Below are 57,671 nucleotides of genomic sequence, written 5' to 3' on the forward strand. Positions count from 1 at the left end.
CTACTGCACTTCGGGTCAGTTTACTGAGCACACTACGAGTTTATTTCTACAGGTCCTAAAGCTCGTACCGTATAACAATTTAATATGTATCCAAATGGTGTAAAAACTTACGCCAAAATAGTGTATATAATTCGTTCATAATAATCCTAGAAGTTCTTTTTTTACAACCCTTTAATATGCTCTTTTGCGGTGCGGTATGGATGTGAGAGTGTCAAATACACCGCTACGGGTAATTATTTTTTTTGCCTTTCGACAATCCCTTTATGGCGTTCTGATTTTTCCCATTTTATGCTGGGTAAAATCATAAAAAACGCGCCCTAAGTTCAGTTAGCGCATTGTGTGTAGCATGATAAATTTCTGAAAAAAGGAATTTACATGCGGTCACCATTTATCAATGCGGTCTACGAATTCATGATGCTCAAACGGTATGCTAAACGCACTATTCAGAGCTATTTGATTTGGATTGCCGACTATATTCGATTTCACAAATATCAGCATCCGAAGAAAATGGGTGATCTGGAAGTGCGCGTTTATTTAACCCATTTAGCGGTTAAACGAAACCTTTCAGCCAGCACCCAGGCCAGCGCACTCAATGCATTGGTATTTTTGTATAGCAAGTACCTCGAACAGCCGCTTAGCACTGAGATAGACTTTGTAAATAGTGGTCGCAAGCCCAAATTACCAACCGTATTAACTATTAGTGAAGTGCAGCTTTTGCTTTCGAATATTCCTGAACGTCAGTCGTTACCTGTATCAATGCTCTACGGCAGCGGATTAAGGCTAATGGAGTGTGTGCGATTGCGTGTTAAAGATATCGATTTCGACTACCGCTGCGTGAAAATATGGAATGGTAAAGGCGGAAAGCATCGGGTTGTTACGTTATCCGACACCCTGGTAGCGCCGCTAAAAACGCAAAGAGAAAAAGTACAACACCTACTCGAGCGGGATAAAGCCAACCCCAAATACGTTGGTGTTTGGATGCCCAACCAACTTGCCAAAAAATACCCGGATGCCAATCAGTCGCTGGAATGGCAGTATTTGTTTCCGGCAAGTAAAACCAGCATCGATCCTGAATCTTCGCTAAGACGCCGCCATCATATTGATGAAAAGCAATTGCAGCGCGTGGTGCGTCATACCGCGCAGGAAATTGGTCTTAAAAAATCCGTTACACCACATACATTGCGCCATTCATTTGCAACGCATTTACTACTCAAAGGGGCAGATATTCGAACCGTGCAGGATCAACTGGGCCACAGCGACGTGCGAACTACACAAATATACACGCATATTTTACAGCGGGGAGGTAATGCAGTAGTAAGCCCGCTTGAACTGTTGTAATCCAAACGGGCCAAAAGCGCTGCCAGGTTATTCCTTGTCGTAAAGAATATCCATAACGGCAGCAAGTTCGGTTTTGCCTGCACGAACTTCTTCTTCGCTCATGTCGGCGATTTCGTGTGGGAACACTAACCAGTCATCGCTTTCGTTTACAAAGTAATCCGGCACAATGTCGGTTTTGTTGTTTGCCGGCTTGTAATAAGGGCAAGCAATACGGATGTCTTTGGGCATATTCAACCGCATCAGCTTTTTAATCTGCTTGATTAATGCGTCTACACTGCGCCCGGAATCGAATACATCATCCACAATCAGCAACGCGTCATCGGCATTGGCATTCTCAATTAAATAATGCAGGCCGTGTACGCGTATGTCTTTGCTTTGTTTGTTAATACCGTAATAAGAGGAAGTGCGAACGGCAATGTGATCTGTAGGCACTTTTTTAAATTCGAAAAATTCTTGAACAGCAATACCTATGGGTGCACCACCGCGCCAAATACCCACTATAAACTGCGGGCGAAAGCCATCTTTGTACACTTGCGACGCGAGACGAAATGAATCCTGGAGCAAATCCTGCGACGTAATAAAAACTTTATTCATAGTGTCGGAACCGGGCGAAAAATAAAAACGAGATTATAGGTAAAAATCCGTAATATTGCACGGACAATACATAATTTCCTGACCATTTATTCAGGTTTTGCTTTATTACTGGTGAAACTAACTCAGACTGTTCTAGCCTTCTCGTTGTAAAATTCTGGCGGGCTGTACTTTCATCGCCCGCTGCGCCGGGTACCAACTGGCCAGCAAACATAGCATCAGCGAAAACAGCGTCACCCATACCACCTGTTGCCAGCGCATATCTACAGGCAACCCACTACCATCGGCCGATAACGCCAAATGAATACCCAATAAATCCAGCAAATCGTTAATAAACAGTACAGCTAAAATGCCTAATACCGCGCCAATGGCCGCCCCTTTCAAACCGTTTAGCACACCATTTATCATGAAAATAGCGCGCACATTACTTACTTGCATGCCTTGAGAAAGCAAAATGGCAATGTCGCTGTTCTTTTCAGACACCACCATTACCAGCGCAGACACAATGTTAAACGCCGCTACGGCAATAATGAGCAGCAACATTAAAAACATCATATTCTTTTCCATTTTTACCGCGTCAAACAATGGGCCCTGACGGGAACGCCAGTCTGATGTAGCATACCCGGCAGATTGCAGCGTCTCCACAACCTCCTGATACTCAAACGCGTTATCTAAAAACAACCGGGCATCGGCCACGCTGCTGGCGGGTTTACGCATTAACCTTGTCAGGTCATCTACGTGCAAATACATTACTTTGTCATCAAGTTGGGAACCTAGATTAAACACCCCGGTTACCGTTACCAGTCGTTGGCTCGGCATTCGGCCATAAGGCGTATAAACGCTGGCACCCGCTACCATAATGCGGATCTGGTCTCCCGGCGTGACCTCCAGTTCCATAGCCAGCGCCCGGCCAATGATCACACCAAACTTAGTGGTATTGAGCCGGTCGAATGTGCCCTCCAGCATGTTTTTAGCCACAATGCTGTGCTGTTGCATAGCGTCTGGATCAACCCCTTGCAGTTGAACGCCACGCAGTGCCTGACGAGACTGTACCAGGCCTTCGGCTTCCCGAAATACACTCACAGCCCGCACGCCGGGCAAAGCCAGACCGGTAATCTTTTCAACCGGTGTATCATGGGCCACCACTTGCGGCACTATGCCTAAAATACGCTGACGAAGTTGGGCTTCAAAGCCGTTCATTACCGACAGCACCACAATCAACGACATCAAGCCTAGCGCAATGCCAGCAATGGAAAATCGGTTTATAAACGCCACAAAACTATTGTGTTTGCCGGCAGTCGCGTATCGTGTTGCTATTAACGCACTCAGTGGTAATTGCATGAATTTGGGTTCCGGTACAGTGTTTCTGGCCCGGCGGGTTATGCCGTTGCGCCGCTGCGCGCACAATTCAAAACACTGTTATAATAAACAAAAACTTAAGCTCGCTGCATAATACGTGTAAGCTACTCAGCGCACAAGTCAGCCCGGAGAGGTAACGTGGATTCACTCACCCTGGAACAGAAGCAGGCACAATTTAACGAGTTCTTTTTAATTAGCCACGCGCTAAAGGTTAATGTACGCACGCTGCCAAGCGATTTTGTACTGCCTGAGCCGGATAGGTTAGAAGAACATATGCCTTATGCTTTTCGCATTGCCAGTGAGATGTCGTCAATCGAAACTCAGGCACTTCGCCCGTTACGAAATCTCAGCACGCATGCATCGGATTTAGTCAATTACCTTACTCACCAGTCTCGCAAAATCGATTTGATGATGTCGTATATTTTGCACCAACAGGACGATCCAAATTACCGTACCGATAGTATCAGGTTCGGCGGTGGCGGTGTGGTTGTGAACCACAACTCAGAACTGGCTGTAGGCACAGTGGCTGAACTTAAGATCTTCGTAAGCGAAGAAGCCGCTGCCGTTTTCTGCTATGGCGAAGTTATTGCTTGCCAGCAAGAGTCTAATGGCTACCATATAGCCTTTATTTTTACCCGAATTCGAGAACAGGATCAGGAGCTATTGGTACGTGCCAGCCTGCATTTACAGACGCAGCAGCTAAAAAAACGCAATCAGTCCAATCAGCCTTAGTCCCGCGTGCTTGCGTGATAGCACCCAGCGCGCCTACATCACACTGAACAGGAATTATGACAGCCTCGCTTCTTTCATTGCCGTTACCTAAAGCCAGAACGTCCGCCAGTCATCAGGATCACCAGCAATGGGGTAATTTACAAGGCAGCAGCCGTGCCCTTGCCGTGGCGCGTGCCAGCCAACAAGCCAAAAAGCCATTGGTGTTAGTCACCGCCGATACCCCCTCTGCGCTAAAACTTGAAAAAGAAATCCGTTATTTCCTGGGTAAAGACGAGGCCACCACGCCCGTTACGCTGTTTCCCGATTGGGAAACCCTGCCCTACGATACCTTTTCACCGCACCAGGACATTATTTCTCAGCGGCTGGAAACCCTGTTCCGCTTAACGCAGGACCCAACAGGGATCTTTATCGTACCGGTGAATACCTTAATGCAGCGACTGGCACCGGTAGAATACATCGGCCAGCATTTATTATTGCTGAAAAAAGGCCAGAATCTCGACCGCGATACCTTCCGCAGACAATTGGAACAGGCCGGTTACCTGCACGTAAGCCAGGTGCTTAGTCACAGTGAATTCTCGGTTCGCGGCAGTATTATTGATTTGTTCCCCATGGGCAGCAAACACCCTTACCGCATCGACCTGTTTGATGATGAAGTCGATAGCATCCGCGTATTCGACACCGATACTCAGCGTTCAAGCGATCCTGTAAACGAAATTCGCATGTTACCGGCCCGCGAGTTTCCTACCGACAAAAATGCCCTTAACCTGTTTCGCAAACAGTTTCTCGACCGTTTTGAAGGCAGCAATAACGACGGTTCAATATTTGGGCAGGTTACCCGTGGCACTATGCCAAGTGGCGTAGAATACTATTTACCGCTGTTTTTTGAGAAAACCGCCACCCTGTTTGATTACTTCCATCCCGATACTCAACTTGTGCTGCACGGCGACGTAAACGACGCCAGTGAGTTCTTTTGGGCTGATGTGTCCGAGCGCTACGAACAATATCGCTACAACAAGGCGCGTCCGCTATTGGCGCCCAATGAATTGTTCTTACCCGTAAGTGAACTATTCTCGGGCATAAAACAGTGGCCAAGGGTGTCGTTGAGTCAGGAAGTATTGGATAACAGCGCAGGCAAACACAATCTACACTGTGAAAAGCTCGACGACATCGCGCTTAATCCACAGAAAAAACAACCTGCGCAGGCCTTATTGGCGGCAATCGATGACGCCAAAGTACGCGGTGCAAAAATACTGTTTTGTGCTGAGTCTCAGGGCCGGCGTGAAAACCTGCTGGGCGTGTTGCGTAAATACCAAATCAAGCCGGTTGAGTTCAGCCATTTTAACGACTTTCTCACCAGCCATGAGCCTATCGGTATCAGTATTGGCATGGTGGAACACAGCTTCCGCTGGCGCAATCCCGACGGCGAATTGCTGTTTATTACCGAAACGCAGTTACTCGGACACAAAATTAGTCAGCGCCGTCTGCGTACGGCGCAAAAAGCCACCGATGAAAACGCCATTATTCGCAACCTGGCGGAACTCTCCGTGGGTAAGCCGGTTGTGCATCTGGATCACGGTGTAGGCCGTTACATTGGCTTGCAAACCCTCGATGCGGGTGGCATTCCTACCGAATACCTGTGTATTGAGTATGCCAAGCAGGCAAAGCTATATGTGCCTGTATCATCGTTACATTTAATATCGCGCTATAGTGGCGGAGAGCAAGACAGCGCACCATTGCATAGCCTGGGTTCAGATGCCTGGGCCAAAGCCAAGAAAAAAGCCGCCGAAAAAGTACGTGACGTCGCCGCAGAATTACTCGATGTCTACGCCAAACGCGCAGCAAAACCGGGGTTTGCCTATCCCATCAACTGGGAAGATTATCAGTTATTTGCCGATACCTTTCCGTTTGAAGAAACCCCCGACCAAATGCAAGCCATTAACGCCGTTATTCAGGATATGGGCGCGCCCCAGGCTATGGATCGTCTGGTGTGTGGTGATGTGGGCTTTGGTAAAACCGAAGTGGCCATGCGCGCGGCATTCCTGGCGGCCAATCAGGGTAAACAGGTAGCCATTCTGGTACCCACTACCCTGCTAGCACAGCAACATTACGAGAACTTTAAAGACCGTTTTGCCAACCTGCCATTCAGAATCGAAGTAATATCGCGCTTTGTTAGCGGGAAAGAACAAAAAGCCGTGCTCGATGGCATTGCCTCTGGCAACGTCGACATTGTAGTGGGAACACATAAACTGCTTAGCAATGACGTACAGTTTAACGATTTGGGCCTGGTGATTATCGACGAAGAACACCGATTTGGTGTACGTCAGAAAGAGAAGTTCAAAGCACTGCGTGCCGATGTGGATATTCTTACCTTAACCGCCACGCCGATCCCTAGAACGTTGAATATGGCAATGTCAGGCATGCGCGACCTGTCCATTATTGCCACGGCACCAGCGCGGCGATTAGCTATAAAGACCTTTGTGCAGCAGCGCGACAAAGCAGTGATCCGCGAAGCCATTATGCGCGAAATTTTACGTGGTGGTCAGGTGTATTTCCTGCACAATGAAGTAGACACCATTGCCAAAACGGCAGAAGAAATTGCTGAAATCGTACCTGAAGCCCGCATTGCGGTTGGGCACGGTCAAATGCGTGAGCGTGAACTAGAGTCGGTTATGAGTGATTTCTACCACCAGCGCTTTAACGTACTGGTGTGTACAACCATCATTGAAACCGGTATCGATGTCCCCACCGCCAACACCATCATTATGGACCGCGCCGACCATTTGGGTCTGGCCCAGCTCCACCAGTTACGTGGTCGTGTCGGCCGTTCGCACCATCAGGCCTACGCGTATTTGCTAACCCCACATCCCAAGCGCATGACGCGTGACGCGGTTAAACGCCTTGAAGCGATTGCCAGCCTGGAAGACTTAGGCGCAGGTTTTGCCTTAGCCACGCACGATTTGGAAATCCGCGGAGCCGGTGAATTACTGGGTGAAGATCAGTCAGGGCAAATCGCAACAGTGGGCTTTACCCTTTACATGGACATGCTGGAGCAAGCAGTAGAGGCCCTCAAAGCCGGTAAAGAGCCATCGCTGGATGAAGCTTACAGCCAGCAAACTGAAATTGAGCTTCGCATTCCTGCGTTATTGCCCGAAGATTACATCGCCGATGTAAACACCCGCTTATCGCTATACAAGCAATTGGCCAGTTGTAAGCACAACGACGACATTGAAGCATTCCAAATTGAATGTATAGATCGCTTTGGCTTGTTGCCCGACGCAGCTAAAAATCTGATTGCTGTTGCCGAACTGAAATTAAAAGCGCACAAGCTGGGCATTCAGAAAATGGATTTCACCAGTATTGGCGGTACCGTAGAATTCAAGCAAACCACCGCGGTAGACCCCGGTTTTATTATATCGCTGGTGCAAACACGCAGTCAGATGTTCAAATTTGAAGGCAGTCAAAAACTCAGGGTAGTAAAGAAAACCGAGACAGCAAGGGAACGATTAGCTATGGTGGAAGCGCTTATTGATGAATTTGCCAGGGAGACCAAATAAGCATGAGGCGGATTACTGCTTGTCTTATCGCACTCACTACCCTTTCAGGCAGCCCAGTGCTGGCCCAGGAAGACGATAATTGGTGGTTCGACATCGAAGTGGTGTTGTTTTCGCGCGCAACACCGGTAAACGAACTATCGGAGTCATTTAAAACGCAACAGCGCCTTACACCGCCTAAAACCGATTTGGATTTACTGTCGCAGTATTTTCAGCCTGACTTAAAGTGGGTGTATTCTTCGTTACCTGAGTGTAATAAGCCATCGTCGCCCATTTGGGCAGAGGCACCCGATTTAGAAGAGATCCTGGCTACATACTATGTGCCAGAGCCAACAGATCCGTACGCATCTGCACCGGAAGCCATCCCGGAATCAATGGAAAGCAGTGATAATGATGATAGCAACACTGACAGCGCAGACCCTCTGGCGAACAACGATCAAGGTTACCAACAGGACACGGTCAACGACGATCTTGAAGCGCTAACCGACAGCGAAGCAATCATAATCCCCCCATCACCTGAGTCGATTGCCGCCTATTGGTTGGAATCCCATGTTGGCGAGGCCATGCACAAAAACGTGCTTCCCCCCAAACGCAATCTGAGTTGTGTTGCAAGCCAACACCCAGAATTTGTTACCAGCTCAGCGCAATGGCATTGGCAAGGCCCCAACCTGCATGTGCCCTTCCCAAATCAAACACCGTTAATTATTCACGGCGCAGACTGGGCGCGTTCGCAAACGCCGCATTTGTTGTCGGAAGAACAACTTACCCAACAATCGCTATTTACCAGTGTGCGCTGGCGCAAAGGTATCGACCGGTTGGCGCACTTTGCCTGGCGTCAACAAGTCAAGTTTGGGCAGGATAAAGCCGACACATTTCGTTTGTTTGCTGGCAAAAACTATGCTGAGCAATTTACGCCTGAAGGCGAAATGCGCCCTGCGCCTGTTGAAGGCGTATTGGAATTAACTGATGCGGTAAACACAATCGCGGATGCGGCATTTATTGATCCACAAACGCTGAAAGCAGAACAAACTGCTGCGTTTTTTAACGAGTTGAATACACGCTTATCTCAGCCACAGCCAGTTAGCTATGCAACCATGACTGCACAACCCGAACAAGAACCAGGCATCAGTGTCGATCCCTACAGTGCGCAATTAACGCCTATTTGGGAACTGGACGGGTTTATTCAGGTGTTTCTAAAGTACATCAACCGGGTGCCTTATTTGCACGTTAACAGCGAGTTGTTTTATCGTCAACCAGTACCGGTTAACACCTCACAAACAGTGCAACCTGCTAATACCCAGGCTTACGAACTGGTGTCGGTACCGTTTAAACAGGTGCGCAGAGTGATCAGTACCCAATTGCATTATTTTGATCACCCGTTGTTTGGCATGGTGGTGCAAATTCGGCGCTACGATCGCCCACCGGCTGATAAATCATCTAACGCGGTAAAAAAATGAAAATCTACACCAAAACCGGCGATGCCGGACAAACCCAGGTTTATGTAGACAAGCCCATTCGGGTGAGTAAGCACGATCCACTCATTGAGTGTTATGGGGCAATAGACGAACTGAATGCGCACATGGGCCTGCTTCACGCTCAACTGCAGGAGCTCTGGTCACATCACACCAGCGAACATGGCATATCGCTGAACTGGCTAACCCGCATTCAAAACAATTTGTTTAGTGCTGGCTTTGCCATGTCGGCCAGTTCACGATTACCGGAATCGGCAGTAGCTGAACTGGAGCAACAAATCGATACCATGCAACGGGTTCTGGCACCACAGACTCAGTTTATTTTGCCCGGTGGCAGTGTGCTTGCCTCGCAAGCCCACGTTTGTAGAACAGTGTGTCGTCGCGCTGAACGTCAATTGGTAAGTGCCAGCGAACACACCGATATCGCAGCGCCGGTTTTGCAGTTTATAAACCGCTTATCAGACTGGTTGTTCGTATTCGCACGGTATGTAAACCTATTGGCTAACCAGCCCGATACGCCGGTTACACCGGCTTAATCAATTATTAAGATACTGCACTTGATATTCAATTAAGCAGGTTACCCGGCTACAGCCGGGTAACCACCACCACGCCGGTAATCACCAGGCCCACCAGAATATTTAACACAGTCCCCTCGCGTACCATAGTTTGAATGGGGATGCGGCCGCTGCCGTACACAATGGCATTAGGCGCGGTAGCCACTGGCATCATAAACGCACAGCTTGCACTAATTGCCGCAGGCATCATCAGCACAATAGGATCAACCCCAATGGCTGCCGACGCGCTGGCCAATATAGGCATTAACAAGGTTGCGGTGGCAGTATTGGAGGTGATTTCGGTTACAAAACTTACCGCCAGGCACAGCAGTAGCAGGGTTAATACCACAGGTAACACCGACAGTCCGGTTAATGCTTCGCCCAGCATTTGGCTTAACCCCGAAGCGGTAAAGGCTTTCGCCATACAAATGCCACCGGCAAATAATAATAGCATACCCCAGGGAATGGACTCTGCGGTGCGCCAATCCAGTAACTGCCCGGGCTTTTCTTTGTCCCCATCAGGTACCAGAAACATTAACACAACACCCGCGATGGCAATGGTGCTGTCATTCACCAGCGTCATGCCAGTCCAGGCCGACCAGTAGGGGCGGAAAATCCAGGCCAATGCAACAAAACCAAATACGGTTAACACCCGCTTTTCCGCTGGACGCCAGCCGCCGGCTTTGGGTAAGTCACACGGAGGCATTACATTTAAGTGACGGGTAAGCCAGAACGACATAATTGGGATCGAAATTAGCACCACCGGCACCCCGGTCATCATCCAGTTTAAAAAGCTGAGTTCGATACCGGTGGTTTGTTGATACACGCTCATAAAAATAATATTCGGCGGCGTGCCAATGGGTGTACCCACACCGCCCAGGCTTGCTGCATAAGCAATCCCTAACAACAATGCCGTAGCGAGTTTTGGCGAATCCATCGAGGTGATAATTGCCATTGCAATGGGAAGCAACATTAACGCTGTGGCAGTGTTGGAAATCCACATGCTCAATACGGCAGACGTTAGCATAAAACCCAATACCAGCCGTTTGGCACTGGAAGAACCACATAATCGCAACATGTATACCGCGATGCGTCGGTGAACACCGGATTTTTCCAGGGCTTTAGACAACATAAATGCGCCCATCAGTAACAGGATCACATGACTGCCTAATGCCGACGACGCTTCTTTGTAATCAATCACCCCTGCCATGGGAAATGCCACAAACGGAATGAGTGAGGTAACGGGGATCGGCAATGCTTCGGTTACCCACAGCATAGCAATCAACAAGGTAAGTGCTGCCGTTAAGCTCAACGTAGAGGGATGTCCATTGATATCCAATACCCACCAAAGCAAACCGCTTACCACGGCACTAAACACAATGACGTTATTTTTTATTTTCATAGTATTGCCAACCCGTACTGATCGTACGTACTCCTGTTTGCCTGAAGCAGTTGTGGCGTCCTGACGCTGTAAACGGGCCTGAATAACGCTCACTGCCCTTAATGTAACGGTATCTGTCTGAAAACATGCGTACAGATGGCATCGCTACTATTTGATTTTATGGATGTTATTGTTATCGGTCTAATGACCTTTTAGCCAGCTTACCGCGAGATGAGATTTGAACCAATACCCCTTCGTCGCAATCCGGTCAGACCTGTTTGCTATAATTCACTGGCATTTGCATTTCATCGTCTTGTAAACTGTTCCGATTAAGCTTCTGTTTTCATGCAGAAATGTAATTACAAGGACCTTCCCATGCTCAAGTGGATTAAATGGTTGTTTATTGGCGTTATTGCCATTGTGCTCATCGCCGGTGCAACGGTGTACGTTACCCTATCGCAAAGCTTACCGGTACTCGATGGGCAAATGCAGATTAGCCATATCAGCCATCCCGCCAGTTTATCCCGTGATGCACTGGGACAAGCTGTGATCACTGCGGCAAACCAAATGGATGCCGTTTATTTGTTAGGCTATGCCCACGGACAGGACAGACTGTTTCAAATGGATTTACAGCGTCGTGTTGCCGCAGGAGAGCTATCGGAGTGGCTGGGAGACGTAGCGCTAAACGTCGACAAAAACAACCGCTTTCATCAATTCCGTCGCCGTGCAGAACGCATTCTGCCCACTTTACCAGACTGGCAACAACAGGCACTGGCCCAATACGCTAAAGGCGTAAACCAGGCCATCAGCGAGCTGGGCGCAAAACCGTTTGAATACATCCTTACTGGCTTCGATATCAAACCCTGGACGGAAGCGGATAGCCTGCTGGTGGTATACAGCATGTATCTGGATTTGCAGGGCAATACACTTGAAAGAGATTTAGCTTTAACCGAACTGGAAAAGCAGTATGGCCAGCCCATAGTGGACTTTATTTTACAGTCCAGTCAGTATCAGGCAGCGCTGGATGGCAGCCGTCAGCAGTTCGAGGCTGAAATTCCCCCATTGCCGGCAGAGGCACTCACCGCGCAGTTGAACACCAACGTGCTGCCGTTTAATCCGGAAGTGGGCAGCAATAACTGGATTGTTAGTGGCGATCTCACCGACGGTGGCGGTGCGTTACTGGCCAACGATATGCATCTGGGCTTCAGGGTGCCGATTATCTGGTACCGCACCCAGTTAAACTACGCCCGCGATGACTACGATGTAAACATTACCGGTGTATCGCTGCCTGGCGTACCCGGTATTATTGTGGGGACCAATGGCCATATTGCCTGGGGCTTCACCAATGCCTATATCGATACCGCAGACTGGGTGGAAATTCGCGATCCGGCCAGCCTTACCGAAGTAGAAGAAACGATTCTGGTAAAAGGCGAAGCACACCGTTACATCCGCCTCGAGAGTCAGTGGGGGCCAGTAAAACAAATCGGCGATCGCTATTACGCATTACAATGGGTTGCACATCAGCCCTACTCTGCCAATTTAAATCTCATGCAAATGGACACGCAGTTAAGTGTGCTACAAGCCATTCCAACTGTGCGTAAACTGGGGATCCCGGTACAAAACTTCGTCATGGGTGATACCGGCGGCAATATTGCCTGGATGCCAGGCGGTGCCGTACCTGGGCGTCAGGTTCCAAAAGACATCGCGGTACCTGAATCACAAGCCGCCAGCGGATGGGATATAGATGAGATGGATTTGCCGGTTGTGATGAACCCCGATACCAAGCGCATCTGGACCGGTAATTCCCGGGTAATGAGTGCCGACGATGCCAAACGCTTCGGCGATGGTGGCTATGCACTGGGGGCACGCGCGCAACAAATTCGCGATCGTTTATTTGACTACAACCAGTTCGACGAAGGCCGTTTCTATCAGATCCAGTTAGACAACGAAGCCCGCTTTCTGCAGCCATGGCATGCTTTGTTGCGTCAGTTACTCAATCGCAACAGTGGCTATTTTGCCAGCGATATCAACGCGCTGGAAAACTGGGGTAATTGTGCTTGCGCCGATTCAGTAGGTTACACGTTAGTGAAGCACTTCCGTCAGCAGGTGATTTCTGCTGCATTTAATCCGGTTGCCGACGCGTTATCCGCTAAAGATCTCTCACTGCGACCATTGAGCCGGTATTTAGAGCCAGCTATATGGCAACTCATTCGCAATGAGCCTCCGGGCTGGTTACCCAAAGGTCACGATGATTGGCAGTCATTTATGCTGGCGCAATATGAAGCGGCCAAAGCGTCACTGGAAGCCGATTTTGGTAAAAGTGAAGACCTTTCTTCCCTGCGCTGGGGCAAAGTGAATACGCTGGCCATTACTCACCCGTTTGCTAAGCAAATTCCGGTACTGGGTAAATACCTGAACATGCCGGAAGTTGAAGGATTTGGCGATACCTATATGCCGTCTGTTCAACAGCCTGCATTTGGTGCATCAGAACGATTATTTGTGCGTCCGGGCAAACTCGATAGTGCAGTGCTGACACTTCCAGGTGGCCAGTCGGGTCATCCGTTGTCGCCGTTCTACCGGGCTGGGTTTATGGATTACGCCGAGCAGCGTTTAACGCCGTTACTTCCCGGTACGCCCGTCCATACCTTATCCTTCACACCTCAATAGGAGAAAATGATGACACCGGGTATTGTGGCTGCTGAGCGAAAGAAAATTGCCCACAAAGTGCATAAATATACGCATGACAAACAAGCTGCGTCGTACGGCTTGGAGGCTGCTGAAAAGCTCTCGCTGCCGCCTGAGCAGGTATTTAAAACCCTGGTGGCAGAATTAGACACAGGCGCGCTGGTGGTCGCGGTGGTACCCGTTACGCATCAGCTCAATTTAAAGCAGTTAGCTAAAGTGGCAGGCGCAAAAAAGGCGCAAATGGGCAATCCGCAAAAAGTGGAACGCACCACCGGCTATGTGCTTGGGGGAGTTAGCCCTTTAGGCCAGAAAAAAGCCCTGCCCACCTTTATCGACGCTTCGGCAGAGCCGTTTAGCACTATATTTGTAAGTGCGGGTAAGCGTGGCCTGGAAATCGAATTAAGCCCGCAGGATTTAGCCAGCCTGACACGGGGTAAGTTTGCCGCGTTAGCAGGCTAGTTTTAGTTTATGACGGAACTGGAAACTGCATCTCTGCCTTCAGGTTACGAACTTATCAGCGGCTTTTTGTCTTCAGCCGATTGCCGAGTTATTTGTGAAGAACTGGACCAGTATAAACTCCCCGTAGGTACGGGCGGTATTCGCAATGCCGACAAGAAATTTGAGGCGATTTACCAACTCGCGCACGCCGATAAATTGCAGAATGTTGTAAAGCAATATCTAACTGGTAAAGCACAATTGGTTCGTGCCATCGTATTTAACAAAACGAGTGATAACAATTGGTTGGTCTCATGGCACCAGGACAAAACGGTATCAATTTCAGCCAGAATCGATGAGCCAGAATGGGGCCCGTGGAGCACAAAAGACGGTACATTGCATGTCCAGGCACCACTTGCCGTCCTGAACAATATGATAACCATGCGGATACATTTAGATCCGGCAAATGCTGACAATGGCTGCTTAAAAGTTATCCCTGAAAGTCATCAGCAAGGTTTGCTTTCGCACATCGACATTCAACGAATAGTTCAACTAGAATGCACGGTACTTTGCGAGGCAGCTATTGGTGATGCGCTTGTAATGCGTCCGCATTTGCTCCACGCCTCGTCAAAAGCACAAAACCCGTCACAACGACGGGTTTTGCATTTGGAGTACAGTGGTTACTCGCTGCCAAAGGGGATTAACTGGGCCTGAGTGTAAGTAACTAATTGCGCTTAGTTACTTGTAAAACGCTGTAGCCACAGACGTCGGGCTTCTTCCAGTGCCACCTTTTCAGGAGGATTTACGCCACCAAGCTCAATGGCTATTTCATTGATGATGGCATCGCGTTGCGCAATCATGTTGTCGGCTTTAGCAAACAAATCCTGCGCTTGAGGGTATTGTGCTTTTAAATCGTCAATGCCAGATAAAGAATGGTAACGTTGCAGTAGTTCATCGTTGAACAAGGCACGATTTGCGTGAAATTGCAGGTATTCCAACCCTTCATTAGACGCAATAAACTCAATGTCCTGTTCACTCAATTCTGCGGCTTTCGCTACGTCCACCGCTTTTTGTTGCCACGCTTGAAGCGCTTGTTCATCTTGCTGCTTAATGGCCACTTTAACACCCGCCATTAAATCACTGGCGTGCAATATTTGCTGACGAAATGACAGCGACGCCAAGTCAGTATCGTCTTGTTCATTGTTAACTGGCTCGACAGATTGACTTACCCAAATCCCGGCAGCGGCAAATAGCAAAACAACGGCTAATATTAAGCCTTTGCGAAATGTCATAAGCAATTCCTACCCCAAAACTACGTGTAGGTTAGACGGTCTGTTAATAAAGCCATGCTTTACAAACAGCATCAGATGGCCAGCAGAACTGCTGGCCAATCCATTTAAGATGTTATGTCAGACAATTACTCAGTAGGCGGTTTGGAGTTTTCCACCCGACTTTTGAGCTTCTGACCTGGGCGGAAGGTAACCACGCGACGTGCTTTGATCGGAATGTCCTCACCCGTTTTTGGGTTGCGGCCAGGCCGTTCATTTTTATCGCGTAAATCAAAGTTACCAAACCCGGAGAGTTTCACTTGTTCACCGGATTCCAGTGCGCCTTTGATTTCTTCAAAAAACGCCTCCACCAAATCCTTAGCGTCTTTTTTGTTGATACCCAGTTTTTCGAATAAGTGTTCAGCCATCTCGGCCTTGGTTAATGCCATAATTTACTCTCTTAACGCTGCCCCGAATTCAGATTCAAGCCCTTTAACCACTGAATCTACCACCGCTTGGATCTCTGCATCTTCCAACGTTTTGTCGGGATCCTGCAGGATCAGTGATAAGGCCAGGCTCTTATAGCCCTCGGCTATTCCTTGACCAGTATACACATCGAACAAGTTTAGGCCAACTAATTGATTTGCGCTATTTTTTTCAATGAATTTTATTATGTCACCTACCGCTACGTTTTCTGCCACCGTAATAGCAATATCACGGCGGTTTGCAGGGAACTTGGAAATGGCTTTTGCCTGTGGCAAATCGCGCTGTGTTACCGCGCTTAATTGCAGCTCAAATACAAATACGCGTCCGTTAGTACCCAGCTTTTTGGTGAACTGCGGGTGAATCGCACCCAGCCAGCCAATGTGTTTGTCGTCCAGATACACGGCGGCAGACATACCAGGGTGCAAGGCTGAGTGCGCTTCAGCTTTGAAGCTCACCTGCTTGCTCTTACCCGTTAATCCCAGCAGCGCCTCAACATCGGCTTTGGCATCAAAGAAATCAACGGCTGAATCAGTGCCGTCCCAGTGTTCAGCTAAGCGCCGACCAGCAAGCACACCCGCCAGCATTGGCTGCTGATTAATGCCATTAGGCGCAGCGGCATCAGGCACAAAGCGCAAGCCAGTTTCGAACAAACGAATGCGATTCTGCTGGCGCTTTTGGTTATAAGAGGCGGCTTGCAATAAGCCCGGCCATAAACTTACACGCATAATCGACATGTCAGCCGAAATCGGATGCGGCAGTACCAGTCCATTGCTATCAGGGAACAACAGATTTTGAATTTTAGGATCCACAAACGAATACGTAATGGCTTCGTTGTAGCCGCGATTGAGCAACACCGATTTCACGGTATTCAGCGACAATGTTGCCTCGCTGGCCGGTATCATCGACAGTGCTGCAACCGGCGCCATATTAGGAATACTGTTGTAGCCGTATACACGGGCCACTTCTTCAATCAAATCTTCTTCAATGGCAATGTCAAAGCGATAGGACGGTGCTTTCGCAACCCAGCCTTCGGCTGATTCTGCTGCTTGCATACCCAATCTGGCCAGAATTTCAGCCACAGTGGCGTCGGCAATATCAATACCCAGTACGCGCTTCAGGCGCGCTTTGCGCAGGGTAACTTCCGGTTGCACAGGTAATGTTGCTTCATTCACAGCTTCCACTACCGGGCCCGCTTCACCACCACAGATATCCAGAATCAGGCGTGTTGCCCGTTCCATTGCGGTAGCTTGTAATTGCGGGTCAACACCTCGCTCATAGCGGTGCGACGCATCGGTGTGCAAACCATACTGGCGCGCTTTACCCATAATGGCATCCGGCGCGAAGAACGCACTTTCCAGCAGAATGTCAGTAGTCGTCTCATCAGTACCTGAGTGCAGGCCACCAAAAATCCCCGCCATTGCCAGCGCTTTGTTGTCATCGGCAATCACCAGGGTGTTGTCTTTCAGTTCTACCGTAGTTTCATCCAGCAGTGTCAGAGATTCACCGGCATGCGCCATACGGACATTAATTCCGCCTTCAATGGAAGCCAGATTAAAAGCATGCATTGGGTGACCCAGTTCAAGCAGCACAAAGTTAGTCACATCAACAATGGGGTCGATGCTACGAATGCCGCTGCGACGCAGTTTTTCCGTTAACCACAGTGGTGATTGGGCTTTTACATTTACGCCCTTTACTACCCGGCCAAGATAGCGCGGACATGCATCCGGCGCACTTAACGTAATGGCCAGCTTGTCTTCAATAGTTGGCGCAACCGCTTCAATCTGAGGTTCGGTTACGTCGGCATTATTTAATACGCCAACCTCGCGGGCGATACCGCGAACACCAAGACAATCGGCGCGATTGGGCGTTAAATCTACTTCAATCGTAACATCGTTTAAGCTCAGGTAATCGCGGATGTCTGCACCAATGGGCGCATCCAGTGGTAATTCAATAATACCGCTGTGATCGTCACTGATACCCAGCTCAGAAAAGCTGCACAGCATACCGTGAGACGGCTGTCCTCGCAGTTTTGCTTTCTTGATCTTAAAATCACCCGGCAATACAGCGCCCACTTTGGCGACAGCCACTTTCAGGCCAAGACGGCAGTTTGGTGCACCACAAACGATGTCCAGTAATTCGTCTTCGCCTACGTTAACTTTTGTTACGCGCAATTTGTCTGCGTCAGGGTGTTGTCCACACTCAACCACCTCGCCTACTACTACGCCAGAGAAATCTCCCGCAACCGGCTCAACGCCGTCTACTTCCAGCCCCGCCATGCTAAGCTGTTCGCACAGTTCATCCTGTGACGCAGCAGGGTTAACCCATTCTCTTAACCACTTTTCACTGAATTTCATGTTGATGCCGCCTTAGTTGAACTGCTTGAGGAAACGGAGGTCGTTTTCGAAAAACGCGCGCAAATCATTCACGCCGTAACGCAACATGGTTAAACGCTCAACGCCCATTCCAAAGGCGAAACCAGTGTATTCTTCCGGGTCGATACCCACCGCACGCAGTACATTGGGATGCACCATACCGCAACCGAGTACCTCCAGCCACTGGCCATTCTTACCCATTACATCTACCTCTGCAGAAGGTTCAGTGAACGGGAAGTAAGATGGACGGAAGCGTACCTGTAATGACTCCTCGAAGAAGTTTTGCAGGAAGTCGTGCAGAATGCCTTTCAGCTCAGTAAAGCTCACATTTTTATCAACCATCAGGCCTTCTACCTGGTGGAACATAGGCGTGTGAGTCTGATCGTAATCGTTACGGTAAACGCGTCCGGGTGAAATAATACGCAAAGGTGGCTTTTCTGCTTCCATGGTGCGAATTTGTACACCCGACGTTTGCGTGCGCAACATAATTTCCGGGTTAAAGTAGAAGGTATCATGGTCGGCACGGGCCGGGTGATTAGCCGGAATATTCAACGCGTCAAAGTTGTGGAAGCTGTCTTCCACTTCCGGACCGGTTTTAACCGCAAAGCCCAGTTCACCAAAGAATTGCTCGATACGCATGATAGTGCGTGACACCGGATGCAAGTTACCTGCAAACTCTGTACGGCCTGGCAAGGTTACATCTACCGCTTCTTCGGCCAGCTTTTGATTCATCTCGGCTGCGCGCAGGGCATCGCCCTTTTCGCCTATGGCCTGTTGAATAATTTGCTTTGCTTCGTTAATTTTTTGCCCGGCGAGTGGACGTTCTTCAGCAGACAACTGGCCCAACCCTTTCAACAGGTCAGTTAGTTTGCCCTTTTTACCCATGAACTCCACCCGAACCTGGTCGAGCGTGGCTGCATCGCTGGCAGCATCAATCTCGGCTTTCGCCTGACTGACTATCGCTTCAAGCTCCATGATTACCCCAATTTGGTACAAAATTACTGTGTGGCAAATCCGGCTTGGCTAAAGGCATCAATGCTGCTAAACGGCCGGATCTGTAAAAGGCCGACATTTTACACAAAGGATAAAAGGCACGGCTACCCTAACGGGCTGATTTCAGCAAATAAAATGCAAAAACCTGCAAAATTGCAGGTTTTTTATGGCTAAACGTGTGTTCCGCTATTTTACAAGCGGCAGGATTGCTTTAAATTCGGGTATATCGGCCCGCTGTAGTAACTCATACAGTGCCATTTCCACACAGGTTAGCACAGCGCCTGAACGTTGCATTTTATCCAGCGCCAGGGCTTTGTGTTCCGGATTTCTGGAAGACACAGCGTCACTCACCACGTGTGCGTTGTAACCTTTTTCCAACAAGTCACATACGGTTTGATATACACAAATATGTGCTTCAATGCCGCAAACCAGCCAATCTTTGCGCCCGGTTGATGCTATAGCCTGTGAAATTACGCTGTTGCCAAGCGCACTGAAGGTTGATTTAGCGTAGGGTTCACAACCACTTAAATGTGCTGCAACTGCCGGTAGGGTTGCACCGAGTTTGTCTGGCAATTGCTCCACCCAAATCACGGGCAGTCCCAGTAATTGCGACCCTTGAATTAACGTACTTACCGCACCCAGAGTTTCGTTACTATTGGCGACCAGTGTGGCCAGCTTGCCTTGCACATCAATCAGTATCAGGCCGGTATCTGACAGGGTTAACATAGTGATTGCTCCTCATTGGCACTGGCTATTTTGCCCAGTGCCAATGTATCACCTTTATGATTGAAGTGCGTTAAATTCGCGACGGGCTTTTTCTTTGCTCATGCCATATTTTTCCTGCATTTTGCCGTAGAAAACCTCAAACTTTCCTTCCATTTGCTCAACTTCATCCTGGGTAAGTTTGCCCCACTTCTGCTTAACTGTACCAGTAAGTTGTAACCATTTGCCTTTCGCTATATCGGTATTCATAGTTCGCTCCATAGTATTCAGAAGAATTACCCGAACAGACCTTCGCCGGGCCTTATGCGCTGTGCCATCACTAGCTGTAGCAATCTTGCGCATAAATGGATATCTGCTAAATACGTACCATTATTAACCTTATTAAAACCAATAAGTTACGAATCAATTAGCTGTGCAGTTTGTAGCGAAGTCATACCTGAGTGAAATACTTACAAAAAACCCGGCGTGGTGGATCAGGCCGGGTTTTTTATGGAATTTTCGTTAGTGAGCAGGCTTTATTTTAAATACCAGGCTGTACAACACCGGCACAAACACCAGCGTCAGTAAGGTGGCAAAGCCCAGACCAAACATGATCACCACGGCCATACTGGCAAAGAAGTCGTCAAACAACAGCGGGATCATGCCCAAAATGGTAGTAATTGCCGCCATGCATACCGGCCGCACACGACTCAAGGTTGCATGAAACAAGGCAGAATAAGGTGCTTTGCCTTCTTCCAGTTCCAGCTTTACCTGCTCAACCAGCACGATACCATTTTTAATGATCATGCCCGACAAGCTCAGGAAACCCAGTAACGCCATAAAGCCAAACGGTGCGCCGGTAATCAATAATCCGTAACTTACTCCGATGAGTGCCAATGGAATACATGCCCAGATAATCCCAGCGATTCGCGCAGAGGCAAATAGCAATACGGTGGTAATAAACATGATCAGGTAACCCAGCGGCAGCGAACCAAAAATGGCTTTTTGTGCTTTGGTAGAGGCCTCAAACTCGCCCCCCCACTCCAACTCATAGCCCACAGGTAATGCAATCGCTTCAATTTGGCCACGTACCCGAGAGAAAAGCTTGGCAGCCGTTTCAGTACCTAAAATATCGTGATCGGCCATCACCGTAATGGTGCGCTTGCGGTCGCGGCGCATAATAATAGGATCTTCCCATACTACGTCGAACTTGCGCACAATTTGGGTAATCGGAATAAACTGCTGTGCAGTAGACGAATAAATTTGCAGGTTTTCCAGATTATCCGCCGTAAGGCGCTCCTCCGGTGGAGGCCTGCTGATGATAGGCAGCAAATCTGTACCATCGCGATACACGCCAATTTGGGCACCGCTGAAGCTGGTTAACAACAAGCTATCCAAGTCAGCTTTGCTAATGCCTACCCGTCTTGCGGCCGCTTCATTAAACACCGGGCGGATCACTTTGGTTTGCTGACGCCAGTTATCGCGAATATTACGCGCACCGGGGTCGCTTTCTAATACGCGTTTGGCTTCTTCCGACAATTGACGCAGTACCAACGGATCGGGGCCACTAAAACGCGCTTCAATTTTAGCATCGGTAGAGGGCCCAATTTCCAGCCGCTTAATTTTGAAGAACATCTCGCTATGCTCAGATTCCATATAGTCACGCAACTTGGGCAATTGAGTTTCCAGCGCTTCTCCATCGCGCATGCGGATCACCAACTGAGCGTAAGTGGGATAGCTTTTTTCGGTTTTGTAAGTGAGCATGAAGCGCGCCAATCCCTGACCAACCGTGGTAGTAACTTCCTCTACCCCATCCTGCTGTAGCATGTGCTTTTCAATTTCACCCATTTTCTGGGCATTCACACGAATATCGGTGCCGGCTTTATGCCATACGTCAACCAGGAACATGGGGGTAGTCGACGGCGGGAAAAATGCCTGCTTAACCTGCCCAAACGCAATAACAGCACTCACCAGTAACGCAACCATGATAGTAACGGTAAGCCAGCGCCAGCGCAGGGCAATGCTCAACGCGCCACTGAACACATCAAATATGATGCCTTTGTAAATGTCTTCACTGTTTTTAAGTTCGCCTTCATTACTATTGTCCTCATCTTTAAACAGTAATGAAGCAAAGAAAGGCGTCAATGTGATTGCGGTTACCCAGCTCAGTAACAGGCTAACAAACAATACCCAGAACAGGCTGCCAGCAAACTCACCGGTAGCATCGCTCGACAGGCCAATCGGCGCAAAGGCAATGATTGCAATCACTGTGGCACCTAATAGGGGCCACATGTTCTGGCTCACTACCTGTGCAGCGGCATCGCGTTTGCTCATACCGCGCTTCATGCCTATCAGGATCCCTTCGGTAACCACAATGGCATTATCAACCAGCATCCCCAGGGCTATAATTAATGCTCCCAGTGAAATACGCTGCAAGTTTATGTCCATCTGCTGCATAAAGATAAACGTGCCCAGCACAGTAAGCAGCAGTATAAGTCCAATTAACAGCCCAGACTTGAGTCCCATAAACAGCAGTAGCACTACAATCACTATGCCCACGGCTTCGGCCAGGTTTAACATAAACCCGTACACCGACTTATCTACCTCAGCCGGCTGGTTATAAATGAAATCAGTATCCATACCAACCGGACGCATGTATTCAAGCTCCTGCATGCGTTGCTGAATACGTTCCCCCACTTCCACTACATTCACGCCATCGGCGAATGAAATCCCCAGCAGCAAAGCCTGTTGCCCGGCGTAATGGATTAAGTTATCTGGTACTTCTTCATAGCCCCGGTAAACACGCGCTACATCACCTAAGTAAATTTGCTCAGACGCGCCCGCCTGGCTAATTAACAGGTTTTCCAGTTCTTTAACCGACTCAAATTCGCCGGTTGGGTAAATGCGAATATATTCATCACCAATTTTTACCTTTCCGGCATTGGATACCTGATTCTGTGTAACCAGCAAAGAGCTGATACGACTTGGGCTGATCCCCAGCGACACGATTTTAGAACGCGATATTTCTACGAAAACCTGCTCGTCCTGCTCGCCTTGCAGGGTAACTTTGCCTACCCCGTCAACCAGCACCAGTTCGCGCTTTAAGAAATCCACGTAATCATTAATGTCTTTATACTGATAGCCATCACCAGTTACAGCGATGAGCATGCCGTACACGTCGGCAAAATCGTCGATGATTTTGGGCGGGTACACACCCGATGGTAACGATGGTGTCAAATCATTGATTTTACGACGCATCTCCTCCCATATCCCGCGCAGGTCGTCTTTGCGGTAGATACTTTTCATTTCTACCATGATCTGGGATTTACCGGCGGTTGAAACAGACTGAATATTGTCTACATAAGGCAATTGCTGAATAGCATTTTCTATGGGATAGGTTACCTCTTCTTCTACCTGTGTAGGCGAAGCGCCCGGGTACAGGGTGATCACCATGGCTTGTTTAATGGTGAACTGCGGATCTTCGAGCCGCCCCAAATTTAAAAACGCAATGATCCCACCTAATAACAAAATGAGGGTTACCATCCAACTGGATGTGCGATTATTAACAAAATAACTGGCGATGTTCACAACTACAGCCCCCGTTCTTTTTGCCAAATCCGTACTGTATCGCCAGCGTTCAGGCGGTGAACCCCCGCTTCAACAATTTGTTCTGAAGTGTTTAACCCCTGGATAATTTTAAAACCCTGCTCCGAAATACCGCCGAGCGTTACCGCCCGTTTTTCCAGTGTCATAGTGTCAGTGATCACAAACACATAACTTTGCTGGGCATTTTCAGCATCGGCAAACACGGCTGATGCGGGTACATTCCAGCCACCACTCTTCACTTTCATTACCTGATCCAGCTGTGCACGCACCGTGGCCGACATGCCCGGAAATACGTTAAAGCTATCAGGGCGGGGTAACTGAAATACCACCTTATAGGTGTTGGTTGCCGGATCGGCATCAGCGTCATATTCCTTTAAGGTTGCGCGAAATACTTCATCCGGATGCGTGTCGAATCTAACCTCAGGCTGATAGGTAGCTTCTTTATCCAGGTTAGACAGCAAATCTTCCGGAATTTGAATGGCCACATCCACTACCGTATTTTTCTGTAACGAAAATACGGGCTGTTGAGCGGTGACACTTTCGTAATTTTCTACAAAGCGCTGTGCAACTTGTCCACCAAACGGTGCATGTAATTGCGTATAGGCCAGGTTGGTCTTGGCTGACTTTAACGCCGCTGCGGCCACTTGTAACTGCGCATTGGCTTCATCAAAACCGGCTTTTGACGCCAATTGCTTCTCCAGCAATGTTTTTGCGCGGTCGTACTGCACTCTTGCCAAGTCGTAATTGGCCTGGGCCTGATCTACAGCGATTTGGTAGTCAGTGGGGTCTAATTTCGCCAGTAGCTGACCCGACTGTACCATTTGTCCGGACGTTACCAATAATTCCGACAACTCACCGGATACGCGAAACGCCAGCGTGGCGTCTTCACTGGCTTCCACTACGGCGGGGAATTCACGGTAGCCCCCCGTATCTCCCAAAGTGAGTGTAATTGCCTTCACCAGCTTGGTTTGATCTTTACTTACCGGCGCCACATCAGCTTGTCCGCCACAGCCTGCCAGCACGCCAACCAATGCCAATACGGCACTGATTTGAATATGAAATCGTTGGGTCACACACATTCTCCTAAAGCTTATGCTGGCAATATACGCCAATCCATACCAAAATAATATTTAATCTATTTTAGCCATATATTAAATTAAATTTATGACCCTTGAACAACTCCGCATGTTTGTAACGGTAGCCGAACTGGGGAGTATTGCCCGTGCTGCCGAGCAGTTACATAAAACACAACCCGCAATATCCATTGCCATTAAACGGCTACAGGAAGAATTTAAGCTAAGTTTATTGCAAAAAAGCGGTAACCGCCTGCAATTAACTGAAGATGGACAGCGCATGTTGCCGCACTGCCGGTATTTACTCAGGCAACAAGCCGATATATCAGGCCTGGCTGCCCACCTTAACCGTGACCACGAGCGTAAAGTTGAGCTGGTATTTGATACCATTTGCCAGCAGTTCAACATTTACGATGCAGTTATCAATACACAACAGGCGTTTCCTCACACAGAGCTCTACTTAACCTCGGTGGCCCGACTAGGCGCGTTGCAGAAGGTTATCAAAGGCACTGCAGATATTGCCATTACCCCCTGGATGCACAGTTTCCATGAACTAGCGACGTTCGACACCCTGCCTTTCGGCCAGTTTGAAGTAATTGCCGTTTTACATGTTAGCTGCCTGCGGAATTTGCACACACCGCCCAAACATTCCAGTCATCTACACGATTTGCCTCTGCTGATGCCCCAGGCATTCGATATTGATATTGATATTGAGAAGATGATGGGCGTGGTACCCGCATTTACTATTCGTACAAACGACAGCGATACACAAAAAGCATTGCTTATGAAAGGCGCAGGATGGGGTTATATTCCTCGCGATAAAGTATCGGAAGAGCTGGCTTTGGGGGAATTAGTGGCTTTAAACTTAAGCGATGTTACCAGCAGTATCCGCGGAGAAATTAGTGCCGTACGTAAGCTGGGTGAACAATATGGCCCGGTAAGTGAATTTCTGTGGCAGCAATTAATTAACATTGTGCAATCACAAGGACTCTCAACGTGAAACGCAGCTTAAAGCGCAAATGGTTTACTAAACCTGAAATGCTGGTGGTGGTAATACCAATTGGCAATCAATTCAGCTTTCATTGACCGGGCGTATGCCAAAACGTCGGTGTGGCCCAGCGTGTTAATAACGTCACAACAAAGGTAAACGGGCAATAGTGTCGTCCGGGCGGGATGTTTCGGTATTTGTGGTTACCGAGCCGGATTTGGTGTCTGTACTTCAAGACGCCAGTTTTGAGGTAAGTCTGTGTTACTATTCCATTTACGAAGACTGCTGGATAGCCTCAGGCATTAAAGCACCACAAGCGGTTAACGCTTGTGTTTTAAGCGATAAGAGCAGATTTATACAATAATTCTTTCGCTGAAACGAAAAACGGCGAGCATCCCGCTCGCCGTTTTCCGAAAGAACTTAAACTTAATTAAATAATTAAGCTAATGCGCCTTTAGCCGCTACGACTAATGCGCTGAAAGCCGCTTTGTCATGTACTGCGATGTCGGCAAGGATCTTACGATCGATTTCAACAGACGCTTTCTTCAGACCGTTAATGAAACGGCTGTATGACATGCCATTTTGACGAGCCGCAGCGTTAATACGTGCAATCCACAGTTGGCGGAATTGACGCTTGCGCTGACGACGGTCGCGATATGCATATTGACCAGCTTTAGTTACAGCTTGTACCGCTACGCGATAAACGCGTGAACGGGCACCGTAATAACCTTTAGCTTGTTTTAAAACTTTTTTGTGACGTGCACGTGCGATTGTGCCGCGTTTAACTCTAGCCATTATTCAGTCTCCTCAAACTTAAACGTAAGGCAGCATGCGCTGTACTAATTTAGTATCAGAGTCATGAACCAGTTTTTTGCCACGCAGGTGACGTTTACGCTTAGAGCTCTTCTTAGTCAGAATGTGACGTAAGTGAGACTGTTTGCTTTTAAAGCGGCCAGAACCAGTTTTTCTAAAACGTTTGGCTGCACCACTAACAGATTTCATTTTAGGCATTGCTAAAACTCCGCATTGTTAATATCGGTTTGGGGTGTGCAGTCACCTTTCTACCGGTTAATATTTATAGCAGGGTGTTTTGGGGTGCAGATTCCCAAAAACTTTAAACCACTACTACTTCTTAAGTGGGGCGAGCACCATGATCATCTGACGACCTTCCACCTTTTTAGGGAAAGATTCGCAGTTTGATACGTCCTCCAGGTCCGTTTTTACACGTTCCAGCAGTTCGATACCAATATCTTGGTGAGCCATTTCACGTCCGCGGAAACGGATCGTAACTTTGGCTTTATCGCCACTTTCCAGAAAGCGACGCAGGTTGCGCAGTTTTACCTGGTAATCGCCTTCATCAGTGCCAGGGCGAAATTTAATCTCCTTGACCTGAATGAGTTTCTGTTTTTTCTTTTGCTCTTTTTGAGCTTTACTTTTTTCAAAGAGGAATTTGCCGTAGTCCATCACTTTACAGACCGGCGGCTCAGCATTAGGACTAATCTCAACAAGATCCAAACTGGCTTCTTCGGCGGAGCTGAGTGCTTCTCTTAGCGATACCACTCCTACCTGGCTTCCATCCGCAGCAATTAAGCGGATTTCTCTTGCCGTAATTTCATCGTTAATCCGGGCTTTATCGCCCTGAGCCTTATTGTTAGCGCCTTTAATGTGCTAATCCTCCAACATTTTTAATCTTCACCTGGTTCTATATATTTGAAAGAAATTCTTTAAAACCAGACACTTATGTTTTTGCTGTTACCAACGAAAACTCGCGGCACAATTGTAGTGCGCGAGTATACCGTTATTTGATGGATTTTCCAGCGATTTCTTCGTTTGCCAGACTAATAAAGGCATCGATTGGCATACTGCCTAAATCTTCGCCACGGCGCGAACGCACTGCCACCTGACCCGATTCCATCTCTTTGTCGCCCACCACCAGCATATAGGGTACGCGCTTGAGCGTATGTTCGCGAATTTTAAAGCCAATCTTTTCATTTCTCAAGTCAGACTTTACGCGGAAACCCTGTTCCTGCAGTTTTTCTGTAATTTGCTTGGCGTAGGGCGCCTGATTGTCGGTAATATTCATGACTACCATTTGCTTCGGCGCTAACCACAGCGGGAAGAAGCCTGCATACTCTTCAGTAAGAATACCGATAAAACGCTCCAGCGATCCCAATACCGCCCGGTGAATCATTACCGGTACTTTGCGCTCGCCGTCTTCTGCAACGTAAGTAGAGCCTAAACGGCCTGGCATAGAGAAGTCAGCCTGCACGGTACCGCACTGCCATGCGCGATCAAGGCAGTCATACAGGGTAAATTCAATTTTAGGACCGTAAAACGCGCCTTCACCAGGCAGATACTTAAACTCAATGCCTTTGCTGTTAAGCGCATCGGCCAGGGCTTTTTCAGCCTTGTCCCAAATCTCGTCACTGCCAACACGGTTTTCTGGTCGGGTAGACAATTTTACTTCGATTTTTTCAAAACCAAAGGTGCGATAGGCGTCGTAAATCATGTCAATACAGCTACACACTTCGTCCAGCATCTGTTCTTCTGTACAGAAAATGTGGGCGTCGTCCTGGGTAAAACCGCGCACACGCATCAGGCCGTGTAAGGCACCGGATGGCTCATTGCGGTGACAACACCCAAATTCAGCCATACGCAATGGCAGGTCGCGGTATGACTTTAACCCCTGGTTAAATATCTGTACGTGACCCGGACAGTTCATGGGCTTAATGGCGTATTCACGCTTTTCTGATTCGGTAGTAAACATGTTCTCTGCGTACTTGTCCCAGTGACCAGAACGTTCCCACAGCACGCGGTCCATCATCAACGGACCTTTTACTTCATCGTAGCTGTAACGGCGCAGCATGTTGCGCACAAATTTTTCCAGCTCGGTATACACCGACCAACCATCGTTATGCCAGAACACCATGCCGGGTGCCTCTTCCTGCCAATGGAACAGATCAAGCGTTTTACCGATTTTACGGTGATCGCGCTTTTCAGCTTCTTCAAGGCGGGTTAAGTAAGCACTTAACTGCTTTTTGTCTGCCCAAGCGGTACCGTAGATACGCTGTAACATTTTGTTGTCGCTGTTACCGCGCCAGTATGCACCTGCCACCTTCATTATTTTAAAGTGTTGGCAAAACTTCATGTTAGGCACGTGAGGGCCACGGCACATATCAATATATTCTTCGTGGTGATACAACCCTGGGAAAGAGTCCTTCGGGATATTCTCGTCGAGAATTTGCATTTTGTAAGTTTCGCCGCGGGCTTCAAAGGTATCTCTGGCTTCCTGCCAGCTCACGTTTTTCTTAACCACATCGTAATTCGTTTTTGCCAGATCCAGCATGCGCTTTTCCAGCTTCTGCAGGTCATCCTGGGTCAGGCTGTGCTCCATATCAACATCGTAGTAGAAGCCATTGTCGATGGTAGGACCAATGGCCATTTTCGCATCTGGCCATAACTGCTTAATTGCATGACCAATTAAGTGCGCACAGCTGTGACGGATGATCTCAAGTCCGTCTTCGTCTTTTGCGGTGATGATTTGTAACGCAGCGTCTGAATCTATTACCTCGCAGGCATCTACACGCTCGCCGTTTACACGACCAGCAATGGTCGCTTTTGCCAGACCGGGGCCGATATCGGCAGCAACATCTAATACAGAGACAGGGTTATCGAAAGAACGCTGACTTCCATCAGGAAGAGTAATAACAGGCATGAATCATCCTTACAGTGGTGACACCTACTCTGTGCCACTTGTGTTTGCTTTAATCATAAAAAAACACCCTGAGATGGGTGCGTGAAAGGGGTAAATCCCCTGTGTTTGCACGGATTATAACGCCTTCGATCTTTCATGCAACGCTTAAAAGAGAAATATCGTTGCCAATCAGCTTGCTTTGCAAACGGGTATACAACGCACAAGGCTAAATAGGAGGCAAAAAATCACAAAATTCCTGCATGCTGAACTGGCAATGGCATCAAATTATTCCATACTTACAGTAAACCCCATGACATTACCTGCACATGTGGCAATTCATCAGCGAAACGATTTCAGAGGTAACCGGTAATCTATTTGTGTGTCAGCACAGACAAGTGCTGCACGGCACAGACTCGCATCAGAGCGTAATGATCCGTGATGACGCCAGGCGATACTTTGTTAAACACCGCACCATGAAGCACTCTAACGACCTGGTACTCGATGCCGAAGCTGAGGGATTAGCCGCGTTAGCCGCTACCCAATGCATGAAAATACCCTCTGTCATCTGCCAGGGCGTCATTGAAGAAAACGGTGGATTACAGGAATACCTGGTACTGCAATTTTTGAAGCTGCAACCTGCCAGCGGAGCACTCTGGTGGCGCTGTGGCGAACAACTGGCTTTGATACACCGCGCTCCCACCACCAACCGATTTGGCTGGCACCGCCACAATTTTATTGGTCAAACGCGCCAGGCGAATGAATTCACCTCAGGCTGGGCGCAATTTTATGCAGAATTTCGCATCGGCGTTATGCTGGAATCGCTGGCAAGACAAGGCCACAAATGGTGCAACATTGATGTATGCGTAACGCGCATTCATACGTTTCTACAACATCATCAGCCCCTCCCTTCACTGGTTCATGGTGATTTATGGCATGGCAATATTGGATTTTACCATAATCAACCCGTTATCTATGATCCTGCCGTATACATAGGCGACCGTGAAACAGACATCGCCATGACCGAACTGTTCGGAAAACTGCCTGAGGCATTCTACGAAGGATACCAGTCAACCTGGCCTTTAGAGCCTGATTACACCAAGCGCCGTAAACTTTATCAGCTTTACCACGTACTCAATCATGCCGTATTATTTGGTGGTCAATATCTCATCACCGCGCAACAGGACGTCAACCAGATTTGCCAACAGTTGTAGATAACACTTCAGGGTTAACAAGTATAAAGCGATCTCAGCTTTGCTGGATTTGGCTGACTTTTGCCTTGTTAACGCCGCTCATTGGTTGCGCCCCGGAAAATTCTGCCGCTCACCTTCAGGAATACCAAACCCGATTAGCGCGCACACTGGATATCAGCATTCCTTCCCTACCTGAAGCTCTGCCACTGCCTTACCCGACCCGCCACGAGTTGCTCAAGCATCCAACGGAAATCGCCATTGACCTTACTGAGCTGTACAAGATTCAAACCTGCGAGCTTGGCAGCCTGGTTGCACAGCGCAACACTGCACTTGGCAAAGTTCAGGCGTATTCAGTTCGCTTGCACTATGAACACACATTGCTTGCAGCTCTGAGCCAGTGTATTGCATTTTATCAGCAATCTGAGGTTACCTCAGAGGAGTCCATATCACTCCTGCCTACGCTGCAACACTGGCAAGCAATCAAGCAAGCAGACTTAACCGTTCATTGGAGCAACATGCTCACACTCAGTGAAGAAACTAAACAGGCGTTTAGCCGCCCAATACCCGATTTACTGGTGTCGCCACAGCTCGATATCACTGGGCAAGTAGCCGGACTGGCACAATTAAATGCGTATCAGACTTCCGGTACGTCTCAGGCGAAGAAGCTGGAAAACCAGCTTCAACAACTTGCGATATTGCGATTACCTGCAAGTGTCTGGCTGACTCAGCAACAATTGGCCCTTGGCCTGCCGGTTATCACCAAAGTACTGGACAGTGCATTACCGGCTCAATCCTGTGGTAGCGGACGCAATGACGATACTGCCGCCATTCTGCGCAATGTGTTTTATTTGTTTTTTATTGAGAAAATCCAACCGGTGGGTGGTCGAATCAATGCGTTCCACTATGCATTTGAGCAGGTTTCAAACGAATGGCAACAACACCCTGATTTACCTGACGCGTTTAAAGCCTATTTACAGAAGCAAGCGCAGGAATTTGAACGGTATCAACAGGCCATGAAAGCACACATTAACGTTTGGCAAACGTTTTTGGCTCGCTGCAATATGTCCCCCATGGCCTGATTCGTTTGCAGCGTCAACTTGCGAATTGGTATTACAACGTGTGCTGAATCGACAGAAACGACCCCAGCCCAATCGTGAATAAAAAGCAGCCCCATAAAGAGTGCTCCACAACAACAACGGCCGTAGAGCGGCTCTGCATGTAGCGCAATCCAAACACTGCCCCACCAATAGCCGACACCACCACCGCTATCCAATTGCCATATATGGCATGCGCAAAGCCGAACAGTAAGGTGCTTGCGCCCACCCTAATGTACCGTGAGGGAATAATTTGCTTATAACGGTGGAAGAAGAAAGTGCGGTAGATAATCTCCTGCGGCACCACCGACAACAAGGGATAAAGCACCAGTGTCATGAGCCAAAGCGAGGTTTGTTCTGCGGGCCATTGCAAAAATGCGTCAGGCAACCACCAGTACACCATCATGGCGGTTAAACACGCCCAAGGAATAAATAGCTTTAATGAAGCCAGCAAATGCGGCTTGCCCTGCTGCCAGTTCCACAAGCGGAAACGCTTGAACGATTTGTCGGCTAATAACAGCCACAAACACACACCACCAATGACTACCAATGCAGCCAACAGGTATGGGCCAGCGTACTGAATACCAGCAAGAAACAGCAGAGGTAGTAAAACGAACAAAGCTACCAGCTCCGTCCACAACTTATTTGGCGACACGGTTAAATCACTTCCACGCAAACATGAACAATTGATGACAGTTGCATGAATTTTACACGACGAATGCGCAATTCGCTAATGTAACATTTACTTAAATCGCAGATTCCGGATGGTATCCTGCACTTCACAGCTAAATCAATATTTCATTAAATATCAACGCTATACAAAAAATCAGTCACAATATCTAAAACCATATACTGCGAGAATATTACGCCTTAACATGACGTCATCCACCACCGGTTTTGAATTAAAATCAGCGTGTTACTGTTGCATCCCGAATTCTTAAGATATCCTTAAGCAAAGGATGACATCATGATCACAATTTGATTAACCAACGCACAAGCAGCGCCGCATGAATATATTGTTAGTTGAAGATGATTTGGCTTTGGCCAGTGCCCTAGGCGATTCTCTGCGCAGGCAGAATTATGCCGTCAACACAGTACACACCGGAAAGGACGCCCTTGCGGCGGTAAAGCAAGCCGAAACCGACATGGTAGTGCTGGATTTGGGACTGCCTGATATGGACGGTTTACAAGTGCTAAAAACTCTCAGAAGCCGCGATGCTACCCTGCCGGTGCTCATTCTTACGGCCCGCGACAGCATGAATGACAAAATTCTGGGGTTGGATGGCGGTGCAGATGATTACCTGCCAAAACCGTTCGATATGGCAGAATTGTTTGCCAGACTCAGGGTGCTCGAGCGCCGTATGGGCAATGCAACATCCAGCAGTATTAGTTTACACGGCGTTGCGTTAAATCTGGCTGAGCACACGGTTAGCGTAAATGATCAACCTTTATCCTTACCCCGCAGAGAATTTATGGTGTTGCGAATTCTAATGGAAAATGCCGGGCGGGTGCTGTCAAAGCAACAATTTGAAAGCAAACTGTACGAATGGGGCGACGAAGTGGCATCCAATACCATTGAAGTACACATCAGCAATTTACGTAAGAAATTGCCCGACAGCTTTATCAAGACCATTCGTGGTGTGGGTTACACCACTCCGAAAGGATAAATGTCTCCGCTATGAATTCCATTCGCCGCCAGGTCACCTGGCTGTTGATAGCCCTGATTGTACTGGTCACCTTTAGTGCGGCCATTACCGGTTATCGCGCCAGTATGCAGGATGCTACACGGTTGTTCGACGGCGAACTACAGGCCATTGCCGCAACGTTGGTTGCCTTACCAGCCAGTCAAACAGCCAGAGCATCTGAAATTGAGAGTCCACCGGATGTGGCATGGCAGATTTGGCAACAGGATCACCTGCTGATGCGCTCAGCAAATGCGCCAGATAGGCCTATTGGCAAAATCGAAAAAGGATTCAGCGCCGAGAATTTTCTGGGCAACCGATGGCGGGTGCTCACGTCCATCAACCCCGCCAATGAAGTTGTTGCAATGGTTGCACATCCTCTTGGGAGTCGCGATACGCTTACAGAAAGCCTGATTTTGGCAGCCATGACACCATTAATTATCAGTATCCCTGTGCTGGCATTATTGATTTATTGGGTAGTAAACCGAGGCTTACGTCCACTCAACGCCCTATCGGCTCAACTGGAAAACAAAGCCCGCAACAATTTAGAACCCATTGCGTTAAGTAATACACCAAACGAATTGACGACCGTTATTGACACACTTAATTCCCTGTTTTTAAGACTGAACAAAGCATTTGAACGCGAACAACTTTTTTCTGCCAATGCCGCACATGAATTGCGCACCCCACTAAGCGTTTTAAAGATAAATCTGCATAATTTGCATGTTTCTGATTCGCCTGGTAAAGATGAAATTGCCAGATGCCAACGCGACACCGATCGAATGATTCGGGTAATTAATCAATTATTGTTGCTTAGCCGGACCAATCCGGAAACAACTCAGGCCAATCTTGAAAATGTGGAAATAGAGTCCATGTTGCAAGAAATTATCAGCGAGATGTACGACACCATTGATGCCAAACATCAGGCTATTTCGCTCAACAGTTCACCTTGCGAGCTGCAAGCGAATTCGTTTGCGTTACATACCATGTTCACCAACCTGATAGGTAATGCCAGTAAATATACCCCGGATGGTGGTGAAATTGAAATAACCACAAAACTTAAAACGGACAGACTTGAGATCCAGGTTGCCGACTCAGGACCAGGTATTCCACCGGCTGATTATGAAAAGGTCCTCACGCCTTTTTTCCGGGTCGCCAACGTGCAAACGCAGCGGCAGTCAGGCAGTGGCATTGGTCTGGCAATTGTGAATCAGGTTGTCATGTTACACAAAGGCAAGCTCAGTCTTGGTGAATCCAGATTTGGTGGATTAACCGTTACCGTTACCCTGCCCCGGCATAGCTCATCACAGGAGCCGCTATGTTGAGAGTCCTGTTATCTTTTTGCCTGCTTATTATTAGCGTGGATGTCCTGGCGGCCAGGCCCGAAGTAGTAGTGCGCATTAAGGACAATCTGTTTCACCCGGCGAATATCTATGTACCGGCCGACAAAAAAATCAAACTCACAATTGTTAACGAAGACGACGAACCAGAGGAATTTGATAGCTTCGCGCTGAACCGTGAGAAAGTGATCTTCGGCCAGTCGAAGGCGAATATTTTTATCGGGCCACTCTCCCCCGGCCGTTATCCGTTTTTTGGTCAGTATCACCCTACTACCGCGCAGGGAGAAGTCATTGTTCTGGCCCCCGGCGAGGAGGCTCCCGATGCTAATTAACACGGTTATTTTAATGTTGCGCGACGCGCTGCCCATCGCCTTACTCATCAGTTTTATGTTACTGGCTTTTCGGGTTGAACACCGCGCGATATGGCAATTAGCGCTTGCATCGCTGATAACCACAGCGCTACTGGTGCTTAGTCGAAATACCGTAAGCGACCTGCTCGACGGCACTGGCTATGAATGGCTAACCGTTATGCTGCTGGTTGTTGCTTACGTGTCTGCATTAGCAAGTATGAAATCACCCGTTCAGTCGCACTATTTGATCCTGACAGCCGCCCCCATCATCAGCCTTCATGTGGCAGATTTTGCACTGTATCTGGTCGCCTTTGGCAGTCATTCAGAGCGTATTCCGGCCATTTTTATTGGCTCAGTACTTGGCTGTGGGATCAGCCTGAGCATTGCCATTTTATTGGTTGTGTTACTTGCGCCTTATCGAACTGGGCTGGCGCTGCGCTGCTTGTGGATGCTGTTTATGGCGGCGCAAGCCAGTGATGTTATTCCCCAGTTACAACAAATTGGCGTGATCGATGAAACGTCGCCGCTTTGGAATAGCAGCGCACTGGTTAGTGATGCCAGCGAATACGGACATTTGTTAAATGCATTGATGGGTTATGAATCACAGCCCGGTATAGCATATTTCGCTAGCTGGGTATGTTTAGTGGTTGTAGCCCAGTGGTTTGCCCTGCGCAGTTATTTTTTACTTCGGCCTCGTGCCGCCGAAGGAGTATTTTCATGAGACTTATGCTTACTTTTCTTCTGGCCGGTGTGCTGCTGTTGCCTTTGCAAACCGTGCAGGCCGAGCCGTCATCTGGCGTGGTTGACCGGGTTTACCATCCTTATATTTTGCCCTTCGAACGAGAATTGGAATGGCGTTTTATGTCGCGTCAAAACGAAGACGGCAACGAACTGTTGCAACGCATTGCTTTTGGTCATGCCTTGAGCGAAACCGTGATCGCCAAATTTTACGCAGTAGGGTCGCGCGATGAACAACATGACGATTTTGGTTTGGAAGGCTATGAATTTGAAATTCGCTGGATGATGACGGAACAGGGTAAATACTGGGCGGACTTTGGCACCCTGTTTGAAGTGGAAAAATATCACAACGAAAAGCGCTGGGAAGTCACTACGGGTTTGGTCATGGAAAAAGAAATTGGCCCCACCAGCTTAACCGTTAACACTCTGTTGGTGTATGTATGGGGAGATGTGCCCGACCAGGAATTAAAAACCCAGTTACGGGTAAAATACCGTTATCGTTGGATGCCGTTGTTACAACCGGCTATCGAGTTGTATACAGGTGATGACTTTATCGGCATTGGCCCGGCCTTTATGGGTATCCAACGCTTTGACAGCCGTCGACAGTTAAAATGGGAGTTGGGTTTTATTGCTGCGGTAGATAGCGTGGTAAAAGATCACACGTTGCGTTTTTCGCTGGAATACGAATTTTAGCGCGGCACCAGGCCGCGCATCATCAGATGATTACTTGACAACACCTTTAAAATTGATCGACGACTCCTGCACAAATACATCCAGAACATTATTAAATTCGTCAATATCGGTATCAGCCAATGCCTTCTGCGGCATCGTCAGACTGGTGGTAACTTCAAGTTGATTCGATTTAACCAGACGCACTGCTCTGGTTAACTCACCAAAACGGGTGTTCAGTTTGAGTTTGGCGGGCGCACTCTGCACTTTCCAGCCAGTTGGCAGGTACAGATTATAGGTAGAGCCAATCTGCAGCCCCGGAAAGGCATACCCATAAGGCGCTTCTGACAACTTCATCAATCCCAGTTCATAACGCACCCACGCATCGTATTCCGTTAGCACAAATTCTTCCGCCACATCAAAGTAAGGCGCAAACTCCGTGGTACTTTTTACCGTTACCGGTTCGCTGATTGAGTCAATGCCGCTTATGTCAAATACGGGCTCTACACCACTCGCTACCACATCCTCGTACACTGATGTCAGCCATTTATTCTGCTCTTCACTGTTTTTACTGGCGAGGTTGCCGCGCATCGAACTGGCATACTCATCTTTAAATATCACCGTTGTTTGTTCTGTTTGTCCCCCACCGGTTGTATACCGAATATCGGTGGATTGCGTTACTTGCCAGCGGAATTCTGACTGTGGCAATAACGCAGGCTGAGCATCCGGCGTGAGTGGCAGCGACACATGCCCCTGGATCCAGTCAGACAAATAATACCAGTCACTGTAAGCGTCGGTAGCATCCAAGCAGAACTGCTCACCATTCAACTCAAAGCAGGCAACCGCGTGATCAAAATAATTCATGCCGGGCAGTGCCACTGGTGCGAGCGATGCCCGGTCTGTAGACACTAGTACCGGATAAGCCTTCAACCCAATTGCATTAAGCATGGCAACCAATACCACGGTTTTATCTTTGCAATCGCCGTAGCGATTGTAGATGGTTTCATCAACCGTATGCGGCACAATCGCGTGTCCGTTATCAGACATCGACACATAGCGGATATCTCTGGCAGCGAACTCGTGAATAGCCGAGATCTTTTGTTGCGTAGACATATCCTTCGTAATTAAGCCTTGCAGGGTTTCTGCCACTTTGGACTGGCTGTTCAACGCCTGATTAAAGCCACGGTTCACACGGCTTATCATACCGTTCCAATCTGGCGTAGTCGTCACCACAATCTGGCCAATTTGGTCCAGCCAGTTTACGTTATCTTTGGTCACTAATGCCGGTAATTGATTGCCTTCACAGAGCAGCGTGTGCGCGTCGCGGTTACACGTAAGTACATCATTGTAGATGTTGTGGTTAAAGTAACTGCCATCCGCAGAACTCACCGACAAACGATAATAGTTAACCGGCGAAAACTGCTGCGGGAAATGGGTGTGCGACCAGTCTTCAATACCTTTGGTGCGATCGTGTGTTAAGGTAAACGACAACACCGAGATACCTTTATCCTGCAACCCGGGAAAACTAATAACCTTCCGCTTTCCGTCGGTAAAAATATTGTAACTGTCGTCTTCGATTTCTTTTATGTTGTCGTCTTTTACCCATGTGATCCGTCCGTCTGGCGCAATCGAAAAGGCATTAATGTCCGATACCACTTCAGAATACTGATTGAAATTCAGCGTTTCATATCCCGATTCCTGCACCAGCGCTTTGGTTGGGTAGAACCAGGCTTTCGTTACCTGCGTGACTATCTTGTCCTGATAAATGGTGTGGCTTACGTCTGTATAGACTTTGGTTAATGACTCGGCGGAATAACTTTCCGAGGCGGCCATCCACTCTTTTGCCTTAGCGGTGAGCGCTGTGTTTGATAACGCCGCAGCCTGACCATTTGAACACAAGGCCATCAATGCAACCAGCCCGGACAGTCTGGTTGCCATTCTGGTAACCATAAAGAATATTAGCTTATTTTTCATAACGAACGAGTCCTTGCGCCTGGCGGAGGAAACCCGCTTCCTGGTCTTTGTAGGTCAGCTTGGCAGCACTCATATAACCATACAGTTCGAAAATTTGATTATCCACGCGAATGAAGTGATGTGTCGCAATAGTGGGATCGCCCATACTGGTGCCTTTACACACTACAAAGGCTTCTACGTTCAACGATCCGGGCGAGAAAATACGGTTTTCGGAACATTCCTTCACAGTAAAATCATCGTAATTTTGCCCAATACGCCACTGGGTTAAATCCGATAAGGTGTAATCGTCATCGTGCTCAAACGCAATGAAATACTGGAAATCAAGCGGGCCAGCAATCTCAAACAAACCACTGCCATCTGAAAAGGTCCCAATTTCGACTTTGTGCCAGTCGGCCTCAACCACAGTAAGCTCTATGGCATGCTTTTCGTCGCTGATCACCGTGTTTGTGGCGAGTGGCGCAACTTTCGCCAGATACGGCGATATCACCATGCTATATCCGATATACAGCACAAAGGGCACCCCCACCACCACCAGCGGCCAGTGCCACCAGGCATAACCTGCATAATAGCGACGTTTGGGATTAACCGCTTCATCACGCAATACATCCATACGCGCGTTTAACAGTGCAAAACAGACAGACCAAATCACCAGAACCAACAAAACCCAACCTATGTGGATTTCAACTCTTCGTGAAACGGCAAAAAACAATCCTGAGCCACAGGCAAATAACAACCAGGAACGCTCCTTCCATTCACTCCAGCTTCGCAGGTTGTGTGATTGTTCCGCCTCGTCAATGGCATTCAGCAAGCGAGGAAGCATTATAAGCTGGGCTATAAACACAATAGGCACCAGGAACCAGGCCCAGGGTTTGAAATCTTTGTTAAACGCGCGCTTCAGATCATTGGTGGCAGTAACACACCAGAAGCAGGTGTAAATACCAAACGTACAAAAGTGAAGCAGAAACTCCAGCAAAAAAGGTCGACGGGGTTTGATTGCAGGCAATGTGTCGGCATCAATTGCCAACGGTGCAGTTGTGTCAGTCACCTCTGACATCCTTATCATTATTAACCACTTAACGATTTATACCAGATGGCTACAGGGATGAAAACAGAAATCGCCAACACATAAGTTTTCCTTAAGCTTCCACTTTTACACTCAGTTTAATTGTAAATATTGAGGATGTTATATGCGTCACCTACCAAGGATCGCCCGCAGGTTGAGTTTGTCACTGGCTATATGTGCCACTCTGCTTACTGCTGACGCACTGGCCAACCAACCCGCACCCGATGTGCCATTAGCTATGGCAGACGGCCAGCATCAGTTAGCTGATTACCGCGGGCAAGTCGTGTATCTGGATTTCTGGGCCAGTTGGTGTAAACCCTGTCAGCGCTCTTTTCCATGGATGAATGCCATGCAGAATAAATACGCCGACAGGGGGTTTACTGTGATTGCGATTAACGTGGACACCGAGCGCGAGCTTGCCGATGCCTTTCTGGCTGCTATGCCTGCAGAATTCCCGGTAGCATTCGATCCGCAAGGCAATGCGCCGGCGCTGTATCGCGTACCCGGTATGCCAACCAGTTATCTTATTGACCACACAGGTCAGTTACGCCTGGCACATCAGGGCTTTCATGTACAAAAGCAAGCCCAGTACGAACAGGAAATTGTGGCCCTGATTGAGGAAATGGAGTCATCAAAATGAAACGTAAATTAGTCTATGTATCTGTGATAGTCGCGCTAAGCCAGCTTGGCGGTTGTGCGTCGTTAGGTGTGCAACCCTGGGAGCGGGATTTATTGGCAAAAGACGAAATGGCGCTGGGCGCTGAAGGTGTCGATTTGGGGCTGGACGACCATATTTACTTCAGTAAGGAAGCCACCAGTGGCGGACGTTCATTTGCGGGAGGCGGCTGCGGATGCAACTAAGTCATAAAGGCAGTATTGCTGCAGCTTTAGCCGGTGCTACCTGTGCATTGTTAGGGCAATCCCAGGCGCATGCTGAAACCGATTCATCAGTACTCAAAGACTGGAAATTCGACACTGCTATTTTGTACTACGGTGAAACTGACCGCGTTAGTTTGGCAGAAGGTGTGGTAAGTGCCACCAAAACCAACAGCGATGACAGTATTTTTAACGTAAAACTGGTACTGGATACCCTTACCGGTGCGTCGGCCAACGGTGCCGTTGCGCAGCCAACCGTGCAAACTTTCTCGCGTCCTTCAGGTAAAGATTCGTATCAGGTTGCCGCGGGTGATACACCGCTTGATGATACCTTCCATGACACCCGTGTGCAGGTTGCGGCGTCGTGGATGCAACCGTTTGCGGATACCTGGCGCGGTACCGCGGGCTTCAACGTATCCCGCGAATATGACTATATGTCGCTTGGGGTAAATGGCTTACTGGAAAAAGACCTGTTTCAGCGCAACACTACCCTGTCGGCCGGATTGTCATATCAGTTCGACAGCATCGATCCGGTAGGCGGCAAACCCACGCCATTGTCCAGTATGATGGTGCCTGCAGATGACGACTACGACGATGAGTTTGAAGGTGAGGACGACGATCACGGCGCTAAAAATGGCAGTGATGACAAAACAACATTGGATATGTTGTTTGGTGTCACTCAGGTTATCAACCGCAGAATGCTTATGCAATTTAACTACGGGCTGAGCATTGTAGACGGCTATACCACTGACCCTTATAAAGTACTAAGTGTAATAAACACCAACGGTGTAACCCAGGATATTGTGTATGAGAACCGCCCGGATTCACGTACTAAGCACTCATTCTTCTGGCAAACCAAGTATGCGTTGGACAACGGTGTGGTTGACGTATCTTATCGCTATGCAACGGATGACTGGGAAATCGACTCGCACACTATCGATTCGCGCTTGCGGTTCAATTTGTCGGGTAACAGCTACATTCAACCGCACATTCGCTATTACCAGCAATCGGCTGCCGATTTCTATCAGCCTTATCTGAATCAGTCTGCTGACCTGCCGATGTATGCCAGCGCAGATTACCGGGTAGGTGAAATGACCGCATATACCGTAGGCTTGAAGTACGGTCGTACATTAGAGAACGGTCACGAATGGGCTGTGCGGGCGGAATACTATCAGCAGGATCCGAAAAATGCCGGATTTGAACAACCTGGTGTGCTGGCCGATTTAGATCTCTACCCAAGCGTAAAAGCCGTTATACTACAGTTTAATTATCACTTCTGAACACTGTGAATATGGCTGAAAACGCGTTACCGGCGGCTACACCGCCGGTTTCTGTTTCCAAACAAACGGATTTTTGTATTGGCCGGTTCGATGCTATGGCCAGCCCATGTGAAATTCTGATTGAAACCAGTGATGAGCAGCTTGCTCGCACAATAACACTGCTGGCAGCGACAGAAGCCAAGCGCATTGAACACAAATTCAGCCGTTACAGGCCAGACAGCGTGGTTAGTAATATAAACACCAGTGAAGGTCGGCCAATACCCGTCGATCCCGAAACCCACCGATTACTCGCCTTCGCTGAAACCTGTTTTCAGTTGAGTGATGGTATGTTTGATATTACCTCGGGTATATTGCGAAACGCGTGGAAATTTGACGGTTCCGACAACGTACCCAACGTGCGGCAGATCAAACCCTTACTATCGAAAATTGGCTGGCAACATACCAGGTTAAGCAACTCTACCTTTACCCTCCCCGAGGGCATGGAAATCGATTTAGGCGGCATTGGTAAGGAATACGCGGTAGACAAAGTCGCTGACACCATAAAAACAGGTTATCGCGGAATATCTGTTGTAGTGAATTTTGGCGGTGATATTCAGGTTACTGAACGGCGTAAACATGACCAGCCCTGGATGATAGGTATCGAAAATCCGGCTTCAGCGGCTGCCGTAACCGATACCATCGTAAAAATCTATCAGGGTGGCCTGGCGACCAGCGGCGATGCCAGACGATATTTACTCAAACACGGCAAACGCTATAGCCATATCCTGAACCCGTTTACTGGTTATCCTGTGATTTCCCCCCCTCGCTCCGTTACCGTTGCAGCAGAAAACTGCACTCAGGCAGGCTTATTAGCCACACTGGCCATGTTGCAAGGTAAACATGCAGCTGAGTTCCTTGCTGAACAAGGGTTAACTCACTGGATCTATAACTAAAATAATCAACCGTCGGATACCTGTACTGCGTGACTCAGTGACTCGCTGACAATCTGGCGAATATGATTGCCCAGTTCCCGGAAGAAAATACGCCCCGGCGCGGTATTTCGCCAAATTAAATTGTGCTGACGTACAATGGGTTTGTCTTTCAGTTCGCACACATGCAGCTCGTCCGGCCGGTGTAATTCAGAATGCACGTATAAACCGGGCAAAAACGACACCCCCATACCCATAACTACCATTTGACGCAAGGTATCCAAACTGGTGCCTTCGTAATCCCGTGCTAGTTGAGCACCGATTTCGCCGCAAATATCCTGCACCTGGTGGTGAAAATGATGAGTATCTTCCAGTGCCAGTACCGTTTCACCACGGATGTCCTCTGGTTCGACATACTTACTGCCAGCTAACGGATGATCGCTCGGCATGACAAACTTGAGTGGCTCAACAAAAAGTTTGGATACGATGAGCTGCGATGACTCCTGTGAATAAGGTGAAATAATTAAATCGTAATCACCATTAAACAATCCCTGTACCAGTTGCGATGGTGCGGCTTCCCTTACATAGAACTTAAGCTTTGCAAATCGCCTGTGTAACTCTGGCAAAATATAAGGCAGCAGGTAAGGCCCCAATGTAGGGGGAATACCCAACCGGTAAGTGGTTTGCGCGCCCCCCGCCAGATCTTTTGCTTTTTCTTCGAAACGCAATGACGCTTGTATAGTTTCTTCCGCAAAAGGCAATAGTACCCGCCCCTCTGGCGATAACAGGGTGCCACTTCGCGAGCGTTCAAATAGCGCAAGTCCCAGTGACTTTTCCAACGCATTAATCTGCGCTGTTAACGTGGGCTGACTAATACCCAATAGCTGGGCCGTGCGTCGATAACTTAAATTTCGCGCCAAAGCGCAAAAGTAACGCAATTGTGTATTGGTTGCACTCTTAGATCCTGATGTCATACCCAGCCAATTCTTTTAGATTCATTTCAACTAATAGATGAAGGCTATCACGAAGTAAGCTATATTTCTATTAGCCTATCAGGTAAAACTACAGCGTTGTTTTAAAAATGTTAATGAATTTATTTAGGAGTGACTAAATGGAACATGTAATTTCTGGCGTCGCTAAGTTTCAGAAAGAAGTTTATCCCGGTAAAAAAGCGGCTTTCAAAAAGTTAGCAAACGGCCAAAATCCGGAAGTTTTATTCATTACCTGTGCTGATTCCCGCATCGATCCAAACCTGGTAACACAAACTGAACCAGGCGACCTGTTTATCTGCCGCAACGCAGGTAACGTTGTGCCGCCACACAGTAATCAAACCGGTGGCATGACTGCGTCTATCGAATTCGCCGTTGCCGCACTGGGCGTTAGTCATATTGTAGTGTGCGGACACTCAGACTGTGGTGCCATGAAAGGTGCAATCAACACCGAAGCCCTCACTTCATTGCCTCACGTAAAAGAATGGCTGGGTCATTGTCGTGTAGCAACCGAAGTAGTTAAAGAACGCTGTGGTTGCAGCGAGTTGAGTGCTGAAGAGCATCTGCTAATGGTAACGGAAGAAAACGTAGTACAGCAGTTACAGCATTTGCGCACACACCCTGCAGTAGCAGCTAAAATTGCTACAGGCCAGGTAAAATTACACGGCTGGTTTTACAACATCGAAACCGCTGCAGTAACTTGTTATGACGAAGCACTCGGCAAGTTTGCGCCGATGAGCCAAACCTACGCAAAAGAATTGAAGGCGCACAATCAATAATAAGTAGGAGTATTAAATGAAAAATTTACTCGCGAACGTTAGAGGCGACATTACCGGCGGAATTACCGCTGGTATTGTTGCTTTACCACTGGCACTTGCCCTAGGTGTGGCATCGGGCGTTGGCCCGATGGCTGGCCTGTACGGTGCGATTGCCGTTGGATTTTTTGCCGCCCTGTTTGGTGGCACCCCCTCACAAATTTCTGGCCCAACCGGCCCAATGGTCGTGGTGTTAGCTGGGTTATTCGCCAGCCTGTCTGGCGACGTTGAATTGATTTTTACCGCCGTTATGCTGGCGGGTATTTTCCAGGTAGTCTTTGGCTTCCTGGGCGTCGGCAATTATATTCGTTTGGTACCCTACCCGGTTATCTCTGGCTTTATGACCGGTATCGGGGCCATCATTATCATCCTGCAAATTGGCCGCTTATTAGGTCATGAACCACCGGGGGGCACACTGGGTGCGTTAGGCTACCTGCCAACTGCGCTGGCCGATATTAATTTCTCTACACTTGCTTTGGGTGTTGGTACGCTGGTTATTGCCTACAAATGGCCACCTAGTCTTGGCAAATACGTACCGGGAGCACTGGCGGCGTTGATCATTGGTACGCTGGTGAGCTTGTTTGCCTTTGAAGTGCCTGTACTGGGCAATATTCCAACTGGCCTGCCGAGCTTGCACTTGCCTGTATACAATCAGGAAAAACTGCTGTTAGTCCTTGAAGCAGCATTCATTCTGGCTGTGTTAGGTGCGATTGACAGCTTGTTAACCTCACTGGTAGCAGACAACATGACCCGAACCCGCCACGACAGCAGCCAGGAGCTGATTGGTCAGGGCATTGGTAACGCCGTGTCCGGTCTTATCGGTGGTATTGCCGGTGCCGGAGCAACCATGCGTACGGTTGTAAACATTCGCAGCGGCGGTAAAGAACGCTTATCCGGTATGATTCACGCCTTGGTACTGTTAGCCATTGTAATGGGCTTAAGTCCGTTAGCCAGTGTTATCCCCCATGCGGTACTTGCCGGTATTCTGGTGAAAGTAGGCCTTGATATTGTGGACTGGAGCTACATGAAACGGGCGCATACTGGTCCACGCTGGGACTTTGTGTTGATGCTGTTGGTATTGGGTCTTACTGTATTTGTCGATCTTATTACTGCTGTAGGTGTGGGTGTAGTGCTGGCTGCATTGGCCTATGTTCGTCAAATTGCGCAACTGCAAATTGAAGAACTCGGTAAAATGCCTGAGCAGCTCAATGATCCACAAGAAAATGCCTTACTTGCGAAAGCCAAAGGCAAAGTGAATATTTTCAGCTTTGGTGGGCCGTTGAGTTTTGGGGCGGCCGCAGATCTTGGCCATCACGTTCGTGAAAATGTGAAACCCGGTTCTCAGGTACTGATCCTGGACTTCTCCCGTGTGCCTACTATGGACGTATCAGCGGCCATGGCAGTAGAAACGGTAACTTCGGATGCCAAGGCATCTGGCCGCAAGCTGTTTGTCAGCGGTGCTAATGAAGAGGTACTTACTGTACTGCATAAAATTAATGTGTCATGGACCGAAGTGGATACCTTTTCTTCACTCACGGAAGCCCTGGAAGCCGCCAATGTGTTGTTGGAGAAAAATGACGCAAAGGGAGCCGGGCGTCTGAATAAGCAGGCGCTGCAACACGCATAGATCCCCTTGACAAGTTAGGTGCATCACATTGATGCACCTAAATTTCTTGACACATTCCCCTTACCCTCCGCTACACTAACACTGTGTATTCTTAAATTTCATTGGCTGATAAGTGTCTGAAAACAACGGTGTACTAGCCAGGATCCGTGATAAATATCCGGAGCTGTCCCCTTCTGCGCGAGTGATAGCCAATTATTTGCAGCAGTTCCCGCTAACCATTATCAGCGACTCTACGTCAGAGATTGCCGCTAAAACTAATACCTCAAAAGCCACTGTCAGCCGCTTGTTCCGACAATTGGGTTATGCATCACATCAGGACGCCAAACAGGATCTGGTGTTACAACGCGACGCGGGGATTCCGGTGAAGCAGGTGCTCGACCAGCACGATTACATTGCCGCGGAATTAGGCAATTTACAGCGTACGCTGGAATCGATTCCGGCGGAACAAATCAATCAGGTGGCAGAACTTCTGGCCAACGCGCCGAGAATTACTCTGATCGGCTACCGCAATAGTTATCCGGTTGCGCTGCACTGCCGACAGCAACTCAAACAAATCCGTCCAAACGTACGCTTACTCCCCCAACCCGGTCAAAGCTTGAGTGAGGACATCATGGACTTGTCATCTGATGAAATCATTCTGGTGTTTGGATTTCGCCGCCGACCGCGTATTTTTGCCCGCATGATGGAAGCCCTCCCACCAGAACGCACCCTGCTATTTACCGACCCAACCGGCCAGGTGTATCAGGAACGGGTAAAACACTTGTTGTTGTGTCAATTAGGCAACCAATTTGCTTTTGACAGCTATGCTGCCCCTATGAGTCTGGTTTCTGTTATTTGCAACCAGGCCTATACCCTGTTGGGTGACGAAGGTGACCGACGTGTGTCAACCATCACATCGCTCTATGCCAAAATGGGCGAATTAGATCCAGAATAGTCACGCCTGTTTTTGTTAAAAAAATCACGCAAATTTAACAAACGTTTCACTTGACTTAATCATGAAACGATTGTTTCATAGAGCTATCCTCCTGCAACATTTCAGCTCATGAAACACCACAGCGTAACATCGCCATTTGTTTGGGTGCCAGACACTCAAACCACTAACCAGCAAGACGTGCTATCGAATACCGATACAGCAGGCTGCCCCTTGTCCGGCAAACGCCTTGCGGTTAAGGATCTGTTTCATATTGCCGGTCTGGTAACCACAGCCGGCAACCCGGATTGGGCGGCGACCCACGCCGTTGCCAGTCATACCGCATCAGCCGTTAGCGCATTGTGTAATGCCGGTGCCACGCTGGTTGGCAAAACCATTACCGATGAACTGGCCTACAGCCTGAATGGACAGAATATTCACTATGGCACGCCAGTGAACCCGGTCACCCCAGAGCGGTTACCCGGCGGTTCATCCAGTGGCTCGGCGACAGCAGTGAGCGCCGGACTGGCGGATATTGGCTTAGGCACCGATACGGGTGGCTCTATTCGGGTGCCCGCCAGTTACAATGGGTTGTTTGGCCTGCGCCCTACTCACGGTTTGGTTAATACCGATGGATTGGTAGCACTGGCACCAGGTTTCGATACGGTAGGCGTATTAACGCGGGATATCGCCACCCTGGCAACGTCCATGCAATGCCTGTTGAAAGGCAAACCTCAAGTGGCACTTAATTCGCCCAGTCTATGCACGTTAGATGGTAGCATTTCGCGTGCACAGCACAGTGAACTCATTACCGCCTGGCTGCAATCCTGCGAGTTTACACAAGTTTCAGCCGATGAAACCGAACTTGACGCACTTGCATTGTCTGAAGCCTTTAGGGTGTTGCAGGGAGATGAGATTTGGCAACAACACGGAGCATGGATCACACAGAACAAACCGGTTTTTGCCAGTGACATCGCTGATCGTTTCAACGCGTGTGCCACTATCTCAGGAGCAGAAATAGAAGCAGCCAAAAGCGTTCAGCGACGCGTAAAACACTGGGCAGCAAAAACTATTAACGCTAATACCATTGCAGTGATACCTACCACGCCAGGCTGTGCTCCCCTGCTTAGCACGCCAGCAACTGCGCTGGGTGAATATCGAAAACAATTATTAAATTTAACTGCCATTGCCGGTCTGGCTGGTTTGCCGCAAATACATTTGCCGTTATTTACCCTCAACGGCGCACCCTGTGGCTTATCATTGATTGGACCGGCCAACAGCGATCTAGCGCTGATTGACCTGGCACAAACCCTACTGGAAAAGTAAAGCATGACAACAACACAACATACTGCATTTACTGCCCCCCACTACGCAGCGTCAACGGTGGGCAACGAAATATTACAACGCGGTGGCACTGCCATCGAAGCCATGGTGGCGGCGGCCGCTTCTATTGCGGTTGAATACCCGCACATGAATGGATTAGGCGGTGACGGCTTTTGGCTGATCAGCGAACCCGGAAAAGCCCCTGTCGCCATTGATGCCTGCGGTACCGCCGCAGGACTGGCCACCCCAGAATTCTATGCAGGCCAGACAGCAATCCCGTCGCGCGGTGGAAAAGCCGCGTTAACGATGGCTGGCGCGGTAGCCGGGTGGCAAAAAGCACTCGATATCAGCGCAAGCTGGCAACCTGCCATGCCGCTGTCGGAATTACTTGAAACCGCCATCAGCCAGGCTAGCTGGGGGATTGAAGTGACCCAAAGCATGTCAGATGCCAGTTTTAAAACCTACGACGACCTGGCACACAACGAGCACTTCGCGCCCTTTTTAATTAAAGGCAACGCCCTTAAAAAAGGTAAAATCGTTAAACTGACTCAGCTTTCTGCTACCTTGCAACATCTGGCGGACAAAGGTCTGAACGATTTTTATCACGGCGACATTGCTCATCAACTGGCGACTGATTTGCAGGATGCCGGCTCACCTATTCGCCTGTCCGATTTTCAGCAGTACGAAGCACAATGTGTTACCCCGCTGTCTGTCACCACCAAAATGGGCAAACTGTATAATTTGCCTGCGCCAACACAGGGCGTAGCGTCACTGATCATTCTGGCGCTATACGACCGCGTGGCGCATTTGGGTAAAACCGATGCTGACATGGTGCACCTGTTGATTGAATGTACCAAGCAGGCTTTTATAAAGCGCAACCAATACGTTACAGATCCAGGTCGTTTGGCCGTAAACCTCGACAGCCTGTTAAGCGATACTGCGTTAGATGCCATGGCTGCCGCTATTGATCCAGCGCGCGCATTACCGTGGCCCCATGTTGCCAAAACCGGCGATACCATCTGGATGGGCGCCTGTGATAATCAGGGTCGCATGGTGAGCTACATTCAAAGCTTGTACTGGGAGTTTGGCAGTGGCGTTGTTAGCCCTCAAACTGGCATTGTCTGGAACAACCGGGGCACCTCATTCAGCCTTGAGCCGGGTAATCTGCAGTACTTGCAACCAGGAATGAAACCGTTCCATACCCTGAACCCCGCGTTTGCCGAATTGCATGATGGACGCCGCATAAGCTACGGCACCATGGGGGGCGAAGGTCAACCGCAAACCCAGGCGGCCTTGTTCAGCCGTTATGTTTATCACAATCAGCCGTTAGACAAAGCTATTTCTCTTGGGCGCTGGCTGTTAGGCCGTACCTGGGGCGACCAGTCACACAATCTGAAAGTCGAACGCGATCTGGCTGAGTATGTGGGCGACGATTTGATTTCCCGCGGGCACGATATGGTTATTGTCGACGCCTGTAACGAACTCATGGGACATGCCGGTGCAATAGTACTTCATCCCGATCAAAATACAGAAGCCGCCACCGATCCGCGCAGTGACGGAAAGGCGTTCGCACAACGTTTTCAGCCAGTTTCAGAGGCGTAATTAATGCAAGTATTGTTAGATTTACTCCCCACCTTATTAGCCCTGTTAGCCACCGGGGTATTTGCGGGACTGTTAGCCGGTTTGCTCGGTGTGGGCGGCGGCATTGTCATTGTGCCGGTTTTGTACTTTTTGTTTCAGGCACTGGGCGTCAGTGCCGATTCGGCCATGTTAATTGCAACGGCCACATCATTGGCAACCATCATCCCTACGTCATTAAGTTCAATTAAAGCCCATCGCGCCAAGGGCAATGTCGACTTTGAACTGTTAAAACGCTGGGGACCTTTTATTTTGCTGGGCGTATTGCTGGGTAGCTACGCCGTTACGCAAATCGACGGCGACATTCTCACGCTGATGTTCGGTATTATCGCCAGTCTGTCGGCACTCAATATGTTTATTGGCAGTAAGTCGGCCTGGTTTACCGCGCTGCCGGGCAACGTTGGTCAGCGTATTATTGCGACATGCATAGGCTTGTTTAGTTCAATGGTAGGCATTGGTGGCGGTACGCTTACGGTACCTACTTTGACGTTTTGTAATTACCCTGCTCACCGCGCGGTGGGTACGGCAGCAGCGGTAGGGCTAATCATTTCGCTTCCTGCTGCAATCACCATGTTAGCACTGGGTGAAACACCCGCTGACGCCCCAACCGGCACTTTTGGTTTGGTTAACCTGATTGGGTTTGCCGCCATAGTACCGCTTACTGTGCTATTTGCGCCTGTCGGCGCGGGCCTGGCCAGCAAACTGGATGCCGCCAAACTGAAAAAAGTGTTTGCGGTAGTGTTGCTGATCACCGGCGTGCGCATGCTTGCCCAAAGCTTACTTTAGGAGCAACGATGAAGCCTTTAACTCTTCCTCCACGTTTATTGATGGGCCCTGGCCCGATTAACTGCTATCCACGCGTACTTCAGGCCATGTCACACCAATTGGTGGGGCAATATGATCCGGCTATGACCGGGTGCATGAATGAAGTGATGGCCCTGTATCGCCAGGTATTCGACACCCAAAACCAGCATACCGTGCTGATTGACGGCACCTCGCGTGCGGGTATTGAGGCCGTGTTGGTGTCTTGCATTGAGCCAGGCGATAAAGTACTGGTGCCTATTTTTGGCCGGTTCGGGCACTTGTTGTGTGAAATTGCAGAACGTGCCGGTGCGGATGTGCACAGCATTGAAGTGCCATGGGGCGAAGTATTCGAACCAGAGCAAATTGAAGCGGCCATTAAACAAGTGCAGCCCAAACTGTTAGCCATCGTACAAGGCGACACCTCTACCACCATGCTGCAACCCTTGGAGCATCTGGGTGAGATTTGTCGCCGTCACGATGTATTGTTTTATTCCGATGCTACCGCGTCTATTGGCGGCAACCCGTTTCATACCGACGCCTGGGGGTTGGATGCGGTGTCGGTTGGCCTGCAAAAATGTTTAGGCGGCCCATCAGGCAGCGCACCAGTGACATTAAGTGAACGTTACGTTGAACTGGTTCGCACCCGTCATCACATCGAAGCCGGGATCCGCGAAAAAGGTTACAAAAGTGCACGCGGCAGCCGTATTCGTTCCAACTACTTTGATATCCCCATGATCCTGGATTACTGGGGAGAGTCGCGCCTTAACCACCACACTGAAGCGGCGTCCATGCTGTTCTGTGCACGTGAATGTGCGATTAACCTGCTGGAAGAGGGAATTTCACAGAGCATCACCCGACACAAAACAGCCGGAGACGCTATGCTGGCGGGAATTCAGGCCATGGATTTAGTCCCCTTTGGCAACCTGAAGTACAAAATGAATAACGTGGTGGGCGTGGAAATTCCAGACTGTGTAGATGGAGAAGCCATTCGTCAGCAGTTGTTACTGGATTTTAATATTGAAATTGGTACCAGCTTTGGGCCGCTGAAAGGCCGTATCTGGCGCATTGGCACCATGGGATATAACGCGCGTCAGGATGCGGTACTGCATACCCTGCAGTCACTTGAAACGGTGTTGCGTCGCGCTGGTCACAAAATGGCACTGGGCGAAGGTGTGGATGCTGCACTCAACGTGTATGCAACATCGGGAGCCGCTAATGAATGAGTTTGCCGAACTGGCCAATGAAGTGTTAAGCCGCTGCGATCAACTTGGGCTTATCAGTCAATCGCCAGGGATGGTAGACCGTCGTTACCTGACTTCGCAGCATCGCCAGGCCAATGATCAGGTTGCCCAATGGATGCAACAAGCGGGCATGCAAACCTGGCAAGATGCCGCCGGAAACCAGTGGGGGCGCTATAAAAGTGCCACCCCCGATGCGAAGGCATTTGTATTTGGCAGTCATCTGGATACCGTACCCAACGGCGGTAAATACGACGGTATGCTGGGCGTTATTGCGCCTCTGGCTGTGGTGCAGTATTGCTTCGAGCAAGGTATTCGCTTTCCTTTTCATATTGATATTGTGGGGTTTGGCGATGAAGAAGGCACGCGCTTTGGTTCTACCCTGTTAGGTAGCCGGGCGTTAACCGGTCGCTGGCAGGAAGACTGGCGCAATCTGCGCGACAAAGATCAGGTATCACTGCCCGATGCCCTAACCCATTTTGGTTCATCGTTTGAAAATATCGCTCAGGCGAAATTAGACCCTGCAACTCTGCTGGGTTATCTGGAAGTTCACATAGAACAGGGCCCGGTACTGGAAAATCAAGCTCTACCGGTAGGTTGGGTAACCGCCATTGCCGGCGCTAAGCGTTACGACGTCACCGTAAATGGCATGGCGGGTCATGCTGGAACCGTCCCCATGTCGTTGCGTCAGGATGCCATGACTGCCAGCAGCGAAATGGTGCTGGCGATTGAATCTATCGCCACTGAGCATGCTGTGGTGGCAACGGTTGGACGCATGGACGTTAAACCGGGTGCGGTAAACGTAATACCCGGTCAGGTGAAATTTTCGCTGGATATTCGCAGTGAATACGACGATATGCGTGACCGCGCTCTGGATGCCATGTTGCTCAAACTACGTGACATTGCAACACGCCGACGGGTAGACATTAGCTGGCAAATGACCCACATGGCTAACGCAGTACATTGTAACCCCGCGTTATCCCAAACTCTGGCTCAGGCCATTGAATTAACCGGGATAAAGCCACTGAGTTTGCCTTCTGGCGCCGGCCACGACGCCATGGCAATGGACGCTATTTGCCCGGTTGGTATGTTATTTGTACGTTGTAAAGGTGGAATAAGCCATCATCCGGGCGAATCCGTTACCCACGCTGATGTACAGGCAACACTGCAGGTATTGCAGCGATTTTTGGACAATTATTCTCAACACTAACAAGGAATACCACGTGAAAATACCTCGAATTTATCATGATGAGCAAGGCAAGAGTCACTTTGGTGAGGCTGAGATCCCGTTGTCTGATGGTGGCCCAATCGGCTTACTTTCAGAGAAGATCCCCGCTGGTTCGATTATTTTTCGCGAAACACCGGCTGATTACAATTTTAAATGGCACCCTGCCCCGGCACGCCAGTTGTTATTCATCCTGAAGGGCCGTGCTGAGTTTACTGTGTCGTCTGGTGAGCGCCACGTATTTGGTGCTGGTGACGTATTGCTGCTTGAAGATACTGAAGGCGAAGGCCATTGCAGCAGAGCCATGTACAACGAAGTACGCCATTCTATTTTTGTTACCCTACCTGACGGCTTTCCGTATTAACATTCCACGCCTGAGAATAGCGGGCTGATTCGATATGAATCAGCCGCGCCCTTAAATGGTGCAGACTAAATAACATTGCGCCAATCCTGCTTTTAGCATCCCGCTAAACTTCATTAATTTCATACTGTTAAAGATTAGCAGCCCAAACAGACCAAGTGGTCAGGTTTTTGCTTTAATGCTTTATCCAATAGTGTGTCATGGGAAGCAGTAATTGATGTGGGGCAAAGAGGTGTGTCGGTGGCGTGTTAAGCTTATTTTAGAGCTTAACATCAGGCTTAAATTAGTGCTCAGTGCATGGCGCCTTATGGGGCTTTGTGTTGGGGTGAGCCTGTTCAGCTTCACAGCAACAGCAGCAACAACTGACATGGACAAGTGGTTCCGCAGCTTTAAACAGCAAGCCACCGATAAGCAGCTTTATCAGTTGTTGTGGGCTTTGCCCAAAGGCGGCGACTTGCACCATCACCTGAGTGGCGCAGGTTTTAGCGAATGGTGGTTCGACATTGCCACCTCCCCCGATCGCAACGGTGGCTATCGTTACTACACCAAAACACGCATTCTGCAATGCCGCGGCTACGGCACCAATGAGTATGGCGCTGATCCGCAATTCCTGTTATTTCGCACCATCCAGTCGTCTACCTGGCACTCATTATCTGACTGCGAGCAACAGGAGTACCAACGCCTCGAAGCGTTAACTGATGAGCAAAAGCAGGCGTTTCTGAACAGCATTCGGCTAGACAAAGCCCACGAAGGCCGTAACGAATTTTTTGAAACCCACTGGCAGCGACTCAATGAACTGGTAGTTAATCCCTATATTGGCGCGCACATTTTACTGAAAAATATGCAGGCCTTCGCAGCTGAGGGGCTCCAGTATCTGGAAACCCAGGTCAATGTTGATCGCGCCCAGGATAGCAACGGCAACCCACTTACCCCGGAGCAAACCCTGACGGTGTATCTGGATATGCTTGCAAGCCCTGAGGCCAGGGCCACGGGTGTGACCGTGCGTTTTCAGTATGCTCTGCTGCGCTTTTTGCCTAACGCGGAACAGCACCTTACCTGGATGTACGATTTTGTGGATCAACATCGCGACATTTATGTCGGCATTAACATGGTAGGCAGAGAAGATAATGACAAGGGCTATCCATTGCGTTTCTTGTCTACGCTTCGCTCACTTCGCCAGCGTTACCCCGCTATAAACCTGGCCATTCATGCAGGCGAAGTGGACGAGCCCAATCAACATGTGCGCGATACCTTGTTATTGGGCGCACAGCGTATTGGGCATGGACTTAACACGATTACCGATCCGGATACCCTGCTGCTGATGCGCCACGGGCCTTATCTGATAGAAATAAACCTGATCAGTAACAAGTTGCTGGAATACACGCCCGACTTGTCGACTCACCCGTTTCCGGAATATCTGCGTACCGATATCCCCGTTGCCCTCACCACCGATGATCGCGGCATGTGGGACAGCACCTTAACCGATGAATATTTTGTAGCGGTTCACCACTTTAACCTGTCGTGGACTGAACTGGTGTCGTTGGGTGAAAACTCGCTCAAACACAGCTTTCTGGCTCCGGAAGATAAAGCTATCGCGCTTAAGCGCTATCGCCAGAGCGTGGCGGAATTCGAGCAAGCCGTGCGTTCAAACTCCGGTACATTGCCCGCACTGCCGTCAATGAGAGGCTTTATGTGCGAGCACTACCCTACTTTATGTGAAAAAGGATAACACTATGCCGCAATCTCAGGTTTTATATGGTCTGGAGGACTGCCCCAATTTCGCGGTGAGCCTGACGGCGGCAATTCAGCATGTACTGGCTAGTTTCATTGGTGTAGTTACCCCTACCCTTATCATTGCATCGGTGTTGGGCCTGCAGGCCGAAGTGCCTTATTTGATTAGTATGGCGCTGCTGGCAACCGGCCTGGGGACCTATATTCAAACTAAAGGAATTGGGCCGATAGGCAGCGGTCTGGTGGCCATTCAGGGTACCAGCTTTGCTTTTTTAAGTGCCTTAATACTGGTTGGCAGCACCGTAAAGGAGCGCGGGGGCAGCAACGAGGATATTCTGGCTATGATGCTGGGGGTGTGCTTTTTTGGTGCATTTATTGAAATAGTGCTTAGCCTGTTCATACAGCAAATTAAACGCGTGATCACACCGGTCACCACAGGCGTTGTGATTATTGCAATCGGTATTTCCCTCATCAAAGTGGGCATGACCGATTTGGCAGGAGGATTCAACGCCGACGCCTTTGGCAGTGTAGAAAATCTGTCCCTGGGATTGGGCGTGTTACTGGTGATTATTTATTTCAATGCCTGTAAGAACAATTGGTTACGCCTATCTGCTATTTTCATAGGCATGGCTCTAGGCACATGCGCCGCATTTTTCATGGGTATAACTAATTTTTCCAGTCTGGTTGATTTACCGTGGTTCAGCGTGCCCCAACCGTTCAGGTACGGCATCAACTTTGAGTGGGATTTGTTTTTGCCCATCGCACTGATTTACTTTTTCACTGCCATTGAAACCGCTGGCGACCTGACAGCCAACAGCTTGTTCTGCAAACTTCCCATTACTGGCGAAAGTTACTTTAAACGCATTCGCGCTGGTATTTTAGGTGATGGTGTCAATTCACTGATTGCGGCAATACTGTGTACCTTTCCCAATACCACTTTTGGGCAAAACAACGGGGTGATTCAAATGACCGGCATTGCCAGTCGTAAAGTGGGTTGTTTTGTTGCTGTGGTGTTCGTGTTACTGGGTTTGTTCCCCTTTATTGGCGCAGTGTTGCAAGTGATCCCAAAACCTGTTTTAGGTGGGGCTACACTGGTGATGTTCGCCATGGTCGCGGTGGGTGGTGTTAAAATATTAACCAGCGAGCCGCTTGATCAGCGCAACAGTCTGATTACCGCTTGTTCGTTAGGCATGGGATTAGGTGTCATGATGGTAGGTAACGTGGTTGCCCAACTGCCGGCTTGGCTGGGCAATATGCTCACCTCACCGGTGACTACCGCGGGCCTTACCGCCATTGTGTTATCGGTGATTTTACCAAGACAAGCCCCCACTCAAACCCCCGTTATATCAGAATCTTAAGCATATTCCGCAGTCACTGTAACAGACTTAGTTTCTGTTACAGTGACCAGCTCCCCTCGCCCTATCGTAAAGAAAACATTCCACCGATGAAAATCTAACCACTGGTCTTACGTTTCTGGTGCATTTAGAATCCGCGCCTCACCGCTTTGGTGCATTCAGGCATGGATAACAGTAGCATTAACATATCGCTAACAATCCCTTTCTTTGCCATTGATTTTTTATCTAAAAATATCAATCACTTAATCCAAAATAAAATCCTGACCACATGGACAGGAATCTGGCATCAAAACTGCAATATAGCAGCCGTAAAGCTAGAACGTTATTACTCACAAGAACTCTTACACTCGAGGAACACCATGAAAACCACAAACTTCAGTGTGGCGCCAATTGCGCGTGCCGTCACTACCGGGTTACTGCTTCTTGCCCCTGTAGCGGGTTTCGCTCAGGAGACGCCCAGTGACTCAGAGATCGAAAAGATCGAAGTAAAAGGCTCACTAGGCAGCTTGCCTGGACAGGACGTTGAAGCCGTTTTCGGATTTGGAAAGTCTATTTTGGAAACGCCTCGCTCGGCCTCCACTATCAGTGATGAGCAAATGGAGCGTTTTAACGTATCAGACATCGACGAGCTGGTTGCGTTTGCACCCGGTACGTTTACTCAGTCATTCTTCGGCGTTGCAGGATCACTCGATATTCGTGGTAATCCTGGTGAAGCCTATTTCCGTGGCGTAAAACGCCTGGACAACCCGGGTAACTACCCTACGCCAATTGGTGCATCAAGCCGTATCGACATCGTACGTGGTCCGGCGTCGCCAATTTATGGTCCATCTAAAATTGGTGGTTACCTGAACTTTAACCCTAAATCTGCACGTGCCTCTTCTGGTCAATACCTGGAAGAGCCAAAAGGCGCTCTGTCTTACACCCACGGAACCTGGGAAAAGAGTGTCCTGACTGCGGAAGTTGGTGGACCAGCTACCGTTGCGGGCAAAGAAATGGGTTACTACGTTTACGGTGAAGTAGAAAACTCAGGCAGTTACTACGAAAACAGCGCAACAGACCAGTCAATTCTGCAAGCGTCTTTTAACGTTGATTTAGCCGATAACCTGCGCATTGAGTTTGGTGGGATGTACCACAAATACAACGGTAACCAGGTTGCTGGTTGGAACCGTTTAACCCAGGAACTGGTAGACAACGGTACTTACATCACAGGT

The 57,671-nt window shown here is 48.9% G+C and carries 51 protein-coding genes (1 of these 51 running past the window's edge); 32 read left to right on the plus strand and 19 right to left on the minus strand.

Translation table 11 applies throughout. From position 1 onward, the window contains the following. The first annotated feature begins 375 nt into the window (after positions 1-375). Positions 376-1,338, plus strand: coding sequence for an integron integrase (locus FJ444_RS16760; RefSeq protein ID WP_140960212.1), 963 nt, complete (start codon positions 376-378; stop codon positions 1,336-1,338). 27 nt (positions 1,339-1,365) lie between these two features. Here the strand turns inward: FJ444_RS16760 and FJ444_RS16765 are convergent, their stop codons facing one another. Together FJ444_RS16765 and FJ444_RS16770 are read right to left on the minus strand one after the other, a co-directional pair. After that, a complete protein-coding gene (locus FJ444_RS16765; RefSeq protein WP_140960214.1) occupies positions 1,366-1,932 on the minus strand; it encodes a phosphoribosyltransferase in 567 nt (188 codons plus the stop codon). Between the two features lie 132 nt (positions 1,933-2,064). Then, complete coding sequence (locus FJ444_RS16770; protein ID WP_140960216.1) at positions 2,065-3,270, minus strand: lipoprotein-releasing ABC transporter permease subunit; 1,206 nt, start codon at positions 3,268-3,270, stop codon at positions 2,065-2,067. Positions 3,271-3,426: 156 nt separating this feature from the next. Here FJ444_RS16770 and FJ444_RS16775 point away from each other — a divergent pair, with 156 nt between their 5' ends. Genes FJ444_RS16775 through FJ444_RS16790 form a run of 4 tightly spaced genes read left to right on the plus strand, consistent with a single transcriptional unit; the run spans position 3,427 to position 9,579 of the window. Further along, a complete protein-coding gene (locus tag FJ444_RS16775) occupies positions 3,427-4,020 on the plus strand; it encodes a PilZ domain-containing protein (protein WP_140960218.1) in 594 nt (197 codons plus the stop codon). Positions 4,021-4,076: 56 nt separating this feature from the next. Then, positions 4,077-7,574, plus strand: coding sequence for a transcription-repair coupling factor (gene mfd / locus FJ444_RS16780; protein WP_140960220.1), 3,498 nt, complete (start codon positions 4,077-4,079; stop codon positions 7,572-7,574). Between the two features lie 2 nt (positions 7,575-7,576). Continuing rightward, positions 7,577-9,028 carry a CsiV family protein gene (locus FJ444_RS16785; protein ID WP_140960222.1) on the plus strand — a complete coding sequence of 484 codons (1,452 nt, stop codon included), beginning with the start codon at positions 7,577-7,579 and terminating at the stop codon, positions 9,026-9,028. Further along, positions 9,025-9,579 (plus strand): cob(I)yrinic acid a,c-diamide adenosyltransferase, encoded by a 555-nt coding sequence (locus tag FJ444_RS16790; protein ID WP_140960224.1) that lies wholly within the window; start codon positions 9,025-9,027, stop codon positions 9,577-9,579. Before FJ444_RS16785 ends, FJ444_RS16790 begins: the two co-directional genes overlap by 4 nt. Positions 9,580-9,628: 49 nt before the next feature. On the opposite strand, the gene FJ444_RS16795 is transcribed toward FJ444_RS16790, so the two are convergent. Beyond that, positions 9,629-10,999, minus strand: a complete 1,371-nt coding sequence (locus FJ444_RS16795; protein WP_140960226.1) for a DASS family sodium-coupled anion symporter — start codon at positions 10,997-10,999, stop codon at positions 9,629-9,631. A 354-nt stretch (positions 11,000-11,353) separates the two neighbouring features. On the opposite strand from FJ444_RS16795, the gene FJ444_RS16800 reads away from it, so the two are divergent. Genes FJ444_RS16800 through FJ444_RS16810 form a run of 3 tightly spaced genes read left to right on the plus strand, consistent with a single transcriptional unit; the run spans position 11,354 to position 14,812 of the window. Beyond that, positions 11,354-13,645 carry a penicillin acylase family protein gene (locus FJ444_RS16800; protein WP_140960228.1) on the plus strand — a complete coding sequence of 764 codons (2,292 nt, stop codon included), beginning with the start codon at positions 11,354-11,356 and terminating at the stop codon, positions 13,643-13,645. Between the two features lie 9 nt (positions 13,646-13,654). Further along, entirely contained in the window at positions 13,655-14,122 is a 468-nt protein-coding gene (gene ybaK, locus FJ444_RS16805) for a Cys-tRNA(Pro) deacylase (protein WP_140960442.1), read from the plus strand. 9 nt (positions 14,123-14,131) lie between these two features. Continuing rightward, positions 14,132-14,812, plus strand: coding sequence for a phytanoyl-CoA dioxygenase family protein (locus FJ444_RS16810; protein WP_140960230.1), 681 nt, complete (start codon positions 14,132-14,134; stop codon positions 14,810-14,812). A gap of 20 nt (positions 14,813-14,832) precedes the next feature. Here FJ444_RS16810 and FJ444_RS16815 read toward each other — a convergent pair whose 3' ends face one another. The 8 genes from FJ444_RS16815 to FJ444_RS16850 all read right to left on the minus strand — a co-directional run bounded on the left by FJ444_RS16815 (position 14,833) and on the right by FJ444_RS16850 (position 24,598). Then, positions 14,833-15,390 carry a hypothetical protein gene (locus tag FJ444_RS16815; protein ID WP_140960232.1) on the minus strand — a complete coding sequence of 186 codons (558 nt, stop codon included), beginning with the start codon at positions 15,388-15,390 and terminating at the stop codon, positions 14,833-14,835. A gap of 125 nt (positions 15,391-15,515) precedes the next feature. After that, positions 15,516-15,815 carry an integration host factor subunit alpha gene (gene ihfA, locus FJ444_RS16820; protein ID WP_073324884.1) on the minus strand — a complete coding sequence of 100 codons (300 nt, stop codon included), beginning with the start codon at positions 15,813-15,815 and terminating at the stop codon, positions 15,516-15,518. 3 nt (positions 15,816-15,818) lie between these two features. After that, positions 15,819-18,206 (minus strand): phenylalanine--tRNA ligase subunit beta, encoded by a 2,388-nt coding sequence (pheT, locus tag FJ444_RS16825; protein WP_140960234.1) that lies wholly within the window; start codon positions 18,204-18,206, stop codon positions 15,819-15,821. Positions 18,207-18,218: 12 nt separating this feature from the next. Next, positions 18,219-19,199, minus strand: a complete 981-nt coding sequence (pheS, locus tag FJ444_RS16830; RefSeq protein WP_140960235.1) for a phenylalanine--tRNA ligase subunit alpha — start codon at positions 19,197-19,199, stop codon at positions 18,219-18,221. A gap of 204 nt (positions 19,200-19,403) precedes the next feature. Continuing rightward, on the minus strand, positions 19,404-19,943 hold the full coding sequence (locus FJ444_RS16835; protein ID WP_140960237.1) for an isochorismatase family protein: 540 nt from the start codon (positions 19,941-19,943) through the stop codon (positions 19,404-19,406). Positions 19,944-19,997: 54 nt separating this feature from the next. Beyond that, positions 19,998-20,189, minus strand: a complete 192-nt coding sequence (locus FJ444_RS16840; protein ID WP_140960239.1) for a CsbD family protein — start codon at positions 20,187-20,189, stop codon at positions 19,998-20,000. Positions 20,190-20,441: 252 nt separating this feature from the next. Then, positions 20,442-23,507, minus strand: a complete 3,066-nt coding sequence (locus FJ444_RS16845) for an efflux RND transporter permease subunit (protein WP_140960241.1) — start codon at positions 23,505-23,507, stop codon at positions 20,442-20,444. 2 nt (positions 23,508-23,509) lie between these two features. Continuing rightward, positions 23,510-24,598 (minus strand): efflux RND transporter periplasmic adaptor subunit, encoded by a 1,089-nt coding sequence (locus FJ444_RS16850; protein WP_181405200.1) that lies wholly within the window; start codon positions 24,596-24,598, stop codon positions 23,510-23,512. A gap of 91 nt (positions 24,599-24,689) precedes the next feature. Between FJ444_RS16850 and FJ444_RS16855 the strand changes: the two genes are divergently transcribed. After that, a complete protein-coding gene (locus FJ444_RS16855) occupies positions 24,690-25,598 on the plus strand; it encodes a LysR family transcriptional regulator (RefSeq protein WP_140960245.1) in 909 nt (302 codons plus the stop codon). A gap of 426 nt (positions 25,599-26,024) precedes the next feature. Here FJ444_RS16855 and rplT read toward each other — a convergent pair whose 3' ends face one another. The 4 genes from rplT to thrS all read right to left on the minus strand — a co-directional run bounded on the left by rplT (position 26,025) and on the right by thrS (position 29,301). After that, positions 26,025-26,381 (minus strand): 50S ribosomal protein L20, encoded by a 357-nt coding sequence (rplT, locus tag FJ444_RS16860; RefSeq protein ID WP_140960247.1) that lies wholly within the window; start codon positions 26,379-26,381, stop codon positions 26,025-26,027. A gap of 18 nt (positions 26,382-26,399) precedes the next feature. After that, positions 26,400-26,597: a 50S ribosomal protein L35 gene (rpmI, locus tag FJ444_RS16865; protein ID WP_140960249.1), complete on the minus strand. Its 198-nt coding sequence runs from the start codon at positions 26,595-26,597 to the stop codon at positions 26,400-26,402. A 114-nt stretch (positions 26,598-26,711) separates the two neighbouring features. Then, positions 26,712-27,251 (minus strand): translation initiation factor IF-3, encoded by a 540-nt coding sequence (infC, locus tag FJ444_RS16870; RefSeq protein WP_140960251.1) that lies wholly within the window; start codon positions 27,249-27,251, stop codon positions 26,712-26,714. 133 nt (positions 27,252-27,384) lie between these two features. After that, positions 27,385-29,301: a threonine--tRNA ligase gene (thrS, locus tag FJ444_RS16875; protein ID WP_140960252.1), complete on the minus strand. Its 1,917-nt coding sequence runs from the start codon at positions 29,299-29,301 to the stop codon at positions 27,385-27,387. A gap of 305 nt (positions 29,302-29,606) precedes the next feature. On the opposite strand from thrS, the gene FJ444_RS16880 reads away from it, so the two are divergent. Together FJ444_RS16880 and FJ444_RS16885 are read left to right on the plus strand one after the other, a co-directional pair. Continuing rightward, positions 29,607-30,491 carry a fructosamine kinase family protein gene (locus tag FJ444_RS16880; RefSeq protein WP_140960254.1) on the plus strand — a complete coding sequence of 295 codons (885 nt, stop codon included), beginning with the start codon at positions 29,607-29,609 and terminating at the stop codon, positions 30,489-30,491. Then, positions 30,476-31,549 (plus strand): DUF3080 family protein, encoded by a 1,074-nt coding sequence (locus tag FJ444_RS16885; protein WP_181405202.1) that lies wholly within the window; start codon positions 30,476-30,478, stop codon positions 31,547-31,549. Before FJ444_RS16880 ends, FJ444_RS16885 begins: the two co-directional genes overlap by 16 nt. 31 nt (positions 31,550-31,580) lie before the next feature. On the opposite strand, the gene FJ444_RS16890 is transcribed toward FJ444_RS16885, so the two are convergent. Further along, on the minus strand, positions 31,581-32,183 hold the full coding sequence (locus tag FJ444_RS16890; RefSeq protein ID WP_255439270.1) for a CPBP family intramembrane glutamic endopeptidase: 603 nt from the start codon (positions 32,181-32,183) through the stop codon (positions 31,581-31,583). Positions 32,184-32,571: 388 nt separating this feature from the next. Between FJ444_RS16890 and FJ444_RS16895 the strand changes: the two genes are divergently transcribed. The 5 genes from FJ444_RS16895 to FJ444_RS16915 are packed head-to-tail and all read left to right on the plus strand — an operon-like array spanning position 32,572 to position 36,367. Beyond that, the gene (locus tag FJ444_RS16895) at positions 32,572-33,231 is read left to right on the plus strand and encodes a response regulator transcription factor (RefSeq protein ID WP_140960260.1); all 660 of its coding nucleotides are present in this window, start codon (positions 32,572-32,574) and stop codon (positions 33,229-33,231) included. Between the two features lie 11 nt (positions 33,232-33,242). Beyond that, positions 33,243-34,571 carry an ATP-binding protein gene (locus FJ444_RS16900; RefSeq protein WP_140960262.1) on the plus strand — a complete coding sequence of 443 codons (1,329 nt, stop codon included), beginning with the start codon at positions 33,243-33,245 and terminating at the stop codon, positions 34,569-34,571. Next, positions 34,565-34,918: a cupredoxin domain-containing protein gene (locus FJ444_RS16905; protein WP_140960264.1), complete on the plus strand. Its 354-nt coding sequence runs from the start codon at positions 34,565-34,567 to the stop codon at positions 34,916-34,918. Before FJ444_RS16900 ends, FJ444_RS16905 begins: the two co-directional genes overlap by 7 nt. After that, entirely contained in the window at positions 34,908-35,657 is a 750-nt protein-coding gene (locus FJ444_RS16910) for a hypothetical protein (RefSeq protein ID WP_140960266.1), read from the plus strand. Before FJ444_RS16905 ends, FJ444_RS16910 begins: the two co-directional genes overlap by 11 nt. A 5-nt stretch (positions 35,658-35,662) precedes the next feature. Continuing rightward, positions 35,663-36,367 (plus strand): hypothetical protein, encoded by a 705-nt coding sequence (locus FJ444_RS16915; RefSeq protein WP_140960444.1) that lies wholly within the window; start codon positions 35,663-35,665, stop codon positions 36,365-36,367. 30 nt (positions 36,368-36,397) lie between these two features. On the opposite strand, the gene FJ444_RS16920 is transcribed toward FJ444_RS16915, so the two are convergent. Beyond that, a complete protein-coding gene (locus FJ444_RS16920) occupies positions 36,398-38,317 on the minus strand; it encodes a DUF3857 domain-containing protein (protein ID WP_140960268.1) in 1,920 nt (639 codons plus the stop codon). Next, on the minus strand, positions 38,307-39,362 hold the full coding sequence (locus tag FJ444_RS16925) for a hypothetical protein (RefSeq protein WP_140960270.1): 1,056 nt from the start codon (positions 39,360-39,362) through the stop codon (positions 38,307-38,309). The genes FJ444_RS16920 and FJ444_RS16925 overlap by 11 nt, the downstream gene beginning before the upstream one ends. 142 nt (positions 39,363-39,504) lie before the next feature. On the opposite strand from FJ444_RS16925, the gene FJ444_RS16930 reads away from it, so the two are divergent. From FJ444_RS16930 to FJ444_RS16945, 4 genes are read left to right on the plus strand one after another with little or no spacing between them, the layout of a single operon-like run. Next, the gene (locus FJ444_RS16930; protein WP_140960272.1) at positions 39,505-40,020 is read left to right on the plus strand and encodes a TlpA disulfide reductase family protein; all 516 of its coding nucleotides are present in this window, start codon (positions 39,505-39,507) and stop codon (positions 40,018-40,020) included. Further along, positions 40,017-40,241: a DUF4266 domain-containing protein gene (locus FJ444_RS16935; protein WP_140960274.1), complete on the plus strand. Its 225-nt coding sequence runs from the start codon at positions 40,017-40,019 to the stop codon at positions 40,239-40,241. Before FJ444_RS16930 ends, FJ444_RS16935 begins: the two co-directional genes overlap by 4 nt. Further along, positions 40,232-41,536 (plus strand): DUF3570 domain-containing protein, encoded by a 1,305-nt coding sequence (locus tag FJ444_RS16940; protein WP_140960276.1) that lies wholly within the window; start codon positions 40,232-40,234, stop codon positions 41,534-41,536. The genes FJ444_RS16935 and FJ444_RS16940 overlap by 10 nt, the downstream gene beginning before the upstream one ends. A gap of 11 nt (positions 41,537-41,547) precedes the next feature. Continuing rightward, positions 41,548-42,468 (plus strand): FAD:protein FMN transferase, encoded by a 921-nt coding sequence (locus tag FJ444_RS16945; RefSeq protein WP_370298067.1) that lies wholly within the window; start codon positions 41,548-41,550, stop codon positions 42,466-42,468. Between the two features lie 5 nt (positions 42,469-42,473). Here FJ444_RS16945 and FJ444_RS16950 read toward each other — a convergent pair whose 3' ends face one another. Beyond that, positions 42,474-43,418, minus strand: coding sequence for a hydrogen peroxide-inducible genes activator (locus FJ444_RS16950; protein ID WP_140960278.1), 945 nt, complete (start codon positions 43,416-43,418; stop codon positions 42,474-42,476). A gap of 137 nt (positions 43,419-43,555) precedes the next feature. Here FJ444_RS16950 and FJ444_RS16955 point away from each other — a divergent pair, with 137 nt between their 5' ends. From FJ444_RS16955 to FJ444_RS17010, 12 genes are all read left to right on the plus strand, one after another. Further along, a complete protein-coding gene (locus tag FJ444_RS16955) occupies positions 43,556-44,212 on the plus strand; it encodes a carbonic anhydrase (protein WP_140960280.1) in 657 nt (218 codons plus the stop codon). A 16-nt stretch (positions 44,213-44,228) separates the two neighbouring features. Beyond that, positions 44,229-45,875 carry a SulP family inorganic anion transporter gene (locus FJ444_RS16960; protein WP_140960282.1) on the plus strand — a complete coding sequence of 549 codons (1,647 nt, stop codon included), beginning with the start codon at positions 44,229-44,231 and terminating at the stop codon, positions 45,873-45,875. Positions 45,876-45,987: 112 nt separating this feature from the next. Continuing rightward, positions 45,988-46,809 carry a MurR/RpiR family transcriptional regulator gene (locus FJ444_RS16965; RefSeq protein ID WP_140960284.1) on the plus strand — a complete coding sequence of 274 codons (822 nt, stop codon included), beginning with the start codon at positions 45,988-45,990 and terminating at the stop codon, positions 46,807-46,809. A 108-nt stretch (positions 46,810-46,917) separates the two neighbouring features. Beyond that, positions 46,918-48,111, plus strand: a complete 1,194-nt coding sequence (locus FJ444_RS16970; protein ID WP_140960286.1) for an amidase — start codon at positions 46,918-46,920, stop codon at positions 48,109-48,111. Between the two features lie 3 nt (positions 48,112-48,114). After that, positions 48,115-49,710 (plus strand): gamma-glutamyltransferase family protein, encoded by a 1,596-nt coding sequence (locus FJ444_RS16975; protein ID WP_140960288.1) that lies wholly within the window; start codon positions 48,115-48,117, stop codon positions 49,708-49,710. Between the two features lie 3 nt (positions 49,711-49,713). Further along, positions 49,714-50,532, plus strand: a complete 819-nt coding sequence (locus FJ444_RS16980) for a sulfite exporter TauE/SafE family protein (protein ID WP_140960290.1) — start codon at positions 49,714-49,716, stop codon at positions 50,530-50,532. Between the two features lie 8 nt (positions 50,533-50,540). Next, the gene (locus tag FJ444_RS16985) at positions 50,541-51,773 is read left to right on the plus strand and encodes an alanine--glyoxylate aminotransferase family protein (protein WP_140960292.1); all 1,233 of its coding nucleotides are present in this window, start codon (positions 50,541-50,543) and stop codon (positions 51,771-51,773) included. Further along, complete coding sequence (locus tag FJ444_RS16990) at positions 51,766-52,998, plus strand: allantoate amidohydrolase (RefSeq protein WP_140960294.1); 1,233 nt, start codon at positions 51,766-51,768, stop codon at positions 52,996-52,998. Before FJ444_RS16985 ends, FJ444_RS16990 begins: the two co-directional genes overlap by 8 nt. Positions 52,999-53,011: 13 nt before the next feature. After that, positions 53,012-53,377, plus strand: a complete 366-nt coding sequence (locus FJ444_RS16995) for an AraC family ligand binding domain-containing protein (RefSeq protein WP_140960296.1) — start codon at positions 53,012-53,014, stop codon at positions 53,375-53,377. Positions 53,378-53,741: 364 nt separating this feature from the next. Further along, positions 53,742-55,103 (plus strand): adenosine deaminase, encoded by a 1,362-nt coding sequence (locus FJ444_RS17000; protein WP_255439277.1) that lies wholly within the window; start codon positions 53,742-53,744, stop codon positions 55,101-55,103. A 4-nt stretch (positions 55,104-55,107) separates the two neighbouring features. After that, positions 55,108-56,463, plus strand: coding sequence for a uracil-xanthine permease family protein (locus FJ444_RS17005; RefSeq protein WP_140960298.1), 1,356 nt, complete (start codon positions 55,108-55,110; stop codon positions 56,461-56,463). A 356-nt stretch (positions 56,464-56,819) separates the two neighbouring features. Further along, positions 56,820-57,671: the start of a TonB-dependent siderophore receptor gene (locus FJ444_RS17010; RefSeq protein WP_140960300.1), read on the plus strand. Its footprint extends 1,569 nt past the window's final position; only the first 852 of its 2,421 coding nucleotides appear in the window; it begins with the start codon at positions 56,820-56,822; its stop codon lies off the right edge, out of view.

It is taken from the genome of Aestuariibacter sp. GS-14, from assembly GCF_006494365.1.
GTDB classification, from domain to species: Bacteria; Pseudomonadota; Gammaproteobacteria; order Enterobacterales; family Alteromonadaceae; genus Alteromonas; species Alteromonas mangrovi.

Excerpts from the sequence above, each read along its gene's own strand:
- FJ444_RS16760 (WP_140960212.1), top strand. The coding sequence starts at position 376 with ATGCGGTCACCATTTATCAATGCGGTCTACGAATTCATGATGCTCAAA.
- FJ444_RS16765 (WP_140960214.1), bottom strand. The coding sequence starts at position 1,932 with ATGAATAAAGTTTTTATTACGTCGCAGGATTTGCTCCAGGATTCATTT.
- FJ444_RS16770 (WP_140960216.1), bottom strand. The coding sequence starts at position 3,270 with ATGCAATTACCACTGAGTGCGTTAATAGCAACACGATACGCGACTGCC.
- mfd (WP_140960220.1), top strand. The coding sequence starts at position 4,077 with ATGACAGCCTCGCTTCTTTCATTGCCGTTACCTAAAGCCAGAACGTCC.
- FJ444_RS16785 (WP_140960222.1), top strand. The coding sequence starts at position 7,577 with ATGAGGCGGATTACTGCTTGTCTTATCGCACTCACTACCCTTTCAGGC.
- FJ444_RS16790 (WP_140960224.1), top strand. The coding sequence starts at position 9,025 with ATGAAAATCTACACCAAAACCGGCGATGCCGGACAAACCCAGGTTTAT.
- FJ444_RS16795 (WP_140960226.1), bottom strand. The coding sequence starts at position 10,999 with ATGAAAATAAAAAATAACGTCATTGTGTTTAGTGCCGTGGTAAGCGGT.
- FJ444_RS16800 (WP_140960228.1), top strand. The coding sequence starts at position 11,354 with ATGCTCAAGTGGATTAAATGGTTGTTTATTGGCGTTATTGCCATTGTG.
- ybaK (WP_140960442.1), top strand. The coding sequence starts at position 13,655 with ATGACACCGGGTATTGTGGCTGCTGAGCGAAAGAAAATTGCCCACAAA.
- FJ444_RS16810 (WP_140960230.1), top strand. The coding sequence starts at position 14,132 with ATGACGGAACTGGAAACTGCATCTCTGCCTTCAGGTTACGAACTTATC.
- FJ444_RS16815 (WP_140960232.1), bottom strand. The coding sequence starts at position 15,390 with ATGACATTTCGCAAAGGCTTAATATTAGCCGTTGTTTTGCTATTTGCC.
- ihfA (WP_073324884.1), bottom strand. The coding sequence starts at position 15,815 with ATGGCATTAACCAAGGCCGAGATGGCTGAACACTTATTCGAAAAACTG.
- pheT (WP_140960234.1), bottom strand. The coding sequence starts at position 18,206 with ATGAAATTCAGTGAAAAGTGGTTAAGAGAATGGGTTAACCCTGCTGCG.
- pheS (WP_140960235.1), bottom strand. The coding sequence starts at position 19,199 with ATGGAGCTTGAAGCGATAGTCAGTCAGGCGAAAGCCGAGATTGATGCT.
- FJ444_RS16835 (WP_140960237.1), bottom strand. The coding sequence starts at position 19,943 with ATGTTAACCCTGTCAGATACCGGCCTGATACTGATTGATGTGCAAGGC.
- FJ444_RS16840 (WP_140960239.1), bottom strand. The coding sequence starts at position 20,189 with ATGAATACCGATATAGCGAAAGGCAAATGGTTACAACTTACTGGTACA.
- FJ444_RS16855 (WP_140960245.1), top strand. The coding sequence starts at position 24,690 with ATGACCCTTGAACAACTCCGCATGTTTGTAACGGTAGCCGAACTGGGG.
- rplT (WP_140960247.1), bottom strand. The coding sequence starts at position 26,381 with ATGGCTAGAGTTAAACGCGGCACAATCGCACGTGCACGTCACAAAAAA.
- rpmI (WP_140960249.1), bottom strand. The coding sequence starts at position 26,597 with ATGCCTAAAATGAAATCTGTTAGTGGTGCAGCCAAACGTTTTAGAAAA.
- thrS (WP_140960252.1), bottom strand. The coding sequence starts at position 29,301 with ATGCCTGTTATTACTCTTCCTGATGGAAGTCAGCGTTCTTTCGATAAC.
- FJ444_RS16880 (WP_140960254.1), top strand. The coding sequence starts at position 29,607 with ATGTGGCAATTCATCAGCGAAACGATTTCAGAGGTAACCGGTAATCTA.
- FJ444_RS16895 (WP_140960260.1), top strand. The coding sequence starts at position 32,572 with ATGAATATATTGTTAGTTGAAGATGATTTGGCTTTGGCCAGTGCCCTA.
- FJ444_RS16900 (WP_140960262.1), top strand. The coding sequence starts at position 33,243 with ATGAATTCCATTCGCCGCCAGGTCACCTGGCTGTTGATAGCCCTGATT.
- FJ444_RS16905 (WP_140960264.1), top strand. The coding sequence starts at position 34,565 with ATGTTGAGAGTCCTGTTATCTTTTTGCCTGCTTATTATTAGCGTGGAT.
- FJ444_RS16910 (WP_140960266.1), top strand. The coding sequence starts at position 34,908 with ATGCTAATTAACACGGTTATTTTAATGTTGCGCGACGCGCTGCCCATC.
- FJ444_RS16915 (WP_140960444.1), top strand. The coding sequence starts at position 35,663 with ATGCTTACTTTTCTTCTGGCCGGTGTGCTGCTGTTGCCTTTGCAAACC.
- FJ444_RS16920 (WP_140960268.1), bottom strand. The coding sequence starts at position 38,317 with ATGAAAAATAAGCTAATATTCTTTATGGTTACCAGAATGGCAACCAGA.
- FJ444_RS16930 (WP_140960272.1), top strand. The coding sequence starts at position 39,505 with ATGCGTCACCTACCAAGGATCGCCCGCAGGTTGAGTTTGTCACTGGCT.
- FJ444_RS16935 (WP_140960274.1), top strand. The coding sequence starts at position 40,017 with ATGAAACGTAAATTAGTCTATGTATCTGTGATAGTCGCGCTAAGCCAG.
- FJ444_RS16940 (WP_140960276.1), top strand. The coding sequence starts at position 40,232 with ATGCAACTAAGTCATAAAGGCAGTATTGCTGCAGCTTTAGCCGGTGCT.
- FJ444_RS16945 (WP_370298067.1), top strand. The coding sequence starts at position 41,548 with ATGGCTGAAAACGCGTTACCGGCGGCTACACCGCCGGTTTCTGTTTCC.
- FJ444_RS16950 (WP_140960278.1), bottom strand. The coding sequence starts at position 43,418 with ATGACATCAGGATCTAAGAGTGCAACCAATACACAATTGCGTTACTTT.
- FJ444_RS16955 (WP_140960280.1), top strand. The coding sequence starts at position 43,556 with ATGGAACATGTAATTTCTGGCGTCGCTAAGTTTCAGAAAGAAGTTTAT.
- FJ444_RS16960 (WP_140960282.1), top strand. The coding sequence starts at position 44,229 with ATGAAAAATTTACTCGCGAACGTTAGAGGCGACATTACCGGCGGAATT.
- FJ444_RS16970 (WP_140960286.1), top strand. The coding sequence starts at position 46,918 with ATGAAACACCACAGCGTAACATCGCCATTTGTTTGGGTGCCAGACACT.
- FJ444_RS16975 (WP_140960288.1), top strand. The coding sequence starts at position 48,115 with ATGACAACAACACAACATACTGCATTTACTGCCCCCCACTACGCAGCG.
- FJ444_RS16980 (WP_140960290.1), top strand. The coding sequence starts at position 49,714 with ATGCAAGTATTGTTAGATTTACTCCCCACCTTATTAGCCCTGTTAGCC.
- FJ444_RS16985 (WP_140960292.1), top strand. The coding sequence starts at position 50,541 with ATGAAGCCTTTAACTCTTCCTCCACGTTTATTGATGGGCCCTGGCCCG.
- FJ444_RS16990 (WP_140960294.1), top strand. The coding sequence starts at position 51,766 with ATGAATGAGTTTGCCGAACTGGCCAATGAAGTGTTAAGCCGCTGCGAT.
- FJ444_RS17000 (WP_255439277.1), top strand. The coding sequence starts at position 53,742 with ATGGACAAGTGGTTCCGCAGCTTTAAACAGCAAGCCACCGATAAGCAG.
- FJ444_RS17005 (WP_140960298.1), top strand. The coding sequence starts at position 55,108 with ATGCCGCAATCTCAGGTTTTATATGGTCTGGAGGACTGCCCCAATTTC.